Below are 54,421 nucleotides of genomic sequence, written 5' to 3' on the forward strand. Positions count from 1 at the left end.
GCGGACGGTGAACAGCGGCAGGTACACATTGGTGGCCTGCATGCCGAGCCCGGTCAGCAGTGCGTAACCGGCAAACAGCCAGACGGCCAGCGGATATCCCTTGGCTTCTACCGCAGCCGGCGGGGCAGCTGCGCGGCCGGGAGCCGCCGTCGTTATTGGTTTTTCCTCGGGCAGGTGCCGCAGGCCGTACAGCAACAGCCCGACGGCGACGACTGCGGCAAGTGCGGTGGCTCCTTGCCACCCCAGCCAGAGCGCGACCGGCGGGAAGAACAGGCCGGCGAAAAGCTGGCTGCCCTGCACGCCGGACTGTTTCACGCCGATCCAGCCGGGACGTTTGGTCGCCGCCACGTGGTGGATGATGATGCGGTTGGTGGTCGGGTTCGAGATGGCCTGGGCGGGACCGGCGAGCAGCGCGGCAACGAGCAGAACGAAGTAGTGGTGCGCCAGCGAGGCTATCACTAGGGCTACCGCGGTACCGGCGAAGATCAGGATCAGCTGCGCGCGGTTGGAAATGCGGTCGCTGAGCCGGCCCAGCCACATGCTGCAGACGGCGGCGCTGGCGAAGATTGCCGTTGCCAGCAGACCGAACTGTGACTCGCTGATGCCCAGATCAGTGATAATCAGCGGGCTCGTGGCGCTCAGCCCGTAATTCAGCAACGGGCCCACGCCCATGGCGCAACTGAGGACAAACAGTAAGGCGCCGGTGGGCTGCTTGGTCATAGGTACTTGGTCTCCTGCTCGACTGGAGCCTTATCTGCTCCTTTGCAGGTTATCGCGCCCGCGGCCCCGCTCCGACCCGCAGCGGACTGCTTCCGGCGCTCAGGATCAGCTGGCGGGAGCCGTGGCCTCTTGCCCGGCCGCGAGGGCAGGCCCGCAGATCGCCTCGATCTGGCGGTGGATGTCCCGCACCGGCCCGTCGGCCTGCACGAGGCGGAAGCTGCCGAAGTCCGCCAAGCTGCGGTAGGCCGTGTCCAGGTCGCGCAGGTCTTCCAGCGTTTCGGTATCGGTGCCGCGGACCTGGATGCGCTCCAGTGCGCGGGCGGGAGAAATCTCGAAGTACAGCACGAAGTCCGGCTGGGGCACGAACTTCCGGAGCAGGCGCAGCAAGAGTCCGGGCTCCACCCCGCGTTTCGCGTTCGCTGCCAACTGGCAGTACAGGTACCGGTCGTGGATTTCGACGTCGGCAGGAGCTTTTGAGGCGAGGCTGCCAAGCAAAGCGAAGGCCCGGACCACCGTTTCATAGTGGCTGAGCAACCGGGCGCCGAGCAGCTTTTCCGCGCTGCTACCAAACCGGCGGGCAACAGTGTCCAGTGTCCTGCGCCCGCCCGGGTTCCGGCACAGCCGAACCTGCGCCCCACCCAAGGTGAGCTGGTCCGCCAGGTAACGCGCCGCCGTCGTTTTTCCGGCGCCGTCAATACCAATCAACGCGATTCTCAACGGCGCGGATTGGTGATGGCGTGCGGGCATGGGCGGTGACTCCTTTCCTGGGCGGAGCATCTACTTTAGCTGGTTCCCATAGGCAGAGTCTGTGTGGCGCCTGAATGATTGCTGATGATTCCTTCAAGGCGCCGCCTAGCAGAAACATTCGGGACGGGGACGTACGACACACGGGCACGCCACTGCGATTCTGCCGCAGTTATCACGCTGGCCCAACTATGATCAACCTGGGCGGCCTCGATAAGGGGCCTGAGTTGGGGGAAGGTTACGTGGAGGCTGACGAATCGTGGCGTGCCCGCGAGGCGCTGCGGCAGTTCAAACGTGCCGGCGTCGCGCTGCTTGCCGTCGGGGCATTCTGGCTCTGGCTCCTGCTCGGCAGCGCCGGGTTCATCGCCGCCATTTTCGAATCACCCAAAGCAATGGTCGTCGTCTTCTACGGCGGCGCCGTGCTCGTCCTGGTGTCCCTGCTCGTTGCCCTGACAGCCATCATGGTCCTTCTTGCCAACTGGCCGGACAAGTCCCAGCGCGAGGCCGCCTACGGAAGCATGCAAGAGCGCGCGAGCGGGGCTGTCGCCTTTGTGCTGCGTCAGGTCCACAGCAAGACCCGTACGGTTCCTTCCCCCGGCTGGTCACGGCTCGGTGGTTTATCGTTGCACGCGGTTCGCGCCTACATTTCCGCGCGGTTGCCCGGTCTCCGCGCCGGACTTCTTGCCAGCACGGGATGGCTTGTCCCGAGAGTCGTCCGGCCGGCTGCCCGGTGGGCGCGACGGGCAACGGGCACGTGCCGGAGTTTCGCCGAACGCAAGATGCCGGCCCTCCAACGCAGGAATGCTGCCCTGGCAGGCGCCGGCCAGCTCCCCCGTGCAGAAGCCGCTTCGATACAGACTCCCGCCGCCGGGCAGGCAGGACCTGTATCCGCCCGCACGTCCCTCCCGGTGCGGCGGCCTCCGATGCCTAACAGGCCGCCAGCTTCCGCCGTAGCTCCACGGCCACTCCAGGACCGGCGGGACATCGTTTCCTAGGCAACCGCCGCGCGCCCACGCGGCCGCGTTTGGTGATGGCTCCGTCGGAACCCGCGTTCGGCCCGTCATTTGATGGCCGAGGTCACGGTCCCGTGAGGCCAACTTCACCCGCTGTGGTGGCCGGATTCACCTCGTTTTGGTCAGTTGTGTCAGGCGACCTTAACTAAAATTGAATCAGGGCCACGGATCGTGTAAGCCCGCCTACTTCACACTTCATTTCACGCCTGTTCAGGCACCCTATTTCCACGGAGGAAAAATGCTTCGCACTCGTCAGCGCGTCGGTCACGATATCCTGCTGGCCCGGCACGGTCGCAACATCACGTCCATGCGGCTGGACCGCCAGTCAAACTCGGTGGTAGCCGTTCTGGATGACGGCACCGTGGACCGTGCCCCGAACCTCATCGCCGCGGACCTGGCTTTGCCGGCGGACCGGACGGGCCTAACCTCGGAGGACCGCAAGGTTCTTGGCATCATGACCGCGGCATGTGCCGGACTCGGCGCCCTCATGGTCGGCGCCGTCCTGGCCATGGTGCAGTTCGGCGAGCAGCTCGGCCTGACCGAGGCCGCCCAGTACCTCAGCACCTACTAGCCCGCACTCCGCCGGTCACGGCGAGGGCGAACCGCCGTTGACGTTCAGCGTCTCGCCCATCACGTAACTGGATTCCGACGACGCCAGGAACACATAGGCCGGGGCGAGCTCGGTAGGCTGGCCGGCCCGGCCGATCGGCGTGGACTTGCCGAACTTCGGCAGGGCTTCCTTCGGCTGCCCGTCGCTCACCTGCAGCGGAGTCCAGAACGGTCCCGGGGCAACAGCATTCACCCGGATGCCGCGCGGCGCCAACTGCTGGGCCAGGCCCTTGGTGAAGTTGTTGATCGCTCCCTTGGTCGCCGCGTAGTCGATCAGCGTCGGTGAGGGCTGGTAGGCCTGGATCGACGTCGTATTAATAATGCTGGAGCCGGGCTGCAGGTGCGGCAGGGCCGCCTTGGTGATCCAGAAGAATGCATAGATATTGGTCTTGAAAGTCGTGTCGAACTGCTCGTCGCTGAGGTCTTCAAGCTTCTCGACGGCGATCTGCCGCCCGGCGTTATTGACCAGGATATCCAGGCCGCCCAGGCCTTCCACTGCGTTCTTGACCAGTTCGCGGCAGGTGTTTGAATCGGTCAGGTCACCCGGCAGCTGGACCGCTTTCTGGCCGGCCTCTTCGATCACCCGGGCCACTACCTTGGCGTCTTCCTCCTCTTCCGGCAGGTAGGACAAGGCGACGTCGGCCCCTTCACGTGCAAAGGCAATTGCCACCGCCGCACCGATGCCGGAATCCGACCCCGTGATCAGTGCCTTGCGGCCCTTCAACCTGCCCGTTCCGCGGTAGGTGTCTTCGCCGCGGTCGGTATGGGGCACCAATTCCTTGTCCAGCCCGGGCTCGGGCTGGTCCTGCTGAGGCGGCTCGATGCTGGGGTAGCGCTTGATCGGATCCTGGAAGGTGTACTGGTCCTGGCCCATTACTGCTCCAATCGGTAGGCAAAAACTAAGCTTGCTTACCAGCCTATTGGTCACAGTTCGGGTGTCAATCCCGCAGCGCCCTTCAGAGGGACAGATGCCCGGGCCACCAGCAGAAAGCCCGCCGTCGCCGGCCCCACCATTCCATTGACCGCCCACGGCCAGCAGGTCTACCGTTTGGGCCATGAAGATCTCCGTCATCGGCACCGGAGCCGTTGGCCGCAGACTGTCGGCTGCCTTGGAGAGCGCCGGCCACGAGGTGCTGCTCGGCACCCGCGACCCGGCGCAGACCCTCACCCGGACGGAAACCTCCGCCACCGGTACGCCGCCGATCGGTGCGTGGCACGAAGACCATCCCGGCATCCCGTTGGTTCCGCTGGCAGAAGCGGGCAACCACGCGCAGATCATCGTGAATGCGACCCAGGGCACAGCCTCGCTTGGGGCGCTGGAGGCAGCCGGCCCCCGTGAGGGCCAGACCATCATGGATGTCTCCAATCCGTTGGACGCTTCCTCCGGGTTTCCGCCGTCGCTCTTCGTCTGCAACACCGACAGCTTGGCCGAACAACTGCAGCGCCGTTTCCCCGTGGCCAAAGTGGTCAAGACGTTGAACACGGTCAACAACATGCTGATGGTGGACCCGGCCCGGCTGCCGGAATCCCACACCGTGTTCGTCGCCGGAGACGACGCCGACGCGAAGGCGCTGGTCACCGGGCTCCTGCATCAACTGGGCTGGCCCGCCGAGGACATCCTGGATCTGGGCGGATTGGAATCCGCGCGCGGCATGGAGATGTACCTGCCGCTGTGGCTGCGGTTGATGGGCGCGCTGGGCCACGCCGACTTCAACATCAAAATCGTCAGGAAAGACTGAACGGCCGCGGCAAATGCCGCGACCGTCCGATCCATTTCAAGCGTTGCCTGTGGTCTCTTAGCACTCCACCACGTTGACGGCCAGGCCGCCCATCGCGGTTTCCTTGTACTTGGAGCTCATGTCCTTGCCGGTTTCACGCATGGTGATGATGACCTCGTCCAGCGAGACACGGTGCGTGCCGTCGCCCCACAGCGCCATCTTGGCCGCGTTCACGGCCTTGGCCGCACCGATCGCGTTGCGCTCGATGCACGGTACCTGCACCAGTCCGCCGATCGGATCGCAGGTCAGCCCCAGGTTGTGCTCCATGGCGATCTCGGCAGCGTTTTCCACCTGCGCGGGGCTGCCGCCCATCACCTCGGCCAGGCCCGCGGCGGCCATGGAGGAAGCGGAACCCACTTCGCCCTGGCAACCGACTTCGGCACCGGAGATAGACGCCTGCTCCTTGTACAGCACGCCGACGGCAGCGGCCGCCAGCAGGAACTTCACGATGACGTCTTCCTTGTCAGCCTGCGTTGCCTTCTCCATGCCCGGCGCGTAGTGCGTGGCATAGAACATGACCGCGGGAATGATGCCCGCCGCGCCGTTGGTCGGTGCCGTGACCACCCGCCCGCCGGAAGCGTTCTCCTCGTTCACGGCCAGTGCGACGAGGTTCACCCATTCCTGCCAGTACTTGTGGTCCCGGTCCTTGTCTTCCTTGCGCAGCCGGTCATGCCAGTCAGGCGCACGACGGCGGACGTTCAGTCCCCCGGGCAGGACGCCTTCGCGCTTGATGGCGGAGTCCTTGCATTCCTCCATCACCTGCCAGATGTGAATCAGACCGGCGCGGATGTCCGCCTCGGAACGCGAGACCTTCTCGTTGAGCATCATGATGTCGCTGATACCCAGGCCGGTGTTGCGGCAGTGTTCCAGCAGTTCCGCCGCCGTCCGGAAGGGGTACGGCAACTCCTGCTTGGAGGCATCCAGCTCCCGCGCGGCCTCGTCTTCCTCGCCGTCGCGGACAATGAAGCCGCCCCCCACGGAAAAGAACGTCGCCTCGTGCAGGACTGCACCGGCGTCGTCGGTCACCTGGAATTTCATCCCGTTGGTGTGCCGCGGCAGCACGGTGAGCGGATGCTGCACCATGTCCTCGACCTTGTAGTCCAGAACCACACCGGCCGAGCCCTCAACCTGCGAGCAGAGCTGCAGCTCGCCGGTCGAGGCCATGTCTGCGAGACGGGATTCGACTTCATCCGGCAGGATCTGTTCCGGCTGGAAACCCTCCAGCCCCAGCATCACTGCCGTGAAGGTGCCGTGGCCGCGGCCGGTAGCTGCAAGGGACCCGTACAGGTCCACCCGCAGTCCGGCCACGCGGTCCAGCACTCCGGTCGAAACCAGCTCCTCGGCAAAGACGGCAGCCGCCCGCATCGGACCGACGGTGTGCGAACTGGAGGGGCCGATGCCCACGGTAAAGAGGTCGAATACGCCTACAGCCATGTTGGCTCCTTAGTGCCCTTCGGCGGCCTGTTGCCGCTTCCGGTTAGAGACGATGAATAACGACGGCGGTACCAGCGGCTGTTAGGACAGCTCGCCGCCGTTCTTGGAACTGTAATCCTCGGCCGAGAGCAGGGGGCCCTCTTCCGAAACGTTGACGGTGAACAGCCAGCCCTTGCCATACGGATCCGAGTTCAGCAGGGCCGGGTCGTCGATGGCGGCCTGGTTGACCTCGGTGATCTCGCCGGAAACCGGTGCGTAGATGTCGGAGACGGACTTGGTGGACTCCACCTCGCCGCAGGTTTCGCCGTGGGTGATCGTGGAGCCGACCTCGGGCAGGTCAATGTAGACCACGTCGCCGAGCGCGTCGGTGGCGACCTGCGAGAGGCCGACCTTGACCGGGCTGGAAGCATCCACCCACTCGTGCTCTTCGGAGTAACGCAGGTTGGAAAGAACTGTGCTCATGGGTAGAACCTTTCGAAAGAGGGGAAAAATCAGGAAGAACAGCGGCCGCCGGCAATAATCTGTAAACGCACGCCCGCACCGGTGAAGGGTGGATGTGCCTTACGACTGGACTATTGCCGGCAGCTTCGCAGCAGCGTTGCTTACTTGTCGCGCTTGTAGAAGGGCAGCGCCACGACCTCGAACGGCTCGGGCTTGCCGCGCAGGTCAACGTCGAGGCGGGTGCCGGGTTCGATGTGCTCGATATCGACATAAGCCAGCGCTACCGGGTAGCCGAGCGTGGGGCTGGGCTGGCCCGAGGTCACTTCGCCAACTGCCTGGCCGTCCTTGGAGACCGGGTAGTGCGAGCGGGCGGCGCGGCGGCCAAGGCCCTTCAGCCCGACCAGCTTGCGCTTGGAGCCGCGTTCCTTCTGGGCTTCGAGTGCGGCACTGCCGACGAATTCGCCTTCCTTCTTCAGCGCGACGATCGGGCCGAGTCCGGCGTCGTACGGGCTGACTTCCAGGGACAGCTCGTTGCCGTAGAGCGGCATGCCGGCTTCCAGCCGCAGCGAATCGCGGGCGGCGAGGCCTGCGGGCACCAGATCGAAGTCCTTGCCTGCCGACAGGAGGGCGGACCACAACGAAGCGGCGTTCTCGTTCGGGACGTAGATCTCGAACCCGTCTTCGCCGGTGTAGCCCGTGCGGGCCAGCAGCAGCTTGAGCGGAGCACCGCTCACGGTGAAATGGACCTCGTCCGCAGCGTAGTACTTCATCTCGGTCACCGTGGCGTGGTCGGCCGCGGCCACCAGCTGCTTCAGGATGTCCACGGAGTTGGGCCCCTGGACAGCCACCAGCGAGATGGACGCGGTGACGTCCTCCACCGTTACGTCGAAGTCCTGTGCACGCTCGGCCAGAGCCTCGGCAACGGCCTTGGCGTTGCCGGCGTTCGGCACCACCAGGAACTTGTCCTCCGCGCGGCGGTAGCTGATGAGGTCATCGATGATGCCGCCGTCTTCGTTGCAGATCAGCGAATACTTGGCCTTGCCTACGGCGACGGCGGAGAGCCGGCTCACCAGCGCGTAGTCGAGGAACTTGCCGGCGTCGGGGCCGGTAACCCAGACCTCGCCCATGTGGGAGAGGTCGAACAGGCCCGCGGCCTTGCGCACAGCGTGGTGCTCGGCCAGTTCGCTCTGGTACTTCAGTGGCATCTGCCAGCCGCCGAAGTCCGTAAAGGACGCGCCAAGCTTCTGGTGCTCTTCATACAGGGCGGTGTACTGCTTCGTAGCGGTTTCAGCGCTCATGGTCTGGAACCTTCCTCTAGTTTGCGAACTCTTCAATGGGCGGGCAGGAGCAGACCAGATTACGGTCGCCGGCGGCGCCGTCGATGCGTCCCACCGGCGCAAAGTACTTGTCCTGCTTCAGACCCGGCACCGGGAAGACGCCCTGTTCACGGGAGTACTTGCGGTCCCAGTCGCTGCTGATGGCGGCTGCTGCAGTGTGCGGGGACAGCCGCAGCGGGCTCTCCTCGACGCTGAAGTCGCCCTTGATGACCTGGTCGATCTCGCCACGGATGGCGATCATGGCTTCGATGAAGCGCTCGATCTCGGCGAGGTCTTCGGACTCGGTCGGCTCGACCATCAACGTACCCGCCACCGGGAAGGACAGCGTCGGGGCGTGGAAGCCGAAGTCGATCAGGCGCTTGGCAACATCCTCGGCGGTGACGCCGGACTTGGCGGTGAGTTCGCGCAGGTCCAAGATGCACTCATGTGCCACCAGACCGTCGTTGCCCGTGTACAGCACGGGGAAGTACTCGTTCAGACGGGAGGCAATGTAGTTGCCCGCCAGCAGTGCGGTCTTGGTCGCGTTGGTCAGCCCTTCGCCACCCATCATGGCCACGTAGGCCCAGGAGATCGGCAGCACGCCGGCGGAGCCGTACTCGGAAGCGGACACCGGTACGCCCTTGCCTTCGTGCTCGGCCAGTGCGGCGTTGCCGGGCAGGAACGGCACCAGGTGCTCGGCCACGGCGACCGGGCCGACGCCGGGGCCGCCGCCGCCGTGCGGGATGCAGAAGGTCTTGTGCAGGTTCAGGTGCGACACGTCGCCACCGAACTTGCCCGGCTGCGCCAGTCCCACGAGGGCGTTGAGGTTGGCGCCGTCGATGTAGACCTGGCCGCCGGCCGCATGCACAGCGTCGCAAACCTCACGGACGTCGGCGTCGTACACCCCGTGCGTGGACGGGTAGGTGATCATGATGGCGGACAGGCTGTCCTTGTGCTGCTCGATCTTGGCGTTCAGATCGCTGTGGTCGATGGTGCCGTCCTGGGCGGTAGCGACAACGACAACCTTCATGCCTGCGAGCACAGCCGAGGCCGCGTTGGTGCCGTGGGCCGAGGCCGGAATCAGGCAGACGTTGCGCTGCTCATCGCCGCGGGACAGGTGGTAGCGGCGGATGGCCAGCAGCCCGGCGTATTCGCCCTGGGATCCGGCGTTCGGCTGGATGGAGACGCCTGCGTAGCCGGTGATGGTGGACAGGCGTGCTTCCAGGTCCTCGATCAGTTCGCGCCAGCCCTTGGTCTGGTGCGCCGGAGCAAAGGGGTGGATGGAGGCGAACTCCGGCCAGGTCATGGATTCCATCTCGGCCGTGGCGTTGAGCTTCATGGTGCAGGAGCCCAGCGGGATCATGGTCCGGTCCAGGGCCAGGTCGCGGTCCGAAAGGCGGCGCAGGTAGCGCAGCATCTGGGTTTCGGAGCGGTGGCTGTGGAAGACCGGATGCTGCATGTAGGAAGAGGTGCGCTGCATGCCCTGCTCCAGGCCGAAGCCTTCCGGCTCGGCTGATAGGCCCGCCGCGATGTCCTCGGCGGCACCGGCCACGCCGAATGCCTCTGCGACAGCAGACAGGTGCTCCGCCGTCGTCGATTCGCCCGTGGAGATGCCCACGTGATCGGCGTCGATGACGCGCAGGTTGATGCCCTTGGCCTCAGCGGCCTTGATGACGTCGGCAGCCTTGCCCGGGACCTTGACCGTCAGGGTGTCGAAGAAGTGCTCGCTGACCAGTTCCAGCCCGGCGCCCTTGAGGACGGAGGCGAGGGCACGGGTCTGATTGTGCGCACGTTGGGCGATCGCCTTCAGGCCTTCCGGTCCGTGGTAGACGCCGTACATACCGGCGACGATGGCCAGCAGCGCCTGCGCGGTGCAGATGTTGGACGTGGCCTTCTCGCGGCGGATGTGCTGTTCGCGCGTCTGCAGTGCCAGGCGGTACGCAGGCAGGCCGGCGTTGTCCTTGGAGACTCCCACGAGGCGGCCGGGCAGCTGGCGCTCCACGCCCTTGTGCACGGCCATGTAGGCGGCGTGCGGTCCGCCGAAGAACAGCGGAACACCGAAACGCTGGGTATTTCCGACGGCGATATCCGCGCCCTGTTCGCCGGGAGGCGTGATCAGAGTCAGCGCCAGCAGATCCGCGGCCACGGTGACCATGGCGCCGCGTTCCTTCGCATCCGCGATCACCTTGCTGTGGTCGGCCACATGGCCGGACACACCCGGCTGCTGCAGCACAATGCCGGAGATCTCGCCCTCGGGCAGCCCAGCGGAGAGGTCGGCCACCTCAATCTCGAAGTCCAGTGCTTCGGCGCGGCCCTTGACGATGGCGATGGTCTGCGGCAGCAGGTCTGCGTCCAGGACGGTCTTGCCGTCGGCATGCTTCTTGTTGGCACGGCGCATCAGCAGCACGGCTTCAGCCACGGCGGTGGCTTCGTCCAAGAGGGAGGCGTTGGCGATTTCCAAGCCGGTCAGGTCGGAAACCATGGTCTGGAAATTCAGCAGCGCCTCGAGCCGGCCCTGGGAGATTTCCGGCTGGTAGGGCGTGTAGGCGGTGTACCAGGCCGGGGATTCCACCACATTGCGGCGGATCACCGGCGGCGTAATCGTGTCATAGTAGCCCTGCCCGATCATCTGCACGGCCGTGATGTTCTTGGCGGCGAGGGCGCGCAGATCAGCGAGGACCTCGGCTTCGCTGCGGGCAGCCGGCAACTCAAGCGGCGCGCTCTGGCGGATGTTCGCCGGAACTGCCGTGTCGACCAGGTCTTCGAGGCTAGTGTAGCCAAGCTGCTTGAGCATGGTCTCGGCGTCGCTGTTGCGCGGGCCGATGTGGCGCTCGGCAAATGTCGCAATGGTGGGTTGAACCGTCATGAAGGAACTCCAGTTATTGGCTGGCACGGTTGTACCAGGTGGATCGGGTTCCTCCCCGCTCTGTATTGGACCTGAGAGATTCCGCGGAAACTTTTCCAAGTTCCGCTTGCACCGTCGGTGAGCCGAGCCGTTAAGGTCGACTGCTTTCCAGAGTTGCCTGTCTGCGGCGGTACAGGGGCCTGAGAGATTCCTGGGGAGGTATTGCTCCTACGGCGCCCGCTGACATTCATCCAGCAGGACTCTCCCGCCGCAATTCGAAGGCATTATGCAGTTATGACACTTTTGAAGTGCGTTCTATCTTCTTGAATGGTAGCCGGTGAGGGCGAACACAAACAAGGCGGCCAGCATTAACCGCGTGCTTCGCGGAGCTGGACCATTCCTTTAACATAGGCGGCCTGCCCGGCGTGCTCCAAACAGTCGTCAATGACGCTGACAAGCCGGACGCCGAGGGTAACGTGCGGGTCCCAGCGCGTATCCACAATCCGGTCCAGCTCGTCTTCGGTCAGCGAACCGATGAACTCGAGGCTTTGGCGGTGCACCGCGTCGAAATACTCGGCCAGCAGGCTTCCGGATTCCACCGTGACGGCGCTGACCTGCTCCGACGTGTGGCCGTAGCCGGTTTCACGTGTGTCCAGCGGAAGGCCGAACAGTTCCGCCCAACCGCCTGAAGTCCAGCGCTGCTCCACACCGGCGACATCGGCAATGTGATCGTCCTGGATCCGGGTCAAATGCCAGATCAGCCAGGCGATCGAGTTGCCGGTCCCTCCGGGCCGTTCGGCCAGTTGGTCCGGGTCCAGTCCATCAAGCACCTCGTGGACCCGTTCCTGGATCCGGCCAAAAGCGTCTGCCAGCAGATCGTTGAACTTCATCTTCGCTCCTCGTAGATCCGGGATTGGCGGCAACGAACCCAGCCTATGCCTTACGCCCGCGGATGGTCCTCCAGATAGCGCGGTTTGCTGACAATGAAAGCACCGACGACGAGGACGACGAGCGATACGGCGAGCAGGCCGAACGATGTTGCCCACGTTCCGGTGATGTCTTTAAGCAGCCCGAAGGTCAGCGGCCCAAGGCAGGCAACGGAGTAGCCGATGCCTTGGGCAAAGCCGGAAAGCGCCCCCGAACCGGCGGTGGTCCTGGTCCGCAGGTTGACCAGCAGCAAGGCCATGGCAAATGTTCCCTGTCCCAGTCCTGCCAGCGTGATCCAGAGGATCGTGCCCGATGACGGTGACAGCAGCAGGCCCGCATATCCGCCGGCGTAGCAAAGCACGAACAGGGCTGCGAGCGGGAAGGGATTGCGCATTCTGGCGGCCAGGTAAGGAACCAGGAGGCTGGTCGGCAGGCCAAGGATGGCGTAATAGGACAGCAGGGTTCCACCCTCTGCCGCGTTCATCCCCGCGTCGAGCAGCAGCGGAGGCAGCCAGGTAAACATCGAGAAAGTGTTCGTGGACGTCCCGGCAAACACCATGGCCAGCCCCCAGGCCACCGGAGAGGACCAGACACGGACCTTCGCGTGGGGCACTGCGGCCAACGGGGGTTGAACGGCTTCTGCCCGCCGCGTTGCCCGCTCTCCCAGCAAAGTGGCCACCCACGGCCCGAGCGCCGCCAGGCTCACACCAGCCCAGATGCCGATCGACCAGCGCCAGCCGGACGTGTTTGCCAGCGGCACCGCCACCAACGGGCTGAAGGCGGTACTCACCGCCAGCAGGGTCACGTACAGGGAAGTCACCAGGCCGATACGGTCCGGGAAATACCGCTTGACCAGCGGCGGCATGACGATGTTGCCCAGCCCGTAACCCACCATGGTCACGGCGGAGAAGCCCAGGAACAGCGGCACGTCGGAGGCCAGCGCCCGTCCGATCTGGCCTGTCGCGGCCAGCACCAGCGAACCGAGCAGGACCGCGGGTATGCCGAGTTTTCTGATCAGTGCCGGGGTCGTAAAGCCTGCCAGGGCGAAGGCAGCGGTCGGCAGCATACCGAGAACGCCGATGGAGGCAGGGCCAAAGGGCAGCTCCTTGGAGATCTCCGCCAGCACGGGTGAAACACCCGAGACCGCGAGACGGAGGCTCAGTGCCATGATCAGGATGCCGGCGAGGACGATCAGGCGGCGCCGGCGAAGTCCGGGAACGGACGCGGTGTCCTTCGATACAGGCTGATTCGCAATCTGGGGTTGGTTTGTTCTAGGCACTCTGATTTCCGTCTGCAGGCAGGCTTGGCCGGCGGCTGGTGCCGGCTTCTTCACCATAGCTGTCTCGACGGCGGCCGCTGTCCCCACCTGAAGTCGGTTAACGCTCTCCGGAATCCTTGTCCCGGAAAAAGCCCTCCGTGCCCTGGGGACCGCGTTCGGCGCGACGGCCCTCTTGCTGCCGGGCGCTTTCCAGGGTGCGGTCCACCAGTTGCCGCCAGGGGCCGGTTACGTCTTGCTCGGGGAGGGAGGCCTCACGCTCGCCGGCGCTGATCCAGTACATGTAGCGGTCCGGCTGGTTCTGCGTCTGCGGGACATCGTCCCAAGGGCAGGATTCAATAATGGGCAGCCACTCGTCACGCAGTTCGGGCTGGCCCACTTCAACTGCCCAGCGCCTCGTCAGACCCGCGAATCCGCCGGTGCGCTTGACGCTGATCCTCATTCCAAGACGCCCACCTCAGTCCAGGCCGCCGTTACGGCCTTGAGTTCCTCTGAATCCTTACCGTAGCGGCTTTCCGCCGCACTTTCAGTAGCTGCCGCGAAACCTGCAAAGTCCGTATCCGCCACGACTTCCGTACCGGTGATTGTGTCGTACCAAATCAGGCCGGCGCGTTCCCAGGCGTTGCCGCCCAGGATCGAGGCCAGCCGGTAGAAGGCATGGTTGGGGATGCCGGAGTTCAGGTGCACTCCCCCGTTGTCGTCCGTGGTGTCGATGTAGTCCGCCATCGTGGCAGGCTGCGGATCCTTGCCGAGCACGTCGTCGTCGTACGCAGTGCCCGGTGCCTTCAGCGAGCGCAGGCCGTCGCCGCTGACCTGGTCGGTGAACAGGCCTTCGCCGATCAGCCAGCTCGCGTGGTCTGCACTGTGCCTCAGTTTGTACTGTTCCACCAAGGCGGCGAAGACGTCCGAAATCGACTCGTTCAACGCGCCGGGCTGGCCCTGGTAGACCAGGTTGGTGGTGTGTTGCGTGATGCCGTGGGTCAGTTCATGCCCGATGACGGACAGCGATTTGGTGAAGCGCTGGAAGACCCGCCCGTCGCCGTCGCCGAAAACCATCCGCGTGCCGTTCCAGAACGCGTTGTCATAGTCCTCGCCATAATGGACGGTGGCGCGAAGGATTCCGCCCCGGCCATCCAGCGCATTGCGTTGGTACGCGTCAGCGAAAAGCTCGAAGGTGGACCCCAACCCGTCGTAGGCTTCGTTGACCGCGACGTCTTCCACCGGGCCGTCGCCCTCGCTGCGCACGCGGATGCCGGGCAGCCGCTCCATGTTCTGGGCGTCATTGATCTGCCGGGTGGGATTCAGTCCTGTGGCCCGGATTCGCTGCGACGGCAGGAGGGTGGGCAGGGCCGGCATCTGCGCACGTTTGACGTTGCGGTTCCGGCGCATGGCAGCATCCCGGGCCAGGGCACGCTGGGCAGCTTCCGCCACAGGCAGCAGGGACCGGTCATCCAACCGGGCGAGCCGTCGGAGCAGGTACGGCGGAACAATAGAGCAGAACATGTGGACCTCCTTGCGTTGCCCCAAGCCTATGGTCCGGGTGTGACAACCTGTGGCAGCCACGGCATACGGGTATTCGTGCTCCATGACGGCCCGCTACGCTGGCAATACTCTGCCGAAATGATTAAGCGTGAGGGAACCGATGAAATCGAGCAAAATTGCCGTAACTTCTTTCCTGGCCCTGGTGGCCTTGACCGGTTGCACGACCGTAGGCACGTCCGGCGATGGCAGTTCCGCTTCGGCCTCGCAGTCCGACGAACCGTCACGTTTGGAGACTGTTGCAGACAGCGGCGTGCTCAAAGTGTGCACCACAGGAGACTATCGACCGTTCACGTATCTGGATCCAGGGACGGGGGAATACACCGGGATCGACATCGATATGGTTGAGGACTTGGCCCAGCGACTGGAAGTGGACGTTGAGTACGTCCCGACCACCTGGGCAACCTTGATGCCGGACTTTCTGGGCAAATGCGATATCGGCGTGGGCGGCATTTCCATCTCCTTGGAGCGGGCTGCCCAGGCGTTCTACACTGAGCCGACTCTGGACGAAGGCAAGACGCCGATCACGCTGTGCGAAAACGTTGAGAAGTACGACACTGTGGAGGAGATCAACCAGCCCGGTGTCCGTTCGATCACACCAATCGGCGGGACCAACGAGAAGTTCGCCGACGAACATTACCCCGATGGCGAGGTTATCCGTTACGAAGACAACAACACCATTTTTGATGAAATCATCGCTGGCCGCGCGGATGTCATGACGACGGACGCATCGGAAACAATGTGGGTGGCGAACGAACATCCGGAGCTCTGCGCCGTCCACCCTGACGAGCCATTCAACTTCTCGCAGAAGGCCTACTTACTTCCGCAGGACGACGTCGAATTTCGCGAATACGTGGACCAGTGGCTGAACATAGCCAAGAACGACGGCACCTATGACGCAGCCAAGGCCCCCTGGTTCGGCTAGAGCTACCCGCCGGATACGCTAAGGAAATGCCTGAGTCTGCCGCCACGCGCAAAAGAATGCCAACTTGGGCGATCATCGCCGTCCTGTGCCTGTCCGGAACAACAGTCTCGCTCCAACAGACAATGGTCATCCCGCTGCTGCCCGAGTTCGCGCAACTGCTCGACGTCTCCATCGACGATGTCTCCTGGCTGGTCACCGCCACGTTGCTGACCTCCGCCGTTGCGACACCGATCGTGGCCAGGCTGGCGGATATGTTCGGCAAGCGGCTGATGATGCTGGTCTGCATCATCCTGATGACAGCCGGTTCCGTGGTGGCCGCGCTCGGCGGCGACTTCGCCACTATAATTGTTGGCCGCGCCTTGCAGGGGTTCTCTTCGGCGTTGATCCCGGTAGGCATCAGCATCATGCGCGACGAACTCCCCCGGGAGAAGGTCGGCAGCGCGATTGCCCTGATGAGCGCCACGCTGGGCATCGGCGGCGCCCTCGGCCTGCCCTTGGGCGGAACCCTGTACCAGCAGGCCGGCTGGGAATCGGTGTTCTGGCTTTCCGCCGTCGTTGGTCTCGCGATTCTTGCCGCGGTCTACCTGGTGGTCTCGGAATCCGAGGTGCGGACCCGCGGCCGGTTCGATTTCCTCGGCGCCATCATGCTCTCCATCGCGCTGACCTCGCTCCTGCTGGCCATCTCCAAGGGTGGCAGCTGGGGCTGGGGCGACGAGCTGACCATAGCGCTGTTCATCCTGACGATCGTGGTCCTGGCAGTCTGGATTCCGTATTCGCTGAAGGTCAGCCAGCCCCTGGTCGACCTACGCACCTCGTCCCGGCGGCCGGTGCTGCTCACCAACATCGCCTCCGTCCTGGTAGGTTTTGCCCTGTTCGCCAACATGCTGCTGAGCACCCAGCAGCTGCAGCTGCCCGCTTCGGTGCCGCACGGGTTCGGGCTCGACCCCGTCACGGCCGGCTTGGCGATGGTTCCGTCCGGGCTGGCCATGGTTGCCTTCTCCCCCGTATCCGGCGCAATGATCAACCGCTTGGGCGGCAAGACCACGCTGATTGCCGGTTCGGCGATCATGGCCGTGGGGTACGTGGGCCGCGTGTTCGTCAGCGATTCGGTGACCGCGATCATTATTGGCTCCACCGTCGTCAGCGTCGGCTCCGCGGTGGCCTATGCCGCGATGCCGAGCCTGATCATGGCCAACGTGCCGATCACCGAGACGGCCTCCGCCAACGGCCTCAACGCGCTGCTGCGGGCCATCGGCACCTCGACTTCGAGCGCCGCCGTCGCAGCCGTCCTGGCGTCGGTAACGGTCAGCGTCAACGGCGGCGAGCTACCTGCCCTGGAGGCTTTCCAGGACGTGTTCTGGATTGCGGCCGTAGCCTCGCTCGTGGCCTGTGCCGTGGTGTGGTTCGTGCCCAGGTACGAGGCGGTGCCTGCGGCCGAAGGCGTTCCAGTCGAGACCGCTGCCCTCGCCGTTACCCAGGCCGGCAACAGCGCCGAAACCGTGGTGCACGGGCGCGTGCTGCACACCGACGACCAGCCCATTCCGCACGCCGTGGTCACGGTGATGAAGACCTCCGGCGAGCCTGTGGACTGGAGCAGGGCAGCGAACGACGGCGGGTTCTCCCTTGCGCTGCCAGGTCCTGGCGAGTATCTGGTCGTGGCCAATGCGGACGGCTGGGTCCCCACCTCCAAGGTGGTCAGGTTCACCGGTACCGAACGCGATGAGCAGATCCGGCTGACGCAGCGGCTGACCGTCACGGGCTGGGTGCTGCGGGGCGGGGCCGCGCTACCCGGCGCGCTCGTCGCGCTCAGCGCACACACGGGCGAGTACATCGCCTCCACCAAAACCAACGACGCCGGCCGCTACGAATTGCGGCTTCCCCCCACGGGCAGATATGTGGTCACCGTTGTCGAACCCGACACGCAGTACACGCAGTCCCGGAAGCTGGTGATGACGGCCGAGTCCTCCGTGGTGAATTTCGATCTTGTCGGCAAGGCCCGGGAAACCACGCTCTAGCCGGAGTTACAGCGCGCCAGCCGGCCGCCTACATGTGCCCGGCCCGCAGCTCCTCCGTCACAATCCAGAAGACCTGCCGCAGCCGCTGGACGGCCGCGTCCGGTTCCTGCCGGCGCAGCAGCGCAACTGCCTCCTTCCACCCGTCGATCCAGATGGAATAAAGGTCCTCCCGGGGGTAGAGGAAAAGGCGGCCCAGGGAACGGGCCAGCACATGCTCATTCACGGCGCGTAGCTCATCGTGGTCGGCCGCATCAAGGATGATTTCGATCAACTCCCGCAGCGCGGTGTGGGCGGCCAGCATGTCGCCTGCTTGGAGCGCGCCGTCCAGCCGCTCGGTGGCTGCCGCCATCGCCTCGACATCATCTTGGCCTAGCTGGGCGGCCGAACGTTCGAAGACCGCCACCAGGACAACACCGAGAACATCCAGCAACTGGACCGCATGGAGCTCGTCGAGCACGGCCACCCGGCGCCGTTTGTTCGGCAGACTTTCGATCAGGCCCTCGGTCATCAGCTCCGTCACCGCCTCCCGAACCGGTGTAATACTCACCCCCAGCCGCTCGGCCAGCTCGGCGTCCTTAATCGGCGCTCCCGGCGGAAGCTCACCGGCCAGGATTTCGTCTCGCAGTTGCCGGGAGATTGCCGCCCGTCGCGTCGCGGGAATGTCACTGCCCATGATGGCCTCCTCGTCATCGCCGGCTGCCAGGAAACGTCACATATGGGTAATATGGCGCATTTGTTGGCATCAATGCATTCTTCATCCTAACCTTATGAGACCTGCATCACAGCGTCGTGGGGCAGGGTCAAACTTCATTTCAGATGGGTGTTCGGCCCGGGGCGGGGTTGGATGGACTTCGCCCCTGATGATCCGGACGGGACCAGCATGAACAAAAAATACTCGGCGTCGGCCGAAGCCAGCAGCCGCCATCCCCAGGACTGGGGCCGTGCGATGGCTGCGGCCATGACGGATCTGGTGGAACAACGCCGCGAAGACGGCGGACGGGTGGACCACGAAGATCTGTACGGCGAAGACCTGCATTTGGTCATCGCCGCCGTCCGCGGCGGCGTCGAAATCACGCTTACCTGGCAGCCCGAAGGCGAACCGGAGGACGACGGCCACCGCCACAACGGCTAGCCGCCGGGCCGCGGCACAACTCTGCCGAGCGCATAGGGGGTCCGCACCACCAGGGCCGGCTTGAGCACCTGGTGCTGCTGCGGCCCCTCGCCTGCCGGCCGGCCGGCCAGCATATGGGAGAGCACGGCGATGATCCGCCGGGCCGCATCGGCAACAGGCGGGGCCACACTGCTCAGGCCCACGGCGGCCGCGACCGGAGTGTCATCAAAACCGACGACGGCGGGTTCCCGCTCCGCCGGCAACACCGCCCGCAGCTGGGCGAAGGCACCCAAAGCCAGCGAATCGCTGACACAGACCAGCGCGGTGACTCCCCTCGCCAGCAGACCCTCGACCGCCGCGGCGCCAGCCGCTACGTCGTCGTCGGTTGCCGTGCTCAGCTCGTCCAGGCTTCCGCCGATGCCGGCCGCTTCCATCGCCCGCTGCCAGCCGGACCGCCGGTCGTCCCCCAAGCCTTCGTCCGGCCGCCAGCCCAAGAAGCCGATCCGCCGGTGGCCCTGCTCCAGCAGGAACCCGGTGGCACTCTCGGTGCCGGCAGCGCCGTCGATATCAACCCACGGATGGGCCGACGCAAACGGATCCTCCGTTCGGCTCCACGGCCGGCCGAAGGCGGCGAAAGGAACGGCATGCTCCTGCAACCAAGCTGTCCGCGGATCCCCGGCATGAGTGCCGGTCAGCACAAAGCCATCCAGGTCCGCCACGTGCAGCAGCTCGTCGATGTGGCGGATTTCTTCCTCGTCATCACGCGCACTGTAGAGGGTCAGGCGGTAGCCCGCGTCTTGGGCGGCTTCCGTCAGTGCGTGGAGAAAGCGGTCCTGCACCGCGCCGTTGATGCCGTCGGTGGCGGGCGTCAGCCGCAGGCCCAGATCCATCGACCGGCGCGTGCGCAGCTGGCGGGCAGCCGCACTGGGACGGTATCCGCTCTCCCGGACGGCCTTCAGTACGCGCTCACGAGTGGCCGGCTTCACCCGCTGGGGTGCGTTGAGCGCGTTGGACACTGTCTGGCGGGAGACCCCGATGGACTCGGCAAGACTGACCAGAGTGGGCTTCTTCTGTGTCATCGGGTCCCTTTTCTGCGGACTTCCGCGCTGGCTAACGCCGGCGTCCGTGCTGGCCGCTACGTAACCACCGAAGACGGGGTGTTGCATCGGAGGGGGTATCTGCCAAGATGTAAACACCACAGTATGAACGTTCAAATGAGGTGTCAATGACCATCGGGGACTGACCGGCAGCTCCCTTTAAGGAGCCCTCCCGCCACCCGGCACCACCGGCACGAGGCCGGCAACTTCACGCTAACCCAAGGAGCAGCCATGGCTTTCCAGCAGCCCTATCTGCACGATCTCACCGGCGTATTCACCGCGCCTATCCAGGTCTGGAGCGACCAGCACGGCCAGATCCGCGGCGAGGGTGCCCAAGGTGCCTACTGCGGGGATGACAGGGTTCTGGCGCGGGCCGTCCTCACTGTCAACGGCCACGAACCGGAATGGGTCTCCACCCAGCTGAAGTCCACCGAGCATGTGGACTTCATCCATTTCATCCGTGTTCCCGCCAACGTCGCTGACCCCCTGGTCTCCATCATCCGGAGCCGCTCGGTTGATACCGGCCGGCTCGCCGAGACCCTGACGTTCAAGTCCGTACTGGCCGAACCGGTGACGCTGGACGTGAAGATGGAACTGGTCGCCGACGCCCTGCCGATGGACCAGATCAAAGCAGGCCTGGCCCTGGCCGCAGGTTCCGTGGCGCCGGAAGACCGCCGCTGGCGCTGGCGGGGCCAGGACACCAGCGCGGAGCTGACCGCGGAGGGGGCCGAGCTGGCCTTCATGGGCAGCCAAGTTGTGCTCAGCTGGCGTATCGCGCTCCAGCCGGGAGACGCCGTCGAGCTTGGCTGGTCGCTGGCCGTGTCCGACAAGGGCGCGCCGATGATTGCCGCCGGCGGACAGCCGCTGCGCACTCCCTCGGTGGCAGGAGACCCGCGCCTCATGCGGCTGATGACGCGGTCGATCAGCGACCTCAACAGCCTGCGGATCGCGGACCGGCAGCGTCCGGAACACGCGTTCCTGGCCGCGGGCGCGCCGTGGCACCTGACCATGTTCGGCCGGGACGCCCTGATGGCCGCCCGCATGCTGTTGCCGATCGATGCCGCCACCGCCGCGGGCACCCTGCGGGCTTTGGCCGGACGGCAGGGTACCGACGTGGTGCCGGAAACTGGCGAGGAACCCGGCAAGATCCTGCGCGAAGTCCGCCGCAGCACCTTCGTCATGGGTCCCGGCGGCACGGTTATCTCGGTGCCGCCGGTCCACTACGGCAACATCGATGCCACGCCGTTGTGGATCATCCTGCTCCATGACGCCTGGCACTCGGGGATGCCGGAGGCCGAGGTCAGGGCGTTGCTGCCGAACCTCGAGGACGCCCTCGGCTGGATGCAGCACTACGGCGATTCCGACGGCGATGGTTTCCTCGAGTACGGCGGCGCTTTCGACAGCAAACTGGTTGACCAGGGCTGGAAAGACACCGCTGGTTCGATCCGCTGGCATGACGGCACACCGGCGGCAGGCCCGGTTGCGCTGGCAGAGGTGCAGGGTTATGCGCATGAAGCCGCTACGGTCGGGGCCGAAATGCTGGACCACTTCGGCCGGCCGGGCTCGGGCGAATGGCGGGCCTTTGCCGCCGATCTCGCGGACCGCTTCCGGGAGAAGTTCTGGTGCACCGACGATGCCGGCCCCTATCCCGCGATCGCCCTGGACGCGGACAAGAAACCGGTGGATTCCATCGCTTCCAACATGGGGCACCTGCTCGGCACCGGCCTGCTGAACGCGCAGGAAAAGGACGCCGTCGTGACGCGGTTGATGGATCCCTCGATGTTCTCCGGCTACGGCATCCGGACCCTCTCCACCACCAATGGCGGCTACTGGCCCACCCGGTACCACGCCGGCTCCGTATGGAGCCACGACAGCGCCTGGATTCTGCTGGGCATGCTCAAAGACGGCTTCGAAGACGAGGCGGCAAAACTCGCCGGCGGCATGCTGGACGCGGCCGAGGGTTTTGAGTGGCGGCTGCCGGAACTGTTTTCCGGTGATCCTGCCGACCGGAGGTGGCCGCCGGTGCCGTACCCGGCGGCGTGCCGTCCGCAGGCCTGGGCAGCTGCATCAGCAGTGCCGATCGCGCAGGCACTTCGCGGCTTCAACGTCCTCGGCTAGCTGGCTGACGGCGCAGGCGACGTTTCGCCGATCTGCCCGCGCAGTCCACGCTGATGTGCCGGCGGACTTTGCCGCCGGCACCTCAGTTTATGGATAGGTTATTCAGGATGCGCTGGGACCGGTAGGCCAGCGCAGCAGCGCGGCCACCTTGGTTCCTTCCGACAGTACGCCCGAGGGCACGAGGGAAACCTTCGCGTCCGTCAGGGCCGCGGCCCGCACCATGGCTGCCGGCGCCGAAATAGTTCCGAGCACCCGGCCGTCCAGCGCATTGGCCTTCTCCGTGGCGATCCAGGGTTCCTTGTCCAGCGCCAACGCTTCATGGTCTCCGAGTGCGGCCTCCTCGAGGATCAGCCGTTCCACCTGCGCCTGTTGCAGTGCCGTCACCACATTGCCGTAGCCGGTGGTGGACTCCGGGTTGTCCTGGCCCTGCTGCATTTCCAGCCGGCTCAGGATCTCCTGCTGCTGTTGCGCCCAGACCTCTGCCACCAGGCGCGAGACTTCCTCCTGGAAGACCTTCTGGTCTGCGCCGCCGGTGCGGGTATGCGATTCCACCGTTGCTTCGATGGACCGGCTCGCTTCGGAGAGCTGGTTGACCACAAGTTCGCGAGCCCGGATGTCGCCGGCGACCACAAGCAGCCGGGGCCGGCAGGTACTGACAACGCGGTCAATGGCACCGGCGATCTCGTCGGCGTTCTTGCGCCAGATCTCTTCCGTCCGGTGCTGACGCCTGCCTTGCTCCCACCCGCCGGTGGGAACCTTCTTCAGGTTTTCCTTCGAGCCTTCAACGGCATGTTCCTCGGCCACCCCGTTGCGGCGGGCATACTGCAGCCTGATCTCGCCGCCATCGCGTCCCACTTCGGCCACTACATAGGGAAAATCATCCCCGCGCTGCTTCATCAGCGGGACCAAATCCGGCACGCTGTCCACGGAGATCTTCTCCGGTCCGGCCAGCGGCCCGGGCAGGATTTCATTGACTTCAATATTGCCGTCGCGGACCAGCACAAAGCGGCTGACCGGGGAGGGCACGCCCGTTGCCGGGGATATCGCCTCCTCGACGGCCTTCAGGTCCTGCTTGGAAATGCCTTGGCCCGAGAGCACTTCGCGGACCCGGTCCGGCAGGACGTCCCCGGCCCGCAGAGTATCGACGGTGCCGGTACTGGCGTCGACGTAAACGGTGGTCCACGGTCCGCTCTTCTTGAACAGTTCCGCGTACGTATTGAGCTGCTCGGCCATTAGCGGTCTCCACCATCCTCTTCTGCCCTGTCAGCTTTGCCCTGCTGGGCATTCCTGATGGCTGAATCGTTCCGTATCGCATCGAGCACTTCGGGACTGTCCGTCTCGTCCGGGAAGGGTTCTGTCTCGCGGAATTCTTCTGCGTGTCCTGGTTTGCTGCCCTGGATCAGACCTTGGTCTTCATGTTTCATCTGGTCATCCAGCTCGGAACCGTGCTTATTACTGCCCCGCTCTACCATGGTGATCTCCTTCCCACGCGGCGTACCGCGCGCTGTATCGATCGGTAATCCTCACCGTAGCACCGGCTCCAACCCCGTGGAAGGGCCCTTCCCACAACCGCAGGACCGTAAATAGAATCTGCAGAAAACGCCCAGGGTAGGCCACGTTCCCGGCAGAAACGTGCGCCTGTGGAGGGAGGCTGCCGGGCCCGCCAACGACCGTTCTGCGGCCTGCTGCCGCGCGCCGTCGTTGTTTGAAATGCGGTGTTAGGCGATGCCCCATGCCTCCGCCAGTAGCCGGTAGGAGTTTTCGCGTACCTGCCGGTCGTAGGCGTAGGTGACGACCATCAGCTCACTAACGCCGGTGGCCTCGACCAGTTCGCGGAGCCCGGCGCTGACCGTTTCCGCGGTTCCGACCGCACCGGCGGAGAGCCGCGCCTGCACCATTGCGGCCTCACGCGGGTCCCAGTCCGCCATGGCGTCCGCCTTCGGCGGCTGGACCGGACGGCGTCCGCCGGTGATGATGTCCCGGACCACCTGCTGGTGCGAGGAGAACTGGAACGCGGCTTCCTCGGCGGAGTCCGCGACCAGCACGTTCACGCCGGCGATCACGTACGGCTGGTCGAGCTGGGCTGTTGCGGCGTCCGGATCAAAGTACTGCTTGTAGACGGCGATGGCCTCATGCAGCGACTCCGGCGCGAAGTGGGAAGCCGCGGCAAAGGGCAGTCCCAGCTGACCGGCGACGGCCGCCCCGGAGGTTGAGGAGCCCAGCACGCACATGGGCACCTGGGCATCCCGGGCGGTGAGGGCGCGCACGGCCAGGCCCTCCTGCGAGCCAAAGAAGGCCTGCAGATCCGCGATTTCGCCGGCGAAGGCCTGGCCGGAGGAATCGCCGCGACGCAGCATGGCGGCGGTGCGCGGATCGGTCCCCGGCGCCCTGCCCAGTCCCAGGTCGATCCGGTCCGGATACATCCTCGCCAGGGTGCCGAACTGTTCGGCGACAACGAGCGGCGCATGGTTGGGCAGCATGACGCCCCCGGAGCCGACCCGGATGCGGGACGTGCGGGAGGCGGCGAGACTGATCAGCAGGGCGGTGGCGTTGCTGACTACGCCTTCGTTGTTGTGGTGTTCGGCAAACCAGTAGCGGCGGTAGCCGGCGGCGTCGGCCACCTCGGCCAGCCGGGCGCTGGCCTCGATGGCCTCCGCCACGCTCTGGCCTTGGGAAACCGGGGCCAGATCCAGCACGGAGAGAGGGACATCGGAACGGAGGTCAAAGGCGTCAGTCACCGGCCGATCTTACCGGCGGAGCCGATCGGCCGGGTGCTGCCCGCCGCTGCTGTTACAGCGGATGACCGGCTTGCCTTCTGCAGTTACCAGGCTGGGTTTACCGGGCCAGGTACTCCTTGTGCTGCTTGTGCGCCTCGGCCACCTGGGCGCGGATCCGGTCCACGTCCTTGGCCTTGTTGCGGTACTTCGGCTCCATGTGTTCGATCTGCCGCTCTTCCTCGCGCAGCGCGTTGTAGATGCGCTCGCGCTCCGCCGGGTCCGCGGTGTAGCTGAGATCCAGGTAGTTGACCGCATGCCGGCGTGCGTTGTTGATGGCGGTCTGGGCCTTGCCAGCCTTGCTCAGCAGCGACGCCACGATGGTCACGACCAGCACACCGATGATGACGGTCAGGGACAGACTCGTGGAAATCTCCACCACCGGAACGGGCTGGCCGCCGTTGACGAACGGCAGGTTGTTTTCGTGCAGGGCGTGCAGGATGAGCTTGACCCCGATGAAGGCGAGGATCGCGGCCAGGCCGTAGGACAGGTAGATCAGCCGGTCCAGCAGTCCGTCGATCAAGAAGTACAGCTGGCGCAGGCCCATCAGCGAGAACGCCGTGGCGGTGAAGACAATGTAGACGTTCTGCGTCAGGCCGAAGATGGCCGGAATCGAGTCCAGCGCGAAGAGGATGTCCGTACCGCCGATGGCCACCATGACCAGCAGCATGGGGGTCAGGACCTTCTTGCCGTTCTCCACGGTGAACAGCTTGTCGCCGTCGTAATCCTCGGAAGTGTGGAAGAACTTGCGGGCCAGCCGGATCATGAAGTTGTCGGCTTGGCCGCCGCCGTGGTCAGGCTTGATCAGGTTGCCGGCGGTGATCAGCAGGATGAGGCCGAAGGCGTAGAAGACCCAGGCAAAGGAATTGATCAGCGCGGCGCCGAGGAAGATGAAGCCGGTGCGGGCGATCAGCGAGAACACGATGCCGAACAGCAGCACCTTCTGCTGGTCCTCGCGCGGAACCCGGAAGCTGGCGATGATGATCAGGAAGACAAACAGGTTGTCCACCGAGAGCGCCTTCTCCGTGATGTACCCGGCGAAATACTCCGAGCCCATCGCGGTGCCGCCGTAGATCAGGACGAGAATGCCGAAGATGATGGCGATGCCCACGTAGATGGCGGACCAAATGGCCGCTTCCTTCAACTGGGGAACATGCGCCTTACGGATGTGGAAGAAGTAGTCAAAGGCCAGCAGGGCCAGGATGACCACTATCGTGATGCCCCAGATCAGGGGGGAAACAGTCAAGGTATGCCTGCTTTCGTAAGGTGGGTAGCAGTGAGCCGAGTAAGTCTCTCCGCCCGCCGTCCGGCTGGCCGCTGCACCCGGCAAGGCATCGGTGCCTGACGTGTTGACGTGTGCAACGCTTGGAATACTCCCTTACGCATTTTTCATTCTAACGTCGGTTTCAAGAAGAGACGAATCGTTGGCCCGGTGCCGGCGGGGGATTCTTGCTGGCCCACAGGGAACACAGTTGGAACGACGCAAGTCCTTGGCGGCGCATTGGAGCAGGCGATGGGCTGCAGCTTGATAGGCGGGGCGTGGCACTGCGGCGGCTATGCTGGCTGCGCGGCTCTACGGCGGAGTCAGGTGCCGTCGCTGCCGGGGCCGCGCTTCTTCTTGTCCGCGCTGATTCTGCCGGCGCCGATGGCAGCACCGACGGCGACGCCGACGACGATCCACCACCACTGGCCAGCTATCGTCGACAGCACAACACCAAGCAAAATCCCGAAGATCAGCCCCATAATCAGCGGGTCGGTTCCGGGTTTGCGGCCCCTGGATCCCTCAGCCATTGTCCCAAGGTAGCAGTGGAGCAGGTTGCTGTCAGCAGGTCCGCGTCGCATGGGCGACTATGCGGCATCCCCTATGCACGCTCTGCCGCCTGTGCAACGCTAGGGGCATGGACAGAGCCGACTTGGAACAAGCCGTGCGGCTTGCCACCGACACCGAACGGGCGGCGGCTGCGGAGTACCGGCAAGAAATTCTGGCAAGCGAAGCGGACGGTAGCGCCACGCTCACGCCGAAGGGCCGCGAGTGGGTTATTGCCTACGACGAACTCGCCGCGGCGCAGGACGCCTTGGAAGCCGACCAGCGCTGACCGGACGTTAGCCATGACCGTTACCGACGAGGAAAGGCAGCAATGTCTTACTTTCTGGAATACGTGATCCCAGCGGGCCAGGGCGATGGGGACTACGAGTTCCCGGTCAGCGAAGAACACCGCGGGTACACCGTCCCGCTGACCGAGGTTGACGCGGAGGTCATCCACACCGACCGGTTGCCCGTCCGCACCGAGGTCATCGGCGCAAGCCTGGACGAAGCCAAGACCGCCGCGGAAGAAATCCTCAGCAACAGCAAAGCCAGTCAGGCCCGTCTCTATGACGACCCGACCGAATCCATGCAGACCGGGGCCGGCACTCTGATCGCCAGCTATGCGCAAGGCAGCGGCTGGCAGGAACAGGCCCGGTAGCAAGCAGGGCGAAAGCTACTACTGGTCGAGGATGACCTCGGATGCTTCGGTGGACCGGTCCGTCACGGTAGTGGGCGCTTCCAGATGCACCGCGCCGGAGGGCAGGATCCCCGCCCCGCCGTAGCGCTCCATGACCCGCAGTTGCGCGACCACGTCTTCACCGGCATGGGCGGCCGGCAGCTCCTTCCAGAACTCGAAGCCGCCGCACTCAACCAGCTTGTCGCGGTCGTAAAGCACGCAGCCGCCCACCCAGGCCACCTTGTACAGCCGCCATCCGCCGTCGGGAATCTCCAAAGACCGGGCGATGTGGGTCAGGTTCGCCGCGTTGTGCAGCGTCCAGCGGGCGAACCGTTCATCCGTCCGGCGCACGCGCTCCGGCTCGACGGCCCCCTCCCATAGTTCAAAGGGCTCCTGCTCCTGGGGCCGCTCGTCGTCCAGGTAGGACAGCCCCTGGACGGCGGCGCCGATGAACCCGCAGCCCGCCTCGCGGATGGCCGCGTGCATCCGTGCCAGCATGCCCGGCTCCAGCCAGATGTCATTGTCCAGGAACAGCACCAGCGGCGCGTTGGCAAGGCCCAACAGGAAATCGCGCTGCTCCGCCATGCCCTGCCTGGGCAGATGCCGCTCGAGCCTGACCTTCCGGCCCTGGGCCCGGAGTACCCGGACCATTGCGGCGACCGCCGGATGCTCCCAGGTGGGGTCGCCGTCGGTCTGGTCGCTGATGGTCACCGAGAACGCGGGCCCGTCCTGGGCGGCGAGTCCGGACAGCGTCACGGCCAGTTCCGCCTCGCGTCCGTAGGTGGGGATCAGTACGTCCACCTCGGCCGGCGGCTCCTCGGGCACCGGGAGCGCCCACTGCCCCGAGTGCCTGCGCGTCATGCCCGATCCGCCTCTTCGGCCACGGGTCCGGCCGCAGCGGTGCCCGTAGCCGTGCCCGTTGCGGGGCCGCCTGCCGTGGCCGCGTGGGTTCCCGCGCCTGCAGCCGTGCCGGTGCCCGTAGCCGCATCTGTGATTGCGGCTTTGGCCGGGGCCTCGGCTGTACCCGCACCCGCGCCGGTACCGCGGATGCGCCGCACTACCGCCGTCGTCGAATGTTCGGAGACATAGTCCAGGATGCTCACCTGTCCCCCGTACGCTTCGACCGCGGGCGTTTCCTCCAGCATCTGCGGCGAATAGTCCCCGCCCTTGGCATAGATGTCCGGTTTGACGGCCTCGATCAGCGGGATGGGGGTGTCCGTGTCGAACACGGTGACATAGTCCACGCAGCTGAGCGCCGCGATGATGCCCGCGCGGTCCCCCACCGGATTGATCGGCCGGTCCGGGCCCTTGAGCCGGCGGGCGGATTCGTCGCTGTTCAGCGCGACCACGAGCACGTCGCCGAGCTGTTTGGCCTGGTTCAGGTAGCGCGTGTGTCCGCGGTGCAGCACGTCGAAGCAGCCGTTGGTCAGCACGATCCGCCGCCCCGCTGCCCGTTCGTCGCCGAGCCGCCGGGCCAGTTCCGCCGCGTCCAGCGCGGTGTCGCTGAAGCTGCCCAGGTGTCCGGCCAGATCCGCCGTAGTACAGACCGAAGTGCCGGGGCGGTGGACAACGACGTCGGCAGCGGCCTGCGCAAGATCCAGACAGGTGGTCAGCTGCAGGCCTGCCGCCCGCGCGAGCGTCAGGCAAGCGACAAAGGTGTCCCCCGCGCCGGATGCCTGCTTTTCGGTAACGGGACGCGCCCACGTGCGGTGCGTGCCGCCGTCGTTGTTGAGCAAAACGGTCCCGTCCCGGTCCAGGGTAACGACGGCGGAGCGGGCACCTGCCGCTTCGAGCAACTGCCCGCCGCTCGCGGCGACCAGCCCCGCCCGGTCCGAGTCCGGTTCGAAGGCGATGCCGAGGAGCCCGGCGGCCTCGCCCGCATTGGGCGTGACCAGATCCGGCTGCACCTGCGCCCAGGGCCGCGGATCATGCGCGTCTACCACCGTCAGGCGGTCGCCGCGGTGGGCCGCCAGGGTTTCGCGCACCGCGCCGCCGAGGGCTCCGGAGCCGTAGTCGCAGACCACCACAGCGGCACTGGCCAGCAGCGCCTGCGGCACCGCGGCGGCGAGCTGTTCCACGGCGTCCGCCGGCATCCGCTGCGTCTGTTCGTCCATCCGCAGCATGATCTGGTCCCCGCCGATCACGCGGTACTTGGTGGTCGTGACGACCTGAGGATGCTCGATGAGACCGGAGACGTCCACGCCGGCGCCGGCCAGCAGTTCGCGCAGGCGGCCTCCGGCCTCGTCGCTGCCGGTGAGCCCGAGGATCCGCACCCGCGCACCGAGCGCGGCAAGGTTCATGGCGGTGTTGGCGGCGCCGCCGGGGGCATACTCGCGCCGGGCCATGTCCACCACGGGAGCCGGCGCCTCGCGGCAGAAGCGCTCGATCCGGCCGGTGAACCAGCCGTCCAGCATCACGTCGCCGAGCACGGTGATCTGCGGGGCGGCCTCTGCCAAGCGCTGCGGCAGCCAGTCCGCGAGTCCGGAAATGCCTTCCAGCGAGCTCATCGCCTCACCCCACCCGGCAGGCCGACATGGACCACCTTGACCTGGGTGAATTCGTCCAGCAGTTCCGGACCGTAGCCGAAACCGTGGCCACTGTCCTTGCGCGGCTGGGCCGAGCCACCCGGAGCGCCGCCGAAGACGGCGTTGATCTTGACCGTGCCGACCGGCAGCGCTGCCACCGCCTGCTGGGCATGCGCCATGTCGGCCGTCAGGACGGTGGCGGCCAGGCCATACCGTCCGGCGGCCGCGAGCTGCAGCCCGTCCTCGAAACTGTCCACCACCGTCACCGGTGCCACCGGCCCGAAGGTCTCCTCGGTCATGATGGTCATGTCCTCGGTGCAGCCGAGCAGCACGGTGGCCGGGTAGTGCGCGCCCGGCCCCTCGGGCGGTTCACCGCCTTCCGTGGCCTTCGCACCGGCGGCCACTGCCTGGGCAACCTGGGCATGGACTTCATCGCGCAGCCTGGTATCCACCAGCGGCGCAAACTGCTGGCTGGTGTTGCGTCTGCGGGCCTCCTCGGCGAGCGCGTTGCAGAAGGCGTCGGCGATGTCGCGGTGCACGTAGATCCGTTCCACCGAGGTGCAGATCTGGCCGCTGTTGGCGAACGCCCCGATCGCCGCCTGCTCCGCCGCCCACTCCGGGTCCACGCCGGCGTCCACCAGCAGCGGGTCGTTGCCGCCGTTTTCGCGGATGACATGCGCTCCGGTCAGCGCCGCCGCCTGCGCGATCCTCGTCCCGGTGGCACTGGAGCCGACATGGGCGAAAACGTCAACGCCGGGATGGCTGGTCAGCGCCGAGCCCACCTGTGGTCCGCCGTTGAGCGTGATCAGGACATCCGGCGGCAGCACCGCGGCCAGCACCTCCCCGAGTGCCGCGCCCAGGTGCGGGCAGCGCTCGCTCGGCTTGTGCACCACAGTGTTGCCGGTGACCAGGGCGGCGCCCAGCAGGCCCGCGGCGACGGCGACCGGATCGTTCCACGGGGTCAGCAGGACCGCGACGCCGCGCGGTTCGGCCACGGTGTAGTCGGCGGCCATTTTCGAACCGCGCAGGCTCAGCCCGCGGTGCACCGGGGCCAGTTCCGCGTACTGCCGCAGCGTTGCCGCGCCGGCTTTGACACCTTCCAGGGCTTCGGCTTCCGGCCGGCCGGTTTCGCGCGCGTTCAGCTGCGCCAGCCGTTCGGCGTTGTCGTTCAGCGCGGCAGCAGCCGCGTGCAGCAGTTCGCCGCGGGCCGCCGGGTCCACGCCTGCCCAGCCCTGCTGCGCGGCGCGGGCTGCGGCAACCGCCTGGTCCACGTCCGCGGGGCCGGCCTGCGGCACGCTGCCCACCAAGCTCCCGTCGCGCGGATCGTGAATGGTGATGGCCGCGTCGGCTGCTGCTTTTTCCTGCTGCAGTACTGTCTCGGAACCGGTTGTCATATCGCTCCTTTTCCAGATCGGCCCGGCCGCACACCAAAGTGCCGGCCGGACAAAGCGTTCTGCTTCACTCCGTACCCCGTTGCCTGCCCATTCAGACACGGAGGATCCAACCTCTTTGAAGCACTGGTCAGCGGCGCGGAAGCGCTTTAGTGTGAAGCTCAGAACAGCTACTGCCGCTGCCCGCCGGCGAAGATGGAGGTACACATGGAACAGGAAATCGACGTCGACGAGGTGGCCACCGGCGGAGCGGACTTCGGCGGCGAGCGGCTCGATGCAACGGCGGGGCAGGGCCTCGTCGGCCCGCTGCTGGGACGGTTCGAGGATGTCAAGAAGATTGCGGTGCTGCGCGGCGGCGGGCTCGGCGACCTGATGTTCGCCGTGCCGGCCATGCAGTCGCTGGCCGCGGCGTATCCGGAAGCAACCATCACGCTGCTCGGGGCGCCGCTGCATGCCGCGCTGCTGGGCGGCCGGCCGGGTCCGGTGGACCGGGTGGAGGTGCTGCCCTATGCGGAGGGCGTGCGGCCGGGACCCGAGGATCCCGCGGTGGTGGAAGAGTTCCTGGCCCGGATGCGGGCAGAGCGCTTCGATCTCGCCGTCCAACTGCACGGCGGCGGGCGCTTTTCCAACCCGTTCCTGCTCCGGCTTGAAGCCCGGCACACCGTGGGCACCCGGACCGAGGACGCCGCGGCGCTGGAACGGACCGTCCCGTACCTCTATTACCAGCACGAAGTGCTCCGCGCGCTCGAAGTGGTGGGTCTGGCCGGCGCGGCGCCGGTGGCCCTGCAGCCCCAGCTGGCGGTCCTGCCCGAGGAAGAGGCGGCAGCTGCCGGCCTGCTGGACGCCGGCCGGCCCTCCCTGGTGACCATCCACCCCGGTGCCTCCGACCAGCGGCGGCAATGGCCGCCGTCGTACTTTGCGCAGGTCGCCGCCTGGGCGGCGCAGGATGGCTGCCAGGTCCTCCTGGTCGGGGGCCCGGAGGATGTGGATTTGGCAGACAACGTGGTTTCCCAGGCGCAGGAATTAATGCACGACGCCGGCAGCATCCGTTCCGTGGCCGGGCAGTTGGGGCTCGGGGAACTGGCCGCGTTGCTGCGCGCGAGCGACGTCATGCTCGGAAACGACAGCGGACCGCGGCATCTGGCCCAGGCCGTGGGCACGCCCACCGTCGGGATCTACTGGGCCGGGAACCTGATTATGGCCGGCGCGCTGGGACGGACCGTGCACCGGGTCCACATGTCCTGGATGACGCACTGCCCGGTCTGCGGATCCGATCTGACGCAGGTCGGCTGGACCGCCGAGCGCTGCGAACACGAGTTTCCGCTGACCGAGCAGATACGCCCCGAAGACGTCTACTCGGACGTCCGCCAGCTTAGGGCCACGAGTCTTCTTCTTCGTGGCAAATAACCATCTCGCGCACCTCGCAGCCCTTCGGCTGTGAGAGTGCGAACAGGATGGCCTCGGCCACCCGCTCAGGATCGTTGAGCCGGGAATCGTCCTGCGGCTTATACTGCTCCGTCCGGTCGTCGAAGAACCGGGTCTTCATGCCGGCCGGAATCATGGTGGTGACGCCGATCTGCCCGCGGGTCTCCGCCGCGAGCGCGCGGCTGAAGCCGACGACGCCGAACTTGGAGGCGCAGTAGGCGGTTGCGTCGGATACAGCCTTGATGCCCAGCGACGAAGCGACTGTGATGACCCGCCCGTGCGAAGCCGTCAGGTAAGGCAGTGCGGCGCGGACCACCGAGACCGTGCCCATCAGGTTCACGCCGATCACCTTGTCCCATTCGTCCGCCGGGACGTCTTCCAGCCGGCCGCAGCGGTCGATACCTGCCGCGGTGACCACGGCGTCCAGCCCGTCCAGAGTTTCCGCCGCCTGCTGCACCGCCGCGGTGACGGCCTCGCGGTCGGAGACATCGACTTCCAGGCACTTCACGCCGGAGACACGGCTGACGTCACGGTCCAGCACCACCGGGGTGCCGCCGGCCTCGCGGACCGCTTCGACGACAGCGGCGCCGAGGCCGGAGCCGCCGCCGGTGACCAGAACTCGACCGGGATTGTAGGGGGTCGTAGGCGTGGATCCTGCTGATTTCATCTGTTCCTCCTAATGGACGTGGATGGTCTTGTTGGCTAGCCGACCTTGGCCAGCGCGGCGGCCAGCCGGGTGGTGGAGCGGGCCGGATGGTAGGGAACCGTCACGGCCCGTCCGCCCCAGGTCTGCAGCAGCGCGGCTTCGGGCAACTGGTCCGCCGTGTAGTCCCCGCCCTTGACCCAAAGGTCCGGCCGCAGCTGTTCCAGTGCCGCCTCCGGCGTCTGCTCGTCGAAGACCAGCACCGCGTCCACGCACTCCAGCGAGAGCAGCAGTTCGGCGCGGTCCTGCTGGCCCATGATGGGGCGGTCTTCGCCTTTGAGCCGCGTAACCGAGGCGTCGGAGTTGAGACAGACGATCAGGCAGTCGCCCAGTCCGCGGGCCGCGGCCAGCGTCCGGGCGTGGCCGGCGTGCAGCAGGTCAAAGCAGCCGCCGGTCGCCACCACGGTGCCGCCGGCTTCCCGGGTCTGCCGGGCCACCCGCAGCGCATCCACGCCGCCGCCGTGCAGCTGTTCCGGCGCGGCTTCTTCGCGCAGGCTGGCCACCCCGCCGGCGGCGAGGAATGCGGCCGCTTGTTGCACGGCGCCTTCGGCCGCGGCCTGCAGCGGCTGCCCGCCCATCAGCCCGACGGCGAGCGCGCCGGCAAAGCGGTCACCGGCGCCGCAGGGGTCCCCCGCCTGCACCTTGGGTGCCGGGATGACCTGCGGCAGGCCGTCATCGGCCAGGACCAGCGCGCCGGCGCCGCCGAGCGTGACGATCACCGAGCCGCACTGCCAGGCACGGCGCAGTTCCTCCGCGGCCAAGGCAGCTTCGCGCGCACCGCCGTCCTGCTTCGCGGAAAGCCCGGCTGCCCGGATCGACTCCGGCAGGTTGGGCGTGACCGCGGTGACGCCGGGTACCGGAATGCTTCCGGAAGGATGCGGGTCCCAGACCACGGGTATCCTGCCGGCCAGTTCCTGCAGGAGTCCGCGCAGCCGTATATTCGCGGCCAGACCCCGCCCATAATCCGCCACGACTACGGCGTCGGCCTGTTCGAGGGCGGCGAGCATAGCGTCGGTCACGCCGGGGATCTTCACCTCGCCGCACCCCTCGTCGAACCGGACAACGCACTGGCCGGCGGCCCGGATCCGGGTCTTCACCGGCGTGGGCACACCGGAGGGACCGGCAATGACTTCTATCCCTTCGAGGGCGCCGCGCAGCTGACCGGAGGCGCCGTCGTCGGACAGCACGGTGACCAGCCGGACGGCATGCCCGTCGCGCTCCAGCATCCGCGCCACCAGCCCGGCGCCGCCGGCCCGGTAGTCCGTCTCCGCCACATCCACCACCGGCACCGGCGCATCCGGGGAAAGCCTGCTGGCGTCGCCGTGCACATCGGCGTCGAGCAGCACATCGCCCACCACCACAATGTTCTTCGGGCTCATGGACGCCCCCTTCTATCCGTACTGCGCGGACTGGCCGTGCGGCCCGAGCCTGCCGGGATCGTTCCGGCCGCGGCTTCGGCCGCCCGGCGGCGGGACACCTCGGCGTCGAACGCCCGGCAGATGGCATGCAGGGCCATCAGGTGGCCCTCCTGCACATTGGCCGGCAGCGCATCGATGGCGATGTAGTCGTCGCAGATCCTGGTCAGCGGGTTCGGGGCGCTGCCGGTCAGCGCCCAGGTGGTCACGCCCAGGCTGCGGGCGGCCTCCACGGCGTTGAGCAGGTTGGCGCTCTTGCCGCTGGTGGTCAGCAGGACCAGCACGTCCCCCTCGCGCCCGTGGCCCCGGACCTGCCGGGCGAACAGCTGGTCGAAGCCGTAGTCGTTGCCGATGGCGGTCACGGCGGAGGTCTCCGCATGCAGCGAGATGGCCGAGAACGCCTCCCGCTCGCCGTCGAACCGGCCCACCAGCTCTGCCGTTAGGTGCTGTGCCTCCGCGGCGGATCCGCCGTTGCCGGCCGCCAGCAGCCGTTGCCCGCCGAGCAGCCGGTCCGCCAGGTCGATGCCCCAGGCCGCGAGCTGCGGCGCCTGGCTGCGCAGCGAATCGACGGCCGGAGCCACCTGCCCCAAATGCGCCAGCACCGCGTCCAGGCCCTCAACCGTTTCCTCGCCGGCGCCGTCCTGGCGCCCGGGGCCGGGAACAGTGGAAGGCACGACGGCGGGACTCGGCACCGGGACAAGGGCGGGCCCCTGCGGCCGGACGTAGGTTTCCGGCTCCGTCTGGGTGGTGGTGATCGATACTGGTCTCACAGTGCTTCCCCTTCCAGCTGGCGCAGCGCCCCGCTCAGGGCACCGGAGTTCCGGGCCAGGTTGTAGGCCTTTTCGGTATCGGCGGCCACGCGGTCCCAGGAGTAACGGGTGCGGACCCGTTTCCGGCCGGCCCGGCCCAGCTCCTGGGCCAGTTGCGGATCCCGCAGCAGCTCCGCCAGTGCGCAGGCCACCGCTTCGGGGTCCTTCGGCGGCACCTGCAGACCGGTCTTGCGGTCCACCACCGTGTCGATCAGACCGCCCACGGAAGCGGCGACCACCGGAACGCCGCAGGCCATGGCTTCCAGCGGCACAATGCCGAACGGTTCGTACCACGGCACGCAAACGACGGCGTCGGCGCTGCGCAGCACGGTGGGGATCTTGTCCTGCGGGATCTGGCCGCGCAGCACCACCTGGTCCGCGACACCGAGCTCGCCGGCCAGCTCCATCAAACGCCGCGCTTCGGGGTCCCCTCCCAGCCCGTCCGGTCCGGAAGCTCCGCCGACCACCAGCAGTTCGACGTCGTCAATCCCCTGGTCTTTCAGCAGCCGCAACGCGCGGACCACCAGGTCAACACCCTTGCGCGGCACCAGCCGGCCCACGCTCATGATCCGGTGGCGGCGGCCACGCGGCTCGACCTCGCCGGTGGCCCCGAACAGCTCCAGATCCACGCCGCAGGGGGCAATGGAGATGTTGCTCCGGGGCACGCCCATGGCGGTCAGCTCGAAAACCTCGTCGGAGCAGGTGGCGATGATGCGGTCCACGTTGCGTCCCACGGAGGGCTCCAGCCACGCGCGCTGGGCGGGGCTGGTGTCCTGCACGCCCTGGTGCCGGCGCTTGACCGTGCCGAGGGCGTGGAAAGTCTGCAGCACGGGCACCGGGTAACCGGAACCGTAGTTGCGCCGGGCGGCGTCGAGGGCGGCGACGCCGGACATCCAGAAATGGCCGTGGACGATATCCGGCGGGTTGCAGTCCCAGTCCGCGGAGATTCCGTCCGCCAGCTGGCCCATGAACGGCAGCAGCTCGTCCTTGGACACCGGCTCGGGCGGCCCGGCGTCAATATGGACCACTTCCACGCCGGGCCGCATCCGCACGCGTGTGGGCAGGGCGCCATTGTCCCGCCGGGTATAAACGGTGACGGAGTGCCCGCGCTTGGCCAGGGAGGCCGAAAGGGCGGCGACGTGCACGTTCTGGCCGCCGGCGTCCACTCCTCCCAGTACGGCCAGCGGGCTGGCGTGTTCGGAAACCATGGAAATCCTCACAGCTCTCTCCTCTCGTTCGCTGCAATAACCCTGCCGGCGTGTGTCCTTGTTTCGGCCAGGACCGCGTCCCAGTTGTCCAGGAAGGCGGCCAGTCCGTGCCGCTGCAGCACGGTTTCGCGTGCCACTGCGCCGCGGGCGCGAGCCTCCTCGGGTTCCTGCACCAGCCGCGCCGCTTCCCGGCGCAGCTCGTCCACATTCGTGGAGATGGCGCCGGCTTCCGGCGGAACCGCACGGGCTGCTTCGGTGGTGGCCAGCGCGATGACCGGCATGCCCAGGTGCATGGCTTCCAGCAGGGCCAGGCCCAGCGAGGTCCAGCGCAGCGGATGCACGTACGCGCGGCAGCGAGCCAGTTCGGCATGCAGCAGCTTGCCCGGCAGGTCGCCGCGGACGGTCAGCTGGTCAGGCCCCAGCCCGGTGGCGGAGGCGAGTTCGTCCGTGCCCATGCCGAAGACTTCCAGATGGCCGGCCAGCGCGAATTCGGGCAGCAGGTCCGTGCCGGTCACCCGCCAGCGGCGGACGGGTTCGTTGACCACCACGGCCAGATGGTCCAGCTCGCCGGTATAGAGGTGGCCGGGGTCCACAACACCGTGTTCGATCACCGTGGTGGGCGCGTTGCCGCAGTCCCAGAAGAGCCGGTTGAAGTGGGTCACGTGCACCACCGGAATGGCTTGCTGGTCTGCCAGCGGGTGCAGCGAGTTGGGCACATCGCCCTTGGGCGTGTTGTGCTCGAGGAAGACCGCGGGAATATCGCGGCCCGGGCGCCTTCCCAGCAGCCGCTCGCATTCGGCCAGTTCCTCCGGCCGCTGCAGCACCACGACGTCGATATCCTCCTCGCGCAGGTCCTCCGGCGCGACGTCGCGAACGTTGTCGGGCCAATCGCGGCCGGCCCGGCCTAGGCCCCAGGGTCCGCCGTCGGGCGTTGCGGGCAGCAGGTATTCGTGGCGGCCGCGCACAAACGCGTCGGTCCAGCCGCCGTGGACGTGCCAGAGCAGTATCTTCATGCGTTCCTCGTCTCTCTGCGGGTGGGCAAGGACGTAACTCCGGTGGTCAGCCGCTGCACGGCCGCCACCACTTCTTCGGGTTCGACGCCGGACAGGCAGGGGTGGCCGGGCACCGGGCAGACGCGGGCGCGGCTGAGCCGGCACGGCGCGTTCTGGTCCCCCAGCAGTTCCAGCGGCACTTTGTACGGCGCCCAGCGCACGGCCGGAACCACCGGGGCGAAAAGGCTGACCACGGGAGTTCCGACGGCGGCCGCCAGATGCGCGGGACCGGTATTGCCGGTTACGACGGCGGAAGCACCTGCCAGCACGCCCGCCAGGCTGTGCAGGTCCGTCCGGCCGCCCAGGTCCAACCCGTCCGGGCCCGCCACCGTCGCGGTCAGTTCCGCCTCCGCGGGACCGCCGGTGACCACCACGCGGTAGCCGGCGGCGATGAGCAGTTCCACTGCGGCCGCATGGTGCAGCGGCGGCCAGGCCCTCGCGGGGACGGCCGCGCCGGGATGGACGGCGACGTACGGTTCGGTGCCAGCCAGCCAGCCGACGTCCGGAACGTCGCGCACGCGCAGCCGCCCGTCGTCGTTAGCCGGCAGACGGTAGCCCGCCGCCGCGGCGATCTGCAGGGCGCGCTCGGCCTCCGGCTGGTCTTCAGGAAAGTCTTCACCCGGCTTGAGCCGCATATCCAGCAGCGAACCGGCATAGTCGGTGGACGCCGCGGTAATCCGTTCCACCCCGGCCAGCCGCAGCAGCATGGCCAGCGGCAGCGGGGACTGGTGGAACGACGTCAGGATCACGGCCTCTTCAATCCGGCGGCCGCGCACCCAATCGCACAGCGCGGCGATATGGTCCTCGGTGACCGGCGGCGCCGGATCCACGATCCACGGACTGGCCCAGGTGAACACGTCGGCAACGCCGGGCAGCAGCTGTGCCGCTGCGGTCCCCTGCGGCCCGCACAACATCAGGACCTCGTTGGGCCGACCGGCTCTGCCCGCGGCGACGGCACGGACGGCGGGACCGGCGAGCAGCACGTCCCCCGCGCTGTCCAGCCTGGCTACCAGCACCCGGCTCATAGGCTGCCCCGCACCACGTCGGCGTCCCGGGTCCGGCCAGCTTCGCTGAGTTCACGGTCCGGCAGCCAGCCGGTTCCCAGCAGCAGCTCTAAGGCAGCGGCCAGATCCGGCGCGACCAGCTCCGCCGCGCCGACCTCCTCGGCACGTGTCACCGGGGTCGGCACCAGCACACCGGTTGCTCCGGCTGCGGCCGCCGCCTCGACGTCGGCACCGATGTCGCCGATGAAGGCGACTTCGGACGGCTGCAGGCCGAGCCGGCAGCAGGCGCTGAGGATCATTCCCGGCGCCGGCTTCCGGCACCCGCAGCCGTCCATCGGTCCATGCGGGCAGACTTCCCAGAGGTCGAACGGACCCAGCAGTTCCTCGACCCGGGCGTTGACTGCGTCCACCTGCGGGCGCTGCAGCAGACCGCGGGCAATGCCCGATTGGTTGGTCAGCACGCCGCAGCGCAGTCCGGCGCGGCGAACCGCATTAAGGGCCTCGGCGGCGCCAGGCATCGGCCGGACCAGTTGCGGGTCCGCGTTGTACGGAACGTCCACCACCAGCGTGCCGTCCCGGTCGAAGAGGACGGCCTGCGGCGGATCAATAACGTGGCGACTCATACCAGCACTGTTCCCGTAGAAGCAGCGGCCTAAACACTTCCGCTGCTACTTCTTTTACTTCTTCTCCCGCTTGCCCCGCTCCTGCCGGTCCGGCCGCGGCATGTGGCACCATAAAACGAAGACCGATCGGAAGGACTCTGCACCACCATGGAGCAATTGATGCGGGACGGACTGGAGCCCGATGGCAGGCCGGAACTGCTGGTGCTGCGCGCCTTGAAGCTCGGCGACCTGCTGGTTGCGGTGCCCGCGCTGCATGCCCTGCGGCGGGCCTACCCGGAGCACCGCATCATCTACGCCGCCCAGGGCTGGCTCCGTCCGATGATCGAACTGGTCGGATCCGTGGATGACCTGCTGGATACGCACGGCCTGGACGTTCCGTTGGCGCTCTCCCCGGGACGGGTGGACGTTGCTGTGAACCTGCATGGCAGCGGACCCGAAAGCCACGGCCGGATTAGGGCCTTGCAGGCCAAACGGATCATTGGCCATCTGTCGGAGGAGTGGGATGGTCCGTGCTGGCAGGACGGCGTCCACGAACGCGAGCGCTGGGCAAGACTCGTCCACTGGCATGGCATCGACGCCGACCCGCTCGACTACCGGCTGCAGCCACCGGCGGTTGCCAGCCCCCGGCCCGGTGCCGTGGTCATCCACGTGGGCGCCGCCTACGGCAGCCGGCTCTGGCCGGTCGATCGCTTTGCCGAAGTTGCGCGGGAACTGGCCGCCGCCGGGCATGAGGTGCTCTTTACCGGCAGCAGCGGCGAGCGGCCGCGCGCCGAAAAGGTGGCAGCCGCCGCCGGCCTCCCCGCCGAAACCGTGGTGGCGGGCGAGCTGGGGCTGGGTGAATTCGCGGCGGCCGTCGCGGAAGCGTCACTGGTCATTTCGGCAGATACTGGAGCCGCCCATCTCGCCTCCGCGTACGGCCGTCCCTCCGTGGTGATCTTCGGGCCGGCCCCGGTAGCCGAATGGGGTCCGCCGCCCGGACCGCACATCGTGCTGACCAACGAATCGCTTCGCGTCGGGGACACCTTTTCGGACCAGCCGGACCCCGCGCTCCTGGCGGTCAGCGTGCAGGACGTGCTGTCCGCGGTGTCCCGGTTGGGCATTTAGTCCCGGCCGAGCTTCTAAGCAGCCTGGGGCCGCTGAAGAGCCCCCGGGCAAGTGGAACTAGGCAGTGCGCACGCTGGCGCCGTTGTCGGCGTCGTGGTCTTCCAGCAACTGGCGCTGCAGCTTCACCAGGATCCGGGCCAGCGCACGGGAGACCTGCATCTGCGTCATGCCGACCCGCTCGCCGACCCGCTGCTGGGATTCCTCCTCGAAGTACCGGTAGTACAGCAGCTGCTGCTCGCGCCGGCTGAGCTCGCGGATGGCGCCGCGCAGCATGAGCCGCTCCTCCGCCTTGTCCAGCCTGTTGTCCGCGCCTCCCAGCAAGTCAGCCAGGTTCCGGCCGTCGGTATCCGCTTCCAGCGATTCCGGCCGAAGGCTGCTCTGGCAGTTCAGGGCCTCGGCTACCGATTCCAGGCTCTCGCCCAGTTCGTCCGCCAGCTCTGATAGAAAAGGGTCCCGGCCCAGCCGCTGGGCCAGGGCCGGCCCGGCTTTGGCCACCGCTGTGCGCAGGTCCTGGATATGACGCGGCGGCCGGATCACCCAGCAGCTGTCCCGCAAGTACCGTTTGAGTTCGCCGGTCACCGTGGGCATCGCATAAGCAGGAAAATCCGTCCCGCGTTCAGGATCGAAGCCCCGTACTGCCTTGAGCAGCCCCATCCGCGCAACCTGCTTCAGGTCATCAAGCTCGCGGCCCGTTCCCACGTAGTTCCGCGCGGCCGTTTCCGCGATGTCCAGGTGTCCCAGCACCAATTCCTCTTCAAGCGCCCGGCGCAGCGAGCCCTTTGCCCGTCGCGCCTGGCGAAAGAGTACCTTGTTGTTGCTGGTGGCAAGCTGCATAACCGTTGACTCTCCTGATCAGGGGAACCACGCGGCGTATCCGCGTTCCACTTCAGGGAAACATAAGCATGCTTACATATCAACGGTTCTTCGGGAAAAAGTTGCCGGAAAATCTTCTCCTACCCGGGGAGAAGAAGGTATAAGCCGAAGAAGCAGTTCAGGCGCTGTGCAGGCGGAGCGGCCGGGAGGCGTAGGCATCAGCGCCCGCCTGCACCCTGTCCATCCGGCAGGCCGGGGAAAGCTTCGGCAGCAGCAACACAACGACGCCGATACCCGCCAGCACACAGCGCACCTCGGAATAAATGGCCGTCGCGCTGGTGCTCGCGGGTCCGGGCAGGTAGCCAAGCATCTCGAGAGCCTCGACCTCAACGTGCCGCGCCTCCCGCAGATCCAGCGTGACGGAGACGTCCGCCGCCAGGGAGCGCGCCCGCTTCAGGACGCAGAGCAAAGCCTGGCAACTGGTGGCAGTCAGACAACCCCGGACATCGATCCGCGCGGATTTCAGATCGGCATCAAAACCGACAACGAGCTGCAGTTTGTGATCCATTGACCAGTCCCAGGAAGTAAGGCAACGGGCTACTCCCTAACCCGGCCCTCCAGTAAACCAGAGTGTGCAGTGCATCACAAACAGTGGTCAGTCGCCGGAGCGCTCGGCTGCCGCTTCGGCCTTCGGCTGTCTGGAATCGACGACCTTCAACCCGATCACGCAGCCGATGATCCCGACGAGGAAAAGAACCTTCAGCAACCCAGCGGACTCACCGGTAAAGGCCACCGCATAGGCGACGGTCAGCACCGCCCCGGCTCCTGTCCAGACGGCATAGGCCGTGCCGATCGGAATTCCCCGCATGGCATAGCCCAGACCCACCATGCTCAGGGACAGGGCGATAAAGAAAAGCACTGTCGGTCCTGGCCGCGACAGCCCCTCCGACGCGCCGAGGGCGGTTGCCCAGACGGCTTCCAGTACGGCACTGATAAGCAAGACGGTCCAAAACATGGCTCAACCCACCGCCTTCAGGCCTACCACGCAGCCGATTATGCCCACCAGCAGCAGCACCTTCGCCCACGAAACCGCCTCGCCGCCAAAGGCCATCGAGTAGGCGGCCGTGAGCACAGCACCCACGCCAACCCAGACGGCGTAAGCGGTGCCGACCGGGATCGCCGTCATCGCGTAGGCCAGGCCGGCCATGCTGACGATCATCGCCACGAAAAACGTGACCGTTGGCCACAGCCGGCGGAAGTTCCTGGACGCGCCCAGCGCCGTCGCCCACACCGCTTCCAGCACACCGGACAGGATCAGTATTATCCATTCCATCGGAAATCCTTTGGCCAGTCTTGTCGCTCACCGGGTACTGATCCGTCGTCCGGAGACCTGCGGTTTCGAGGTCTTGCTACGAAGATATCAACGTACGACGGCGGCGGCTGGGTTTGGTTGCCAATGTCACCACCAGAAGCGCCCCACCGCGCCCGAAGGAGCGGCCCGCGTGGCACGATGGACAAATGGAGAACCCGGAACCGCCGGACAGCTACCGGCTCAACACCGGCGCGCCGACGGAAGCCGACATCGACCAATACCGCCTGCTCAGCGCCAACGCTGCCGCCGGCGTCGGCGTTGTCTCCACCAGTTGGCGCGGGCGGGACTATGCCGCAACGGTCACCGGCCATCTGTCGGTCTCCTACGATCCGCCCACCATGCTGGTCAGTCTTTACGGTGAGTCCCGCATCGCCGAAGCAGTAGCCGAAAGCGGGATCTGGGCGCTGAGCCTGCTCACCGGCAGCCAGCGCGGTATCGCGAATTGGCTCGCCAGTCCCGGGACACCGCTGGAGGGGCTGCTGACCCAGGTCCCGTACCGGCGCGGAACCGTCTCCGGCGCCGCCATCGTCGATCATGCCCTGGCCCATTTCGAACTACGGACCACGCAGATCCACCCCGCCGCCACGCACCTGCTGGTCGTCGGCGAAGTGCTTGCGATGGGCTCCGCCGCATCGGGTGCGGATGAACTCGACCCGCTTGTCCATTTCGGTTCCGCCTACTACCGGCTGGACCGCTAATAACAGAGGATCAGGTGATCATGACCGCAGCGAGCAGCACAGGAAGTCCCCGGGACAGCCGCAAGTTTCCGCCGCCGGACAGCGACCGCAAGCCCGATTCCCCCACCGACCTGACCAAACCCGCCTGGGGCTACATCGTCAAGCGCACAATCCGCGAGTTCAGCTCGGACCGTTGTACGGATCTGGCCGCAGCCATGACCTACTTTGCCGTCTTGTCGGTCTTCCCCGGGCTGCTCGCCGTCGTCTCCCTTCTCGGCGTCGTCGGCCAAGGGGAAGCCACAACCCGGGCCATCATTGAGATGCTGGAAAGGCTGGGTGCTCCGGAAAACGCCGTCAGCCTCATTGAAGGGCCTATTAACCAGCTCACCACGTCCACTGCGGCAGGGGTGACGTTGGCCGTTGGTGTCATCGGTGCCATCTGGACCGCCTCCGGCTATGTGCGCTCCTTCGGACGGGCCATGAACAATATCTACGAAGTGCCCGAGGGCCGGCCGATCTGGAAGCTCTACCCGATCATGCTGGGCATAACGCTCTCGCTCGTGATCGCCGTGGTCCTCATGATGCTGCTCTTCCTGCTCTCCGGCCAGGTGGCAGAAACCATCGGAGGCATGATCGGGCTCGGCGAGACAGCACTCCAAGTTTGGAACATCGCCAAGTGGCCGGTGATGGTACTGCTGCTGGTGGTCATGATCGCCCTGCTGTACTACGCCACGCCGAACGTGCAGCAACCTAAATTCCGGTGGATCAGCATCGGCGCCTTCGTCGCCATCCTGGTTATGGCCGCGGCGACCGCAGGATTTGGTTTCTACGTCTCGAACTTCGGCAACTACAACGCCACCTACGGCACCATCGGCGGCGTGATCGTACTGCTGCTGTGGATTTGGATCATGAATGTAGTGCTGCTCTTCGGCGCCGAACTCGACGCAGAAATAGAACGCGGCCGCCAGTTGCAGGCGGGTATCGAAGCGGAGGAGACACTGCGCCTGCCTCCGCGCGATACCCGCCAGACTCTAAAGCTCCGCGATAAGGAACTCGAGTTGGTCAACGACGGCCGCGAACTACGGCATATCCATTCACATACTAATTACAGGGAAGGCTGAACTTCGTCCGATACCGAGTCCTTGGCGTCGCGGGCGTCGAGCTCGACCCGGAGTTCTTCGCTACGGAATTCGGTTTCGGGATCCGGTAATCCTAACTGCAGGTATTCCCGTTCCATTTGGCGCAGAATGCGGCTGTTCAGGATTTCCAACTCCGTATCCGGCACCTTGCTGAGGTCCTGCGGAAAGCCTTCCTCTGGGGGAAGGAGGCGCTTCGGGGCCATGGTTCACTCCAATAATTTTCAAGAGAGCCACAGGCTGTTGCTTAACCTGAATTCTGAAAGTAGCAGAAGCAGAAGAACTCCACAATGATTCTCGGTGCGGGTTGACCTACTCGACAGAAACATTTAGGGTGCACGTCCGCGCCGATACGTTGAAGCGCGTCTCTCCGCTGGGAGCGGGAACTTCAATGAATCCTTCCATCCGCACCTCCGGTCGGTCCCGGCTCCGCGCTTCCAGCCGATAACGGCGGAATAACAATATGAGCCGCGGACTGCGGCATTCCTCAGCCGAATTCCGCCGTGCTGGAAAGCTGCATCGGCATCAAAAGGGCGGCGGGTACGCTTCCTCGCGGGACAGCAGAGGGAGTTGCGTCAGCGGGATCAGATTGGCGGGTTGGAAAGGATCCTGAGGATCAGGCTGTGGCGGCTCCTGTTGCGCAAATTCGTCAAGATCGCGCCTTGGACTCCCCCGCCCGGTTCCCGGACGGACCCCAGGGTTGTCCGGCGGCGCGCTTGACTGCTTGCGTGGCGTTGGAATCAGCGGGCCGATTGGCTCCGGGATGTCGAGATATCGGTGCCCGGTTGGAGCCACCCATTCCAGTACCCCGCCGTCCAGCTGCCGGCATTTCCAACCGGCCAAGTGCTTCAGGTCATGATGCATTTTGCAGAGACAGGCGAGATTGAGCAGCCACGACAGGCCCCCGTCTTCCCAAGCCACCGTATGATCGGTTTCACAGCTCGCGGCCGGTCGATCACAATTGGGGAACCGGCAACGTTTATCGCGGAACTGGACCCAACGTTTGAGTGCTTTGGGTGGAATGCGTTTCTTCGCCGCAGCGCGGACGAATGTGCCATCATCCGAGGTGAGGACCGGCAACCAGCTTTTGGCCAAACCGGCCAGTTCCCGGGCCAGGGACGGTGGGAGCGGGCCGTACCCGGCTAAGTCGCCCGGCGCCTCGGACAAGCCGAGCAAGGTTTCCAGAGATACCGTGGCGCTCAGGCCTGTGATGTTGATGGTTCCGCATGATCCGGATTTGGCCGTTTCGGATTTCCCGACCGGTATTGGCTCAGCGCTGGCCGACTGTTGATCGGGCCCTTCCAGCGGCGGCGCCTCCGGGTTGAGCAGCATCTCGCAGAATACGTCCGCCCGCAACTGGGGCAGTGTCCGGGATTCCTCCGGGCCCTGCAGCGCGCGTGCACCAGCCTCGACCCGGGCCTCAATTATCGCCGCCAGATGCGCGGGAATCCGCGCACAACAGTCCGCCATGCCATCCGGCTGCGGAAGGAAGAATACCTCCCGTTCGGCCGCAGCCCGATGGAAACGGGTTTCCAGTGGCTCAGGGTGAAGCGCATCCCGGTGCTTTTCGGCGAACTTCGCCAGCCTGCCCCGTGTCAGCGACGAAGCTTTCGGCAGCACTGCTGCTTCAAAATCGTTCAGCACGGCGTCCGGCAGACTGGTTGCAGCGCGCGCAATTACTGTGGCCCGCTGCTGATCCAGCCGGCCGGCCTGCATGGCGTCTGCCGTGCCGGGCAGGAACTCATGGATGAATTTGGCTTCTTTGAGGGCTTTGCGGGCCGACTGGTTCGGCATTGCCAGGGCGGCTGATATTTCCCCCGCGGCGAATTTGGAAATGCCTTCCTCGCCGGGGCCATCAAGCTGCGGCCTCAGTTCCGCAAAGCGGTTAAGGGCGGCCGATTGCAGGGACTCCGTCCACGCGCGATGCCTCGCGGAGGCCTTCAGGAACTCGATGGCATCATCGTCATCGAGTGTGTCCGGATCGATCGAAGCCAGCAGTTCCCCCAGCTTGGCCGGCGGCAGAATCTCCCAGCTGCCGACGAGCCGTTCCACCGCTGACTGGCGGTTGATCATGGACTCTATGGCCGCTTCAGCGAGGGCCTTGTAGAGGCCGCGTTCAAGCACGGAACCCCGGGGTTTATCCGAAGGCAACCCGGTCCGCGTCGCGTCGTCCGTGCTCATGGTCTTACGCTATCCGCTGCCACTGACATTATTTGGGCAAAGAGTCCCCAGACTCAGCCCCGGCGGACTTCAGGCAGCGCAGCTGACGCCGACGAATCCGGCGTCAGCCTTTCCGCCATTCTCCACTGGTGATATGCGAGCCGGCCTGCGGCCCCATTTGCAGCATGCCGCCGTCGACCGACCAGGAGGCCCCCGTGACGTAGCTGGCTTCCTGCGAAGCGAGGAACGCGATCACGGCCGCCACTTCGCGAGCGTCCCCTGGCCTGCCTAACGGGATGCCCGGCCGATCCTTCGTTCGGGGGTCTTCGTCGGTTTGCCCCGTCATGGGCGTAGCGATCTCGCCCGGTGCAACGGCATTCGCGGTGATGCGGTGCTCGCCCAGCTCCAGCGCCATGGTCTTTATCAGCCCGCCCAAGCCGTGTTTTGCGGCGTCGTACGCAGAAGACCCCACGCGCGGCTGGTGTTCATGCACACTGGTTACGGCAATGATCCGCCCGCCAGTACCAGCCGCCACCATCCGCCGCGCCGCCCGCTGCATGCAGACGAAGGCGCCGTCGAGATCCGTGGCCACTACCTGGCGCCACGTCTCGTAGCTGGTGTCCAGGAACGGCTCGCTGGCTCCGGTGCCCGCGTTGTTGACGAAGACGTCGAGCCCGCCCAACTCCTCCGCGAGCCCATCGACGACGTCGCCGCAATCAGGCAATTGGGTCGCATCCAGCCGGGCAACGGTGGCACGCCGTCCGCAGGCGCGGACCTCCGCAGCGGTGTCTTCAGCGCCGGCTTCGTCCAGATGCCAGGTCACGCCGATGTCCATTCCGGCTTCAGCGAGGGCGACGGCGGTGGCGCGCCCGATGCCTGAATCCGAGCCGGTCACGATTGCTGTTCTGGGTTTGAACTCGTTCATACGCCCATTGTTCCCATGCCCTCAGGTAGGCACTACCCCTTGCCGGGAAATGGCCAGGTGGCGCAGATCATAGGACGTTTGCGCGCGATATGAAAACATGGACTATGCGTCCAATGCAACACTCCAGCAAGCTCCAGAACGTCCGGTATGAATTGCGCGGGCCCATCCTGCATGCGGCCAAGAAGATGGAAGCCGAAGGGCAGCGTATTCTGCGCATGAACCTTGGTGACCCTGCGCCGTTCGGACTGGAAGCGCCGGAGTCGATTGTCGTGGACATGATCCACCATTTGCGCGAGGCCCAGGGCTACAGCGATTCCAAGGGCATCTTTTCCGCCCGCACGGCCATCTCGCAGTACTACCAGACCAAGGGCCTGATGCAGATCGGTGTCGAGGACATCTTCATCGGCAATGGCGTCAGCGAACTGATCTCCATGACGTTGCAGGCTTTCCTGGAAAACGGGGACGAGATCCTCATTCCCGCCCCGGACTACCCGCTCTGGACGGCGTCGGTCACTCTCAGCGGCGGCGAAGCCGTGCACTACCTCTGCGATGAGGACAACAACTGGTGGCCGGATATGGCGGACCTGGAAGCGAAGATCACGGAGCGCACGCGCGGCATCGTCATCATCAATCCGAACAACCCCACGGGTGCCGTCTACCCGCAGCACATTATGGAGCAGTTCGTCGAGCTGGCGCGGAAGTACGACCTGGTGCTTTTCTCGGACGAGATCTACGAAAAAATCACCTACGAAGACGCGGTCCACATCCATACGGCTTCGGTGGCCGACGACGTTCCCGTCCTGACCTTCAGCGGCCTGTCCAAGGCGTACCGGATGCCCGGCTACCGTGCCGGCTGGGTGGCCATCACCGGCCCGCGCGCTGCCACTGCCGCCTACCGCGAGTCACTGGAACTGCTGGCGTCGTTACGGCTGTGCTCCAACGTTCCCGCCCAGCACGCCATCCAGACTTCACTCGGCGGCTACCAAAGCATTAACGATCTGGTGCGGACCGGCGGGCGGCTGCGTGAGCAGCGGGACCGGGCCTGCGAGCTGCTCAACGCGATCCCCGGCGTGAGCTGCGTTCCCGCCGCCGGAGCGATGTACCTCTTCCCCAAGCTGGATCCGGAAATCTACCCCTTCGGCAGTGACGAGCAGTTCGTCCTGGACCTGCTGGAGGAACAGAAGATCCTGGTTTCGCACGGCACCGCCTTCCACTGGCCCACCCCGGACCATTTCCGGTTCGTCATCCTGCCCTCGGTGAATGAAATCGAAGAAGCGGTGCGCCGCATTTCCTCGTTCCTGGCCCTCTACCGCAAGAAGGCGGCGGCCGCTGCACAGACCGCTACGGCGCAGCTGTCCTTGTCGGCCATCGCGCAGTCACAGGCCCAGGCGGAGGCGGCCACCACCAAACGCCCGGCGTAGCAAGTGGACGCTGCGCACCTATCCGAGGCGACTAGGCGCCGTACGCTTCCCCCAAGATGCAACTGGTAGGCTTCGGCTCACAACCAATTGTGCCTTGGGGGAAATGTGCGCAGCAGTTTTGTACTGGCCCCAACCTCTACTCATGGAGGCAATGATGCCCGTTGTCCGTCATAATCCCGCCGCGTCGCAGTTCGACATCTATGACAACGGCGTGGTGGCCGGCTACCTCAGGTACCGCATGGAGGGCAGCGAGATCTGGTTCCTGACGACAACGATCATGCCGCGGTACCAGGGCAAGGACTTCGAGACCGAACTCATCCGCAGCGTGCTGGACGATGCTCATCACCGCCGGCTGGGCGTGCTCCCGTTCTGTCCCGAGGTACGCAAGTTCATTGCGGGCAATCCCCAGTACCTCCAGCTGGTTCCGCCAGCCCAGTTGGGCAGCTTCAAACTCGGACCCGCCGGCGCGCCAACAGTGTAGGTACAGCCACGCCCCGGCAGCTCAAAGCAGTTCGGAGCAGTTCAGCGCGGCTCAGAGCCACTTCAAACGCTTGAACACAAAATAAAGCCCGACGCCGATACCCACCATGAGCGCCAGCGCGAACGGATAGCCGAAAGCCCATGCCAGCTCCGGCATGTAGTCAAAGTTCATGCCATAGACGGCACCCACCAGGGTCGGGGCGAACAGGATGGCGGCCCAGGAGGAGATCCGCTTGACCTCCTCGTTCTGCGCGAGGCTGGTTTCGGTCAGCCGGGTCATCTCCTCGTTCTGCCGCTGCGCCACGAGCGTGGAATGAACGCTCAGGGCATTCTGGAGCAGGGCACGGAAGGCGTTGACGCGGTCAACCACGCGGATGACATGGTCATGGACGTCGCGCAGCCGCTGTTGCAGCTCGAGCTCCACGTCGTACTTGTCGGATCCGCGTTCCAGCGACTCGAGCATCTGGTCCAGCGGCTGGGTGGCCCGCTGGAATTCGATTACTTCGCGGTGCAGTTCGTAGATCCGCCGTGAAACGTCAGGATTTCCGCCGAAGAGGTCGTCTTCGATTTCGTCGATGTCGTTTTCCAGGCCGGCCACCACTGGGGCGTATTCATCCACAACCTGGTCCAGGATCGCGTACAAAACTGCCTGCGTGCCCTTGGCGAGAAGTTCCGGGCTGGCCTCCATCCGCCGTCGTACTTTGGCCAGTCCCGGTGATTCCGCGTGCCGGACGGTGACCACAAAGTCCGGGCCCACGAAGATGTGCAGCTCGCCGAACTCCACCTTCTCCACGTCGTCGAGGTAGCGGGCCGGGCGGAGCACCATAAAGAGGGTGGTGCCGTAGCGTTCCAGCTTGGCGCGCTGGTGCCCGGACAGCGCGTCCTCCACGGACAGCTCGTGCAGCTCGAACTCGCGGGCAACGGTGCGGACATCCTCGGCATTGGGCCGGTACAGGCCGATCCAGGCCATGCCCTGGTGCTCCCTCAGCAGTTCGAAAGTCTCGTCCAGACTTTCCGGACTCGCCATGCGGTGGCCGTCCACATATACCGCGTTGTCCACCAGTGACATCCGCTGTCCCTTCTTCAGGTGCCTTGTCGCCGCATGGCGGCTGGAACCATGCCAATCTACCGCGTCGGCGCCCGGGCCAAGACATCAGGTGATAGGTGAACTCCAGATGAATTCCTGGCCGTGCCCATAGCGCCGCAGCTGTCTGCTCAGCGAAGGTGGGAACGGCAAGCACGTCCAACCTGCACGGAGGCAACAATGGATTCGACCCGCGCTGAAGACTGGGACCTGCTCCCCGGAACCCTTGTGGAAGTCCGCCTGCGCGGCTCTACGGTGCGTACGGGCAGAGTGGACGCGGTCTCGCTCAAGGCCGAAGTCCTGTGGCTGGCCAATGACGGGGCGCATCCCCGGCAGCTCTTCGAGAAGGCCGAAGGATACGAAGTTTGGCTTTGCGGCGCGGATGAAGACGACACCGGTCTTCCGGAGCGCGAGCTGGCGGTCTAGCGTAGTCCCATGGACTGGAAACTTGAGCTAGTTGCCGTACCCGTCAGCGACGTTGACCGGGCCAAGAAGTTCTATGTTGACCAGGTCGGTTTCAACGCCGACCACGATCACCGGGTCAGCGAAGACCTGCGTTTCGTCCAGCTCACGCCGAAGGGCTCGGCCTGCTCCATCGTGCTGGGAACCGGCATCACGGACATGGCCCCGGGTTCGCAGAAGGGGCTGCAGATCGTGGTCGACGACGCCGCAGCCGCCCGGGATGAACTGCGCGGACGCGGGGTCGAGACGAGCGACGTGGACGTGCAGCCGTGGGGCCACTTCGTCTACTTCAGTGATCCGGACGGCAACACCTGGGCGCTGCAGCAGATGCCGCCGCGGGACCGGGCGTAGGAGTACGACGGCGGGACTCGGCTAGGATTCTTGCTCCAGCTCCCGCGCCTGCCGCAGCCAGTCCGCGAACAGTTGCTCGTCCACATATTGCTCGGAGGCGAGCTTCACGGACGCCATCCGCCGGGAGCCTGCCTCGAGCTTGCCTGACGGATCCTTGATCTGCTGGCCCTTCCAGAGCCCGAAGGTCACGTACTTCGAATAGGCCTTGAGCAGCGCAACCGGTTCACCGTCCAGGAACCACACCGGGTGGCCGTGCCACATCCGGGACTCCGCCTCCGGCAGGCCCGCATCGATGACCCTGCGGGCCTTGGCCGCAGCTTCCTTCAGTCCCTCGTCCAAGGCACCGATGTACTCGTCGATGGTGTCCGCCACTTCGATCCCCGCTGTTCTGCCCGGAGCGGTCCGGCCCGTGCCGGCTGTTCGGATACAGACTCGTACCCGTGCCGGCAGCTGTCAAGGACACGGCATCCAGCCCGACGAAGAAAAAGGAAAAGAAAAAGTGCAGCAGCGGGAATAACACCCGCCCGGCCCTCGTTGTCAAATATTGAGACTGCAAATCGGTCCCGTGAGTACAGCCTTGTACTGGCAGAGTTTCTGCGGTGAATGTCATTCCCGCACTTTGCCGCGGCTTTCCTCGAGACCGGCCGGTTTGCCTGCTTGTTGCGCTACCCCCACTTAGCCGGGGCCCGGTGTCCTTTGTGACGCGGCCGGTCTCTGCTGTTGCTGCCCTATTTACCGATCGATACAGGAGGTCTTATGACACTACCGACAATTACTGCCACCCCGACCCGCATCCGGAATCTCGGAGCGCTGCGCCGCGGCGACGCCGTTGAAGCAAGGATCGAGAACGACGTTCAGTACCGCGGCCGAGTTGTCCGCACCGCACCCGGCGTCGGCCTGGTGTGGATCCGTGAGGACGAGGGCGGCGACCGCCGCACGGTCAGCCAGTCCGATTATTCAATTTGGCGGGTTCCCGAGGTCGCATAGGCGCGGCTTCTCCCCGTAGAAGATGGTCCCGGTGGCCGGCTGTCGAAGCAGCCGGCCACCGGGACCTTTGTTGTATCGGCAGTTGTATCAGCCGCAGCGGGCAGACAGCCGGCTTGGCGACGGCCTGCCCGAACCTGCTAGCGCGCCGGAACCGCTATCGGCTCCTCGCGCAGGTCCTTGCCCTTGGTCTCCGGGATGGTGAAGATGAACGCGACGCTGACCAGCAGCAGGGTCACGGTGTAGAACGCGAAGGCGTTGGGGCCGGCGTTGGCGGTCAGCCAGCTGTTCAGGTACGGGGCGGTACCGCCGAACAGTGCCACGCAGATGGAGTACGGCACACCGACGCCGATGGTGCGGATGCTGGTGGGGAACAGTTCGGCGTAGACGGCCGGGACAATGGCGGCGCTGGCCGCGATGAAGATCAGCATGACGGACATGGACACCACGAGCTGCCACGGTGAGTCCTGCAGCAGCCAGGTCATCGGGAAATGCATGGTCGCGGCTCCGATGGAGCTGATCCACAGCACCGGCTTCCGGCCGATCTTGTCGGAGACCTTGCCCCAGATGGGCAGCGCGATCAGGAACACAATGTTGGCGATGACGCCGGACCACAAGGCTGCGCCGCGGTCCATGCCCAGGCTGGTCGAGGCGTAGGTCGGCGCCACAATGCCCCAGGTGTAGTAGACAACGGTCAGGCCCACGGTCAGCCCGATGACCTGCAGCGCCTGCTTGCGGTAGCGGATGATCTGCGGCCACATCGGCTCTCGCTTCTCCTGCGTGGTCTCCTGCTCGAAGAGGTCGGTTTCCTTCATCCGGGTCCGCATGACCAGGCCGTAGAGACCGAGTGCGGCGCCCAGCAGGAACGGGATTCGCCAGCCCCAGGCGAGCATCTGCTCGCTGCTGAGGACAAGGGTCAGCACCGCACCGAGCAGGATGCCGAAGAGGGTGCCCACCGTGCCGGAGGTGTAGATCAGGGTGGCCCAGAAGCCGCGCTTTTCCTTGGGCGCCATCTCGGAGAGATAGGTCTGTGAGGAGGGCAGCTCGCCGCCATGCGCCAGGCCCTGGATCAGCCTCGCGACCAGCAGGGTCACGGACGCGAGGGCGCCCATCGCCGCGTATGTCGGAGCGATGCCGATCAGCAAGCTGCCCACCGATGCCAAGGCCACTGCCAGCGTCATCGAGTACTTGCGGCCGATCCGGTCTCCTAACCAGCCGAAGACGAACCCGCCCAGCGGCCGGGCGAGGAAGCCCACGGCGAAGATCGCCAGGGTCGCCAGTACGGCTGAGGCCGGATCCTCGTTGTTGAAGAGCTGCCCGGCGAAGAACGGGGCGAAGGTAGCGTAGACGGCCCAGTCGTACCATTCGATGGCGTTGCCGACGCCGGTGCCGAGGAGGGTCCGGCGCGCACTGACCACCGGCTGCGGCGGCAGGTGCTTGGCCGGGTGCCCGGGATGGGCCGGGTTGGTTTTCTCGTTCGTTGTCATGGGTGGCTCCTGGGGAAGGACGGTCGGGAAGGGTTCTTGGTTTGTCAGCGGGTCCGGCCGGCGGCGAGCTCGGCAATCCGGGTCAGCGCCAGTTCGGCGTAAAGGGCGGTTCCGTCCGCCAGCACGTTGTCGTCGAAGGTGGCGAACGGCGAGTGGTTGAAGGGTGCGGTGCGATGGTCTGCGCCGGGGGCTGCAGCCGAGAGGCAGATGAAACTGCCCGGCACCTCGGCCAGCACCCGGGAGAAGTCCTCGGAACCGCCCAGCGGCTGGGCCATCCGCGAGTACCGCTCGCCGCCGAAGAGCGAGGTGATGATGCGTTCGGCGTGGTGCGTCTCGTCCACATCCGTGACTGTCAGCGGGTATTCGGCCTGGTAGTCCACGGTGACGGCGAGTCCGTGCGCTGCGGCAATGCCCTCCAGCAGCTGCGGAACCGCCGTCATCATTTTCTCCCGCGAGGCCTCCGAGAAGGTCCGCACCGTGGCCTCGAAGCGGGCGTTTTCCGGGATGACGTTCCGTTTGGTGCCGGCCTGCAGCAACCCGACGGTGAGCACTACCGGGTCGAACATGTTGAACTGGCGGGTGATCATGACCTGCAGGGCAGTGACCATTTCGGAGACCGCGGTGACCGGATCCTTTGCACTGTGC

Annotated in this window: 57 protein-coding genes and 3 riboswitches (2 of these 60 cut by a window edge); of the genes, 18 read left to right on the forward strand and 39 right to left on the reverse strand. The window is 66.0% G+C overall.

Going from position 1 to position 54,421, the window contains the following annotated elements; translation table 11 throughout:
* Both AC20117_RS03280 and AC20117_RS03285 read right to left on the reverse strand, forming a co-directional pair.
* Positions 1–720 carry the 5' portion of an MFS transporter gene (locus tag AC20117_RS03280; RefSeq protein WP_074701008.1) on the reverse strand. Its footprint begins 489 nt before the window's first position, so 720 of the gene's 1,209 nt are visible here — the first part of the coding sequence; its start codon is at positions 718–720; its stop codon lies off the left edge, out of view.
* Between the two features lie 105 nt (positions 721–825).
* Entirely contained in the window at positions 826–1,467 is a 642-nt protein-coding gene (locus AC20117_RS03285) for a dTMP kinase (protein WP_074701007.1), read from the reverse strand.
* Between the two features lie 239 nt (positions 1,468–1,706).
* Between AC20117_RS03285 and AC20117_RS03290 the strand changes: the two genes are divergently transcribed.
* Together AC20117_RS03290 and AC20117_RS03295 are read left to right on the forward strand one after the other, a co-directional pair.
* Positions 1,707–2,459, forward strand: coding sequence for a hypothetical protein (locus AC20117_RS03290; RefSeq protein ID WP_139186790.1), 753 nt, complete (start codon positions 1,707–1,709; stop codon positions 2,457–2,459).
* 256 nt (positions 2,460–2,715) lie between these two features.
* Complete coding sequence (locus tag AC20117_RS03295; protein WP_074701005.1) at positions 2,716–3,048, forward strand: hypothetical protein; 333 nt, start codon at positions 2,716–2,718, stop codon at positions 3,046–3,048.
* Between the two features lie 15 nt (positions 3,049–3,063).
* Here AC20117_RS03295 and AC20117_RS03300 read toward each other — a convergent pair whose 3' ends face one another.
* Positions 3,064–3,960 (reverse strand): SDR family oxidoreductase, encoded by an 897-nt coding sequence (locus AC20117_RS03300; protein ID WP_074701004.1) that lies wholly within the window; start codon positions 3,958–3,960, stop codon positions 3,064–3,066.
* A 181-nt stretch (positions 3,961–4,141) separates the two neighbouring features.
* Between AC20117_RS03300 and AC20117_RS03305 the strand changes: the two genes are divergently transcribed.
* The gene (locus AC20117_RS03305; protein ID WP_074701003.1) at positions 4,142–4,825 is read left to right on the forward strand and encodes an NADPH-dependent F420 reductase; all 684 of its coding nucleotides are present in this window, start codon (positions 4,142–4,144) and stop codon (positions 4,823–4,825) included.
* A 57-nt stretch (positions 4,826–4,882) separates the two neighbouring features.
* Here AC20117_RS03305 and AC20117_RS03310 read toward each other — a convergent pair whose 3' ends face one another.
* From AC20117_RS03310 to AC20117_RS03345, 8 genes are all read right to left on the reverse strand, one after another.
* A complete protein-coding gene (locus AC20117_RS03310) occupies positions 4,883–6,298 on the reverse strand; it encodes an L-serine ammonia-lyase (RefSeq protein WP_074701002.1) in 1,416 nt (471 codons plus the stop codon).
* A gap of 81 nt (positions 6,299–6,379) precedes the next feature.
* Entirely contained in the window at positions 6,380–6,760 is a 381-nt protein-coding gene (gcvH, locus tag AC20117_RS03315; protein WP_074701001.1) for a glycine cleavage system protein GcvH, read from the reverse strand.
* 140 nt (positions 6,761–6,900) lie between these two features.
* Complete coding sequence (gcvT, locus tag AC20117_RS03320) at positions 6,901–8,037, reverse strand: glycine cleavage system aminomethyltransferase GcvT (protein ID WP_074701000.1); 1,137 nt, start codon at positions 8,035–8,037, stop codon at positions 6,901–6,903.
* Between the two features lie 16 nt (positions 8,038–8,053).
* Positions 8,054–10,921, reverse strand: coding sequence for an aminomethyl-transferring glycine dehydrogenase (gcvP, locus tag AC20117_RS03325; protein ID WP_074700999.1), 2,868 nt, complete (start codon positions 10,919–10,921; stop codon positions 8,054–8,056).
* Between the two features lie 50 nt (positions 10,922–10,971).
* Positions 10,972–11,078: riboswitch (glycine riboswitch) on the reverse strand.
* Positions 11,079–11,178, reverse strand: a riboswitch (glycine riboswitch).
* Positions 11,179–11,268: 90 nt separating this feature from the next.
* A complete protein-coding gene (locus AC20117_RS03330) occupies positions 11,269–11,790 on the reverse strand; it encodes a mycothiol transferase (protein ID WP_074700998.1) in 522 nt (173 codons plus the stop codon).
* Positions 11,791–11,840: 50 nt separating this feature from the next.
* Positions 11,841–13,106 (reverse strand): MFS transporter, encoded by a 1,266-nt coding sequence (locus AC20117_RS03335; RefSeq protein WP_211482309.1) that lies wholly within the window; start codon positions 13,104–13,106, stop codon positions 11,841–11,843.
* 97 nt (positions 13,107–13,203) lie between these two features.
* Positions 13,204–13,545: a protealysin inhibitor emfourin gene (locus tag AC20117_RS03340; protein ID WP_074700997.1), complete on the reverse strand. Its 342-nt coding sequence runs from the start codon at positions 13,543–13,545 to the stop codon at positions 13,204–13,206.
* On the reverse strand, positions 13,542–14,606 hold the full coding sequence (locus AC20117_RS03345) for a M4 family metallopeptidase (RefSeq protein ID WP_074700996.1): 1,065 nt from the start codon (positions 14,604–14,606) through the stop codon (positions 13,542–13,544). Before AC20117_RS03345 ends, AC20117_RS03340 begins: the two co-directional genes overlap by 4 nt.
* Positions 14,607–14,745: 139 nt before the next feature.
* Here AC20117_RS03345 and AC20117_RS03350 point away from each other — a divergent pair, with 139 nt between their 5' ends.
* Together AC20117_RS03350 and AC20117_RS03355 are read left to right on the forward strand one after the other, a co-directional pair.
* Entirely contained in the window at positions 14,746–15,567 is an 822-nt protein-coding gene (locus AC20117_RS03350; protein ID WP_074700995.1) for a transporter substrate-binding domain-containing protein, read from the forward strand.
* Between the two features lie 26 nt (positions 15,568–15,593).
* Positions 15,594–17,582, forward strand: coding sequence for an MFS transporter (locus AC20117_RS03355; RefSeq protein WP_074700994.1), 1,989 nt, complete (start codon positions 15,594–15,596; stop codon positions 17,580–17,582).
* 28 nt (positions 17,583–17,610) lie between these two features.
* Here the strand turns inward: AC20117_RS03355 and AC20117_RS03360 are convergent, their stop codons facing one another.
* The gene (locus AC20117_RS03360; protein ID WP_074700993.1) at positions 17,611–18,255 is read right to left on the reverse strand and encodes a GntR family transcriptional regulator; all 645 of its coding nucleotides are present in this window, start codon (positions 18,253–18,255) and stop codon (positions 17,611–17,613) included.
* A 207-nt stretch (positions 18,256–18,462) separates the two neighbouring features.
* Between AC20117_RS03360 and AC20117_RS03365 the strand changes: the two genes are divergently transcribed.
* Positions 18,463–18,714 (forward strand): hypothetical protein, encoded by a 252-nt coding sequence (locus tag AC20117_RS03365; RefSeq protein ID WP_139186789.1) that lies wholly within the window; start codon positions 18,463–18,465, stop codon positions 18,712–18,714.
* Here the strand turns inward: AC20117_RS03365 and AC20117_RS03370 are convergent.
* Positions 18,711–19,772 (reverse strand): LacI family DNA-binding transcriptional regulator, encoded by a 1,062-nt coding sequence (locus AC20117_RS03370; protein WP_074700991.1) that lies wholly within the window; start codon positions 19,770–19,772, stop codon positions 18,711–18,713. The genes AC20117_RS03365 and AC20117_RS03370 overlap by 4 nt on opposite strands.
* 249 nt (positions 19,773–20,021) lie before the next feature.
* Between AC20117_RS03370 and AC20117_RS03375 the strand changes: the two genes are divergently transcribed.
* On the forward strand, positions 20,022–21,908 hold the full coding sequence (locus tag AC20117_RS03375) for a glycogen debranching N-terminal domain-containing protein (protein ID WP_074700990.1): 1,887 nt from the start codon (positions 20,022–20,024) through the stop codon (positions 21,906–21,908).
* A gap of 102 nt (positions 21,909–22,010) precedes the next feature.
* Here AC20117_RS03375 and AC20117_RS03380 read toward each other — a convergent pair whose 3' ends face one another.
* The 5 genes from AC20117_RS03380 to AC20117_RS03400 all read right to left on the reverse strand — a co-directional run bounded on the left by AC20117_RS03380 (position 22,011) and on the right by AC20117_RS03400 (position 26,473).
* Positions 22,011–23,141, reverse strand: a complete 1,131-nt coding sequence (locus tag AC20117_RS03380) for a baeRF2 domain-containing protein (RefSeq protein WP_074700989.1) — start codon at positions 23,139–23,141, stop codon at positions 22,011–22,013.
* Positions 23,141–23,380 (reverse strand): hypothetical protein, encoded by a 240-nt coding sequence (locus tag AC20117_RS03385; protein ID WP_074700988.1) that lies wholly within the window; start codon positions 23,378–23,380, stop codon positions 23,141–23,143. The genes AC20117_RS03380 and AC20117_RS03385 overlap by 1 nt, the downstream gene beginning before the upstream one ends.
* 246 nt (positions 23,381–23,626) lie before the next feature.
* Complete coding sequence (locus tag AC20117_RS03390) at positions 23,627–24,646, reverse strand: LLM class flavin-dependent oxidoreductase (protein ID WP_074700987.1); 1,020 nt, start codon at positions 24,644–24,646, stop codon at positions 23,627–23,629.
* Between the two features lie 97 nt (positions 24,647–24,743).
* Entirely contained in the window at positions 24,744–25,928 is a 1,185-nt protein-coding gene (locus AC20117_RS03395; protein WP_074700986.1) for a TerC family protein, read from the reverse strand.
* Positions 25,929–26,266: 338 nt separating this feature from the next.
* Complete coding sequence (locus AC20117_RS03400; protein WP_101632515.1) at positions 26,267–26,473, reverse strand: hypothetical protein; 207 nt, start codon at positions 26,471–26,473, stop codon at positions 26,267–26,269.
* Between the two features lie 107 nt (positions 26,474–26,580).
* Here AC20117_RS03400 and AC20117_RS23210 point away from each other — a divergent pair, with 107 nt between their 5' ends.
* Together AC20117_RS23210 and AC20117_RS03405 are read left to right on the forward strand one after the other, a co-directional pair.
* Positions 26,581–26,778, forward strand: a complete 198-nt coding sequence (locus tag AC20117_RS23210) for a hypothetical protein (protein WP_139186788.1) — start codon at positions 26,581–26,583, stop codon at positions 26,776–26,778.
* Positions 26,779–26,820: 42 nt separating this feature from the next.
* Positions 26,821–27,147 (forward strand): hypothetical protein, encoded by a 327-nt coding sequence (locus AC20117_RS03405; RefSeq protein ID WP_074700985.1) that lies wholly within the window; start codon positions 26,821–26,823, stop codon positions 27,145–27,147.
* 18 nt (positions 27,148–27,165) lie between these two features.
* On the opposite strand, the gene AC20117_RS03410 is transcribed toward AC20117_RS03405, so the two are convergent.
* The 3 genes from AC20117_RS03410 to AC20117_RS03420 are packed head-to-tail and all read right to left on the reverse strand — an operon-like array spanning position 27,166 to position 31,084.
* A complete protein-coding gene (locus tag AC20117_RS03410) occupies positions 27,166–28,026 on the reverse strand; it encodes a glycosyltransferase family 2 protein (RefSeq protein WP_074700984.1) in 861 nt (286 codons plus the stop codon).
* A complete protein-coding gene (gene rfaE2, locus AC20117_RS03415) occupies positions 28,023–29,672 on the reverse strand; it encodes a D-glycero-beta-D-manno-heptose 1-phosphate adenylyltransferase (protein WP_074700983.1) in 1,650 nt (549 codons plus the stop codon). The genes AC20117_RS03410 and rfaE2 overlap by 4 nt, the downstream gene beginning before the upstream one ends.
* A complete protein-coding gene (locus tag AC20117_RS03420; RefSeq protein ID WP_074700982.1) occupies positions 29,669–31,084 on the reverse strand; it encodes an aldehyde dehydrogenase family protein in 1,416 nt (471 codons plus the stop codon). The genes rfaE2 and AC20117_RS03420 overlap by 4 nt, the downstream gene beginning before the upstream one ends.
* Before the next feature lie 204 nt (positions 31,085–31,288).
* On the opposite strand from AC20117_RS03420, the gene AC20117_RS03425 reads away from it, so the two are divergent.
* Complete coding sequence (locus tag AC20117_RS03425) at positions 31,289–32,488, forward strand: glycosyltransferase family 9 protein (RefSeq protein WP_083339749.1); 1,200 nt, start codon at positions 31,289–31,291, stop codon at positions 32,486–32,488.
* On the opposite strand, the gene AC20117_RS03430 is transcribed toward AC20117_RS03425, so the two are convergent.
* The 7 genes from AC20117_RS03430 to AC20117_RS03460 form a co-directional block, all read right to left on the reverse strand.
* A complete protein-coding gene (locus AC20117_RS03430; RefSeq protein ID WP_074700981.1) occupies positions 32,454–33,173 on the reverse strand; it encodes an SDR family oxidoreductase in 720 nt (239 codons plus the stop codon). The genes AC20117_RS03425 and AC20117_RS03430 overlap by 35 nt on opposite strands.
* 35 nt (positions 33,174–33,208) lie before the next feature.
* Positions 33,209–34,588 carry a PfkB family carbohydrate kinase gene (locus tag AC20117_RS03435; RefSeq protein ID WP_074700980.1) on the reverse strand — a complete coding sequence of 460 codons (1,380 nt, stop codon included), beginning with the start codon at positions 34,586–34,588 and terminating at the stop codon, positions 33,209–33,211.
* Positions 34,585–35,316, reverse strand: coding sequence for a D-sedoheptulose-7-phosphate isomerase (locus tag AC20117_RS03440; RefSeq protein WP_083339973.1), 732 nt, complete (start codon positions 35,314–35,316; stop codon positions 34,585–34,587). Before AC20117_RS03440 ends, AC20117_RS03435 begins: the two co-directional genes overlap by 4 nt.
* A gap of 74 nt (positions 35,317–35,390) precedes the next feature.
* Complete coding sequence (locus AC20117_RS03445; RefSeq protein ID WP_074700979.1) at positions 35,391–36,653, reverse strand: glycosyltransferase; 1,263 nt, start codon at positions 36,651–36,653, stop codon at positions 35,391–35,393.
* Positions 36,650–37,654, reverse strand: coding sequence for a glycosyltransferase (locus tag AC20117_RS03450; protein WP_074700978.1), 1,005 nt, complete (start codon positions 37,652–37,654; stop codon positions 36,650–36,652). Before AC20117_RS03450 ends, AC20117_RS03445 begins: the two co-directional genes overlap by 4 nt.
* The gene (locus AC20117_RS03455) at positions 37,651–38,718 is read right to left on the reverse strand and encodes a glycosyltransferase family 9 protein (RefSeq protein WP_074700977.1); all 1,068 of its coding nucleotides are present in this window, start codon (positions 38,716–38,718) and stop codon (positions 37,651–37,653) included. Before AC20117_RS03455 ends, AC20117_RS03450 begins: the two co-directional genes overlap by 4 nt.
* Complete coding sequence (locus AC20117_RS03460; RefSeq protein WP_074700976.1) at positions 38,715–39,320, reverse strand: D-glycero-alpha-D-manno-heptose-1,7-bisphosphate 7-phosphatase; 606 nt, start codon at positions 39,318–39,320, stop codon at positions 38,715–38,717. The genes AC20117_RS03455 and AC20117_RS03460 overlap by 4 nt, the downstream gene beginning before the upstream one ends.
* A gap of 147 nt (positions 39,321–39,467) precedes the next feature.
* Here AC20117_RS03460 and AC20117_RS03465 point away from each other — a divergent pair, with 147 nt between their 5' ends.
* Positions 39,468–40,424, forward strand: coding sequence for a glycosyltransferase family 9 protein (locus AC20117_RS03465; protein WP_074700975.1), 957 nt, complete (start codon positions 39,468–39,470; stop codon positions 40,422–40,424).
* A gap of 57 nt (positions 40,425–40,481) precedes the next feature.
* Here the strand turns inward: AC20117_RS03465 and AC20117_RS03470 are convergent, their stop codons facing one another.
* The 4 genes from AC20117_RS03470 to AC20117_RS03485 all read right to left on the reverse strand — a co-directional run bounded on the left by AC20117_RS03470 (position 40,482) and on the right by AC20117_RS03485 (position 42,570).
* Positions 40,482–41,258, reverse strand: a complete 777-nt coding sequence (locus AC20117_RS03470; RefSeq protein ID WP_074700974.1) for a sigma-70 family RNA polymerase sigma factor — start codon at positions 41,256–41,258, stop codon at positions 40,482–40,484.
* A 157-nt stretch (positions 41,259–41,415) separates the two neighbouring features.
* The gene (locus tag AC20117_RS03475; RefSeq protein ID WP_074700973.1) at positions 41,416–41,805 is read right to left on the reverse strand and encodes a hypothetical protein; all 390 of its coding nucleotides are present in this window, start codon (positions 41,803–41,805) and stop codon (positions 41,416–41,418) included.
* 87 nt (positions 41,806–41,892) lie between these two features.
* Positions 41,893–42,252: a DMT family transporter gene (locus tag AC20117_RS03480; protein WP_074700972.1), complete on the reverse strand. Its 360-nt coding sequence runs from the start codon at positions 42,250–42,252 to the stop codon at positions 41,893–41,895.
* 3 nt (positions 42,253–42,255) lie between these two features.
* A complete protein-coding gene (locus AC20117_RS03485; RefSeq protein WP_074700971.1) occupies positions 42,256–42,570 on the reverse strand; it encodes a DMT family transporter in 315 nt (104 codons plus the stop codon).
* Between the two features lie 9 nt (positions 42,571–42,579).
* A riboswitch (guanidine-III (ykkC-III) riboswitch) is annotated at positions 42,580–42,647 on the reverse strand.
* Between the two features lie 108 nt (positions 42,648–42,755).
* On the opposite strand from AC20117_RS03485, the gene AC20117_RS03490 reads away from it, so the two are divergent.
* Positions 42,756–43,307 (forward strand): flavin reductase family protein, encoded by a 552-nt coding sequence (locus AC20117_RS03490; RefSeq protein WP_074700970.1) that lies wholly within the window; start codon positions 42,756–42,758, stop codon positions 43,305–43,307.
* Positions 43,308–43,327: 20 nt separating this feature from the next.
* Positions 43,328–44,407, forward strand: a complete 1,080-nt coding sequence (locus AC20117_RS03495) for a YihY/virulence factor BrkB family protein (protein WP_074700969.1) — start codon at positions 43,328–43,330, stop codon at positions 44,405–44,407.
* On the opposite strand, the gene AC20117_RS03500 is transcribed toward AC20117_RS03495, so the two are convergent.
* The 3 genes from AC20117_RS03500 to AC20117_RS03510 all read right to left on the reverse strand — a co-directional run bounded on the left by AC20117_RS03500 (position 44,392) and on the right by AC20117_RS03510 (position 47,507).
* A complete protein-coding gene (locus AC20117_RS03500) occupies positions 44,392–44,628 on the reverse strand; it encodes a hypothetical protein (RefSeq protein ID WP_074700968.1) in 237 nt (78 codons plus the stop codon). The two genes, AC20117_RS03495 and AC20117_RS03500, sit on opposite strands and share 16 nt — an antisense overlap.
* A gap of 319 nt (positions 44,629–44,947) precedes the next feature.
* A complete protein-coding gene (locus tag AC20117_RS03505; protein ID WP_158300427.1) occupies positions 44,948–46,546 on the reverse strand; it encodes an HNH endonuclease signature motif containing protein in 1,599 nt (532 codons plus the stop codon).
* 160 nt (positions 46,547–46,706) lie between these two features.
* The gene (locus AC20117_RS03510) at positions 46,707–47,507 is read right to left on the reverse strand and encodes an SDR family oxidoreductase (RefSeq protein WP_074700966.1); all 801 of its coding nucleotides are present in this window, start codon (positions 47,505–47,507) and stop codon (positions 46,707–46,709) included.
* 104 nt (positions 47,508–47,611) lie between these two features.
* Between AC20117_RS03510 and AC20117_RS03515 the strand changes: the two genes are divergently transcribed.
* Positions 47,612–48,928: a pyridoxal phosphate-dependent aminotransferase gene (locus tag AC20117_RS03515; protein WP_083339748.1), complete on the forward strand. Its 1,317-nt coding sequence runs from the start codon at positions 47,612–47,614 to the stop codon at positions 48,926–48,928.
* 142 nt (positions 48,929–49,070) lie between these two features.
* Positions 49,071–49,409, forward strand: a complete 339-nt coding sequence (locus AC20117_RS23215; protein ID WP_158300428.1) for a GNAT family N-acetyltransferase — start codon at positions 49,071–49,073, stop codon at positions 49,407–49,409.
* A 51-nt stretch (positions 49,410–49,460) separates the two neighbouring features.
* Here AC20117_RS23215 and AC20117_RS03525 read toward each other — a convergent pair whose 3' ends face one another.
* On the reverse strand, positions 49,461–50,477 hold the full coding sequence (locus tag AC20117_RS03525) for a magnesium and cobalt transport protein CorA (RefSeq protein WP_074700964.1): 1,017 nt from the start codon (positions 50,475–50,477) through the stop codon (positions 49,461–49,463).
* Positions 50,478–50,672: 195 nt separating this feature from the next.
* On the opposite strand from AC20117_RS03525, the gene AC20117_RS03530 reads away from it, so the two are divergent.
* Together AC20117_RS03530 and AC20117_RS03535 are read left to right on the forward strand one after the other, a co-directional pair.
* Complete coding sequence (locus tag AC20117_RS03530; RefSeq protein WP_074700963.1) at positions 50,673–50,918, forward strand: hypothetical protein; 246 nt, start codon at positions 50,673–50,675, stop codon at positions 50,916–50,918.
* A 9-nt stretch (positions 50,919–50,927) separates the two neighbouring features.
* Positions 50,928–51,305: a glyoxalase superfamily protein gene (locus AC20117_RS03535; RefSeq protein ID WP_074700962.1), complete on the forward strand. Its 378-nt coding sequence runs from the start codon at positions 50,928–50,930 to the stop codon at positions 51,303–51,305.
* A gap of 21 nt (positions 51,306–51,326) precedes the next feature.
* Here AC20117_RS03535 and AC20117_RS03540 read toward each other — a convergent pair whose 3' ends face one another.
* Positions 51,327–51,677 (reverse strand): DUF1801 domain-containing protein, encoded by a 351-nt coding sequence (locus tag AC20117_RS03540; RefSeq protein ID WP_074700961.1) that lies wholly within the window; start codon positions 51,675–51,677, stop codon positions 51,327–51,329.
* Positions 51,678–52,061: 384 nt separating this feature from the next.
* Here AC20117_RS03540 and AC20117_RS03545 point away from each other — a divergent pair, with 384 nt between their 5' ends.
* Positions 52,062–52,292 carry a hypothetical protein gene (locus tag AC20117_RS03545; protein WP_074700960.1) on the forward strand — a complete coding sequence of 77 codons (231 nt, stop codon included), beginning with the start codon at positions 52,062–52,064 and terminating at the stop codon, positions 52,290–52,292.
* Between the two features lie 137 nt (positions 52,293–52,429).
* Here the strand turns inward: AC20117_RS03545 and AC20117_RS03550 are convergent, their stop codons facing one another.
* Positions 52,430–53,776 carry an MFS transporter gene (locus tag AC20117_RS03550; RefSeq protein ID WP_083339746.1) on the reverse strand — a complete coding sequence of 449 codons (1,347 nt, stop codon included), beginning with the start codon at positions 53,774–53,776 and terminating at the stop codon, positions 52,430–52,432.
* 44 nt (positions 53,777–53,820) lie between these two features.
* A protein-coding gene (locus tag AC20117_RS03555) for a M20 metallopeptidase family protein (RefSeq protein WP_074700959.1) crosses the window boundary here: on the reverse strand, positions 53,821–54,421 show its 3' end. Its footprint extends 698 nt past the window's final position; 601 of the gene's 1,299 nt are visible here — the last part of the coding sequence; the start codon falls outside the window, past its right edge; the stop codon is at positions 53,821–53,823.

This window comes from Arthrobacter crystallopoietes, assembly GCF_002849715.1.
Taxonomy (GTDB): Bacteria; Actinomycetota; Actinomycetes; order Actinomycetales; family Micrococcaceae; genus Crystallibacter; species Crystallibacter crystallopoietes.

Excerpts from the sequence above, each read along its gene's own strand:
- AC20117_RS03525 (WP_074700964.1), bottom strand. The coding sequence starts at position 50,477 with ATGTCACTGGTGGACAACGCGGTATATGTGGACGGCCACCGCATGGCG.
- AC20117_RS03545 (WP_074700960.1), top strand. The coding sequence starts at position 52,062 with ATGACACTACCGACAATTACTGCCACCCCGACCCGCATCCGGAATCTC.
- AC20117_RS03310 (WP_074701002.1), bottom strand. The coding sequence starts at position 6,298 with ATGGCTGTAGGCGTATTCGACCTCTTTACCGTGGGCATCGGCCCCTCC.
- AC20117_RS03360 (WP_074700993.1), bottom strand. The coding sequence starts at position 18,255 with ATGGGCAGTGACATTCCCGCGACGCGACGGGCGGCAATCTCCCGGCAA.
- AC20117_RS03500 (WP_074700968.1), bottom strand. The coding sequence starts at position 44,628 with ATGGCCCCGAAGCGCCTCCTTCCCCCAGAGGAAGGCTTTCCGCAGGAC.
- AC20117_RS03460 (WP_074700976.1), bottom strand. The coding sequence starts at position 39,320 with ATGAGTCGCCACGTTATTGATCCGCCGCAGGCCGTCCTCTTCGACCGG.
- AC20117_RS03450 (WP_074700978.1), bottom strand. The coding sequence starts at position 37,654 with ATGAAGATACTGCTCTGGCACGTCCACGGCGGCTGGACCGACGCGTTT.
- AC20117_RS03480 (WP_074700972.1), bottom strand. The coding sequence starts at position 42,252 with ATGTTTTGGACCGTCTTGCTTATCAGTGCCGTACTGGAAGCCGTCTGG.
- AC20117_RS03430 (WP_074700981.1), bottom strand. The coding sequence starts at position 33,173 with ATGAAATCAGCAGGATCCACGCCTACGACCCCCTACAATCCCGGTCGA.
- AC20117_RS03470 (WP_074700974.1), bottom strand. The coding sequence starts at position 41,258 with ATGCAGCTTGCCACCAGCAACAACAAGGTACTCTTTCGCCAGGCGCGA.
- gcvH (WP_074701001.1), bottom strand. The coding sequence starts at position 6,760 with ATGAGCACAGTTCTTTCCAACCTGCGTTACTCCGAAGAGCACGAGTGG.
- AC20117_RS03340 (WP_074700997.1), bottom strand. The coding sequence starts at position 13,545 with ATGAGGATCAGCGTCAAGCGCACCGGCGGATTCGCGGGTCTGACGAGG.
- AC20117_RS23210 (WP_139186788.1), top strand. The coding sequence starts at position 26,581 with ATGGACAGAGCCGACTTGGAACAAGCCGTGCGGCTTGCCACCGACACC.
- AC20117_RS03375 (WP_074700990.1), top strand. The coding sequence starts at position 20,022 with ATGGCTTTCCAGCAGCCCTATCTGCACGATCTCACCGGCGTATTCACC.
- gcvP (WP_074700999.1), bottom strand. The coding sequence starts at position 10,921 with ATGACGGTTCAACCCACCATTGCGACATTTGCCGAGCGCCACATCGGC.
- AC20117_RS03535 (WP_074700962.1), top strand. The coding sequence starts at position 50,928 with ATGGACTGGAAACTTGAGCTAGTTGCCGTACCCGTCAGCGACGTTGAC.
- AC20117_RS03330 (WP_074700998.1), bottom strand. The coding sequence starts at position 11,790 with ATGAAGTTCAACGATCTGCTGGCAGACGCTTTTGGCCGGATCCAGGAA.
- AC20117_RS03550 (WP_083339746.1), bottom strand. The coding sequence starts at position 53,776 with ATGACAACGAACGAGAAAACCAACCCGGCCCATCCCGGGCACCCGGCC.
- rfaE2 (WP_074700983.1), bottom strand. The coding sequence starts at position 29,672 with ATGAGCTCGCTGGAAGGCATTTCCGGACTCGCGGACTGGCTGCCGCAG.
- AC20117_RS03285 (WP_074701007.1), bottom strand. The coding sequence starts at position 1,467 with ATGCCCGCACGCCATCACCAATCCGCGCCGTTGAGAATCGCGTTGATT.
- AC20117_RS03365 (WP_139186789.1), top strand. The coding sequence starts at position 18,463 with ATGAACAAAAAATACTCGGCGTCGGCCGAAGCCAGCAGCCGCCATCCC.
- AC20117_RS03510 (WP_074700966.1), bottom strand. The coding sequence starts at position 47,507 with ATGAACGAGTTCAAACCCAGAACAGCAATCGTGACCGGCTCGGATTCA.
- AC20117_RS03515 (WP_083339748.1), top strand. The coding sequence starts at position 47,612 with ATGCGTCCAATGCAACACTCCAGCAAGCTCCAGAACGTCCGGTATGAA.
- AC20117_RS03355 (WP_074700994.1), top strand. The coding sequence starts at position 15,594 with ATGCCTGAGTCTGCCGCCACGCGCAAAAGAATGCCAACTTGGGCGATC.
- AC20117_RS03295 (WP_074701005.1), top strand. The coding sequence starts at position 2,716 with ATGCTTCGCACTCGTCAGCGCGTCGGTCACGATATCCTGCTGGCCCGG.
- AC20117_RS03530 (WP_074700963.1), top strand. The coding sequence starts at position 50,673 with ATGGATTCGACCCGCGCTGAAGACTGGGACCTGCTCCCCGGAACCCTT.
- AC20117_RS03345 (WP_074700996.1), bottom strand. The coding sequence starts at position 14,606 with ATGTTCTGCTCTATTGTTCCGCCGTACCTGCTCCGACGGCTCGCCCGG.
- AC20117_RS03370 (WP_074700991.1), bottom strand. The coding sequence starts at position 19,772 with ATGACACAGAAGAAGCCCACTCTGGTCAGTCTTGCCGAGTCCATCGGG.
- AC20117_RS03495 (WP_074700969.1), top strand. The coding sequence starts at position 43,328 with ATGACCGCAGCGAGCAGCACAGGAAGTCCCCGGGACAGCCGCAAGTTT.
- AC20117_RS03350 (WP_074700995.1), top strand. The coding sequence starts at position 14,746 with ATGAAATCGAGCAAAATTGCCGTAACTTCTTTCCTGGCCCTGGTGGCC.
- AC20117_RS03485 (WP_074700971.1), bottom strand. The coding sequence starts at position 42,570 with ATGGAATGGATAATACTGATCCTGTCCGGTGTGCTGGAAGCGGTGTGG.
- AC20117_RS03425 (WP_083339749.1), top strand. The coding sequence starts at position 31,289 with ATGGAACAGGAAATCGACGTCGACGAGGTGGCCACCGGCGGAGCGGAC.
- gcvT (WP_074701000.1), bottom strand. The coding sequence starts at position 8,037 with ATGAGCGCTGAAACCGCTACGAAGCAGTACACCGCCCTGTATGAAGAG.
- AC20117_RS03300 (WP_074701004.1), bottom strand. The coding sequence starts at position 3,960 with ATGGGCCAGGACCAGTACACCTTCCAGGATCCGATCAAGCGCTACCCC.
- AC20117_RS03455 (WP_074700977.1), bottom strand. The coding sequence starts at position 38,718 with ATGAGCCGGGTGCTGGTAGCCAGGCTGGACAGCGCGGGGGACGTGCTG.
- AC20117_RS03490 (WP_074700970.1), top strand. The coding sequence starts at position 42,756 with ATGGAGAACCCGGAACCGCCGGACAGCTACCGGCTCAACACCGGCGCG.
- AC20117_RS03475 (WP_074700973.1), bottom strand. The coding sequence starts at position 41,805 with ATGGATCACAAACTGCAGCTCGTTGTCGGTTTTGATGCCGATCTGAAA.
- AC20117_RS23215 (WP_158300428.1), top strand. The coding sequence starts at position 49,071 with ATGGAGGCAATGATGCCCGTTGTCCGTCATAATCCCGCCGCGTCGCAG.
- AC20117_RS03305 (WP_074701003.1), top strand. The coding sequence starts at position 4,142 with ATGAAGATCTCCGTCATCGGCACCGGAGCCGTTGGCCGCAGACTGTCG.
- AC20117_RS03400 (WP_101632515.1), bottom strand. The coding sequence starts at position 26,473 with ATGGCTGAGGGATCCAGGGGCCGCAAACCCGGAACCGACCCGCTGATT.
- AC20117_RS03420 (WP_074700982.1), bottom strand. The coding sequence starts at position 31,084 with ATGACAACCGGTTCCGAGACAGTACTGCAGCAGGAAAAAGCAGCAGCC.
- AC20117_RS03405 (WP_074700985.1), top strand. The coding sequence starts at position 26,821 with ATGTCTTACTTTCTGGAATACGTGATCCCAGCGGGCCAGGGCGATGGG.
- AC20117_RS03385 (WP_074700988.1), bottom strand. The coding sequence starts at position 23,380 with ATGGTAGAGCGGGGCAGTAATAAGCACGGTTCCGAGCTGGATGACCAG.
- AC20117_RS03435 (WP_074700980.1), bottom strand. The coding sequence starts at position 34,588 with ATGAGCCCGAAGAACATTGTGGTGGTGGGCGATGTGCTGCTCGACGCC.
- AC20117_RS03380 (WP_074700989.1), bottom strand. The coding sequence starts at position 23,141 with ATGGCCGAGCAGCTCAATACGTACGCGGAACTGTTCAAGAAGAGCGGA.
- AC20117_RS03465 (WP_074700975.1), top strand. The coding sequence starts at position 39,468 with ATGGAGCAATTGATGCGGGACGGACTGGAGCCCGATGGCAGGCCGGAA.
- AC20117_RS03410 (WP_074700984.1), bottom strand. The coding sequence starts at position 28,026 with ATGACGCGCAGGCACTCGGGGCAGTGGGCGCTCCCGGTGCCCGAGGAG.